The 55,839-nt window shown below is 59.9% G+C and carries 58 protein-coding genes and 1 tRNA gene (2 of these 59 cut by a window edge); 34 read left to right on the top strand and 25 right to left on the bottom strand.

Annotated elements, in window-relative coordinates; translation table 11 throughout:
* The 7 genes from ACP90_RS02225 to ACP90_RS02195 all read left to right on the top strand — a co-directional run.
* Positions 1-621: the 3' portion of an acyltransferase gene (locus ACP90_RS02225; RefSeq protein WP_062486471.1), read on the top strand. Its footprint begins 498 nt before the window's first position; 621 of the gene's 1,119 nt are visible here — the last part of the coding sequence; its start codon lies beyond the left edge, outside the window; its stop codon occupies positions 619-621.
* Positions 622-763: 142 nt separating this feature from the next.
* Positions 764-1,393 carry a hypothetical protein gene (locus ACP90_RS02220; RefSeq protein ID WP_145915707.1) on the top strand — a complete coding sequence of 210 codons (630 nt, stop codon included), beginning with the start codon at positions 764-766 and terminating at the stop codon, positions 1,391-1,393.
* 9 nt (positions 1,394-1,402) lie between these two features.
* A complete protein-coding gene (locus ACP90_RS02215) occupies positions 1,403-2,542 on the top strand; it encodes a cyclic nucleotide-binding domain-containing protein (protein ID WP_062486465.1) in 1,140 nt (379 codons plus the stop codon).
* Between the two features lie 57 nt (positions 2,543-2,599).
* Positions 2,600-3,535 (top strand): fatty acid desaturase, encoded by a 936-nt coding sequence (locus tag ACP90_RS02210; RefSeq protein WP_055659916.1) that lies wholly within the window; start codon positions 2,600-2,602, stop codon positions 3,533-3,535.
* Between the two features lie 16 nt (positions 3,536-3,551).
* Positions 3,552-4,784 carry a cyclopropane-fatty-acyl-phospholipid synthase family protein gene (locus ACP90_RS02205; protein ID WP_062486463.1) on the top strand — a complete coding sequence of 411 codons (1,233 nt, stop codon included), beginning with the start codon at positions 3,552-3,554 and terminating at the stop codon, positions 4,782-4,784.
* A complete protein-coding gene (locus tag ACP90_RS02200) occupies positions 4,781-5,998 on the top strand; it encodes a glycosyltransferase (RefSeq protein WP_062486459.1) in 1,218 nt (405 codons plus the stop codon). Before ACP90_RS02205 ends, ACP90_RS02200 begins: the two co-directional genes overlap by 4 nt.
* Before the next feature lie 3 nt (positions 5,999-6,001).
* Complete coding sequence (locus ACP90_RS02195; RefSeq protein ID WP_062486456.1) at positions 6,002-6,934, top strand: diacylglycerol kinase family protein; 933 nt, start codon at positions 6,002-6,004, stop codon at positions 6,932-6,934.
* A gap of 15 nt (positions 6,935-6,949) precedes the next feature.
* Here ACP90_RS02195 and ACP90_RS02190 read toward each other — a convergent pair whose 3' ends face one another.
* Positions 6,950-8,116, bottom strand: a complete 1,167-nt coding sequence (locus ACP90_RS02190) for a hypothetical protein (RefSeq protein ID WP_201030444.1) — start codon at positions 8,114-8,116, stop codon at positions 6,950-6,952.
* A 327-nt stretch (positions 8,117-8,443) separates the two neighbouring features.
* On the opposite strand from ACP90_RS02190, the gene ACP90_RS02185 reads away from it, so the two are divergent.
* Positions 8,444-9,217, top strand: coding sequence for a DUF1223 domain-containing protein (locus ACP90_RS02185; protein WP_062486450.1), 774 nt, complete (start codon positions 8,444-8,446; stop codon positions 9,215-9,217).
* 222 nt (positions 9,218-9,439) lie between these two features.
* Positions 9,440-10,333, top strand: a complete 894-nt coding sequence (locus ACP90_RS02180) for a cation diffusion facilitator family transporter (RefSeq protein WP_208993435.1) — start codon at positions 9,440-9,442, stop codon at positions 10,331-10,333.
* A gap of 24 nt (positions 10,334-10,357) precedes the next feature.
* Here the strand turns inward: ACP90_RS02180 and ACP90_RS02175 are convergent, their stop codons facing one another.
* A complete protein-coding gene (locus ACP90_RS02175) occupies positions 10,358-10,843 on the bottom strand; it encodes a hypothetical protein (RefSeq protein ID WP_023002729.1) in 486 nt (161 codons plus the stop codon).
* A gap of 447 nt (positions 10,844-11,290) precedes the next feature.
* Here ACP90_RS02175 and ACP90_RS02170 point away from each other — a divergent pair, with 447 nt between their 5' ends.
* Positions 11,291-12,115 (top strand): ABC transporter permease subunit, encoded by an 825-nt coding sequence (locus ACP90_RS02170; protein ID WP_062486447.1) that lies wholly within the window; start codon positions 11,291-11,293, stop codon positions 12,113-12,115.
* 70 nt (positions 12,116-12,185) lie between these two features.
* Positions 12,186-12,869 (top strand): HAD family hydrolase, encoded by a 684-nt coding sequence (locus ACP90_RS02165; protein ID WP_062486444.1) that lies wholly within the window; start codon positions 12,186-12,188, stop codon positions 12,867-12,869.
* 89 nt (positions 12,870-12,958) lie between these two features.
* Here ACP90_RS02165 and ACP90_RS02160 read toward each other — a convergent pair whose 3' ends face one another.
* The 3 genes from ACP90_RS02160 to ACP90_RS02150 form a co-directional block, all read right to left on the bottom strand.
* Entirely contained in the window at positions 12,959-14,179 is a 1,221-nt protein-coding gene (locus ACP90_RS02160; RefSeq protein WP_062491269.1) for an ammonium transporter, read from the bottom strand.
* Positions 14,180-14,487: 308 nt separating this feature from the next.
* Positions 14,488-15,852 (bottom strand): ammonium transporter, encoded by a 1,365-nt coding sequence (locus tag ACP90_RS02155; protein ID WP_062486441.1) that lies wholly within the window; start codon positions 15,850-15,852, stop codon positions 14,488-14,490.
* A 20-nt stretch (positions 15,853-15,872) separates the two neighbouring features.
* Complete coding sequence (locus tag ACP90_RS02150; protein ID WP_006938248.1) at positions 15,873-16,211, bottom strand: P-II family nitrogen regulator; 339 nt, start codon at positions 16,209-16,211, stop codon at positions 15,873-15,875.
* A gap of 677 nt (positions 16,212-16,888) precedes the next feature.
* On the opposite strand from ACP90_RS02150, the gene ACP90_RS02145 reads away from it, so the two are divergent.
* The gene (locus ACP90_RS02145) at positions 16,889-18,700 is read left to right on the top strand and encodes an amidohydrolase family protein (protein WP_062491267.1); all 1,812 of its coding nucleotides are present in this window, start codon (positions 16,889-16,891) and stop codon (positions 18,698-18,700) included.
* 100 nt (positions 18,701-18,800) lie between these two features.
* On the opposite strand, the gene ACP90_RS02140 is transcribed toward ACP90_RS02145, so the two are convergent.
* Positions 18,801-19,352 (bottom strand): DUF924 family protein, encoded by a 552-nt coding sequence (locus tag ACP90_RS02140; protein WP_062491265.1) that lies wholly within the window; start codon positions 19,350-19,352, stop codon positions 18,801-18,803.
* Between the two features lie 56 nt (positions 19,353-19,408).
* A complete protein-coding gene (locus tag ACP90_RS02135) occupies positions 19,409-20,206 on the bottom strand; it encodes an ABC transporter substrate-binding protein (RefSeq protein WP_158514154.1) in 798 nt (265 codons plus the stop codon).
* 286 nt (positions 20,207-20,492) lie between these two features.
* Between ACP90_RS02135 and ACP90_RS02130 the strand changes: the two genes are divergently transcribed.
* The gene (locus ACP90_RS02130; protein WP_055660494.1) at positions 20,493-20,726 is read left to right on the top strand and encodes a sulfurtransferase TusA family protein; all 234 of its coding nucleotides are present in this window, start codon (positions 20,493-20,495) and stop codon (positions 20,724-20,726) included.
* Positions 20,727-20,758: 32 nt separating this feature from the next.
* On the opposite strand, the gene ACP90_RS02125 is transcribed toward ACP90_RS02130, so the two are convergent.
* Positions 20,759-21,058, bottom strand: coding sequence for a 4a-hydroxytetrahydrobiopterin dehydratase (locus ACP90_RS02125; protein ID WP_023002719.1), 300 nt, complete (start codon positions 21,056-21,058; stop codon positions 20,759-20,761).
* A gap of 125 nt (positions 21,059-21,183) precedes the next feature.
* Here ACP90_RS02125 and ACP90_RS02120 point away from each other — a divergent pair, with 125 nt between their 5' ends.
* Together ACP90_RS02120 and ACP90_RS02115 are read left to right on the top strand one after the other, a co-directional pair.
* Positions 21,184-21,651 (top strand): low molecular weight protein-tyrosine-phosphatase, encoded by a 468-nt coding sequence (locus ACP90_RS02120; RefSeq protein WP_208993542.1) that lies wholly within the window; start codon positions 21,184-21,186, stop codon positions 21,649-21,651.
* 120 nt (positions 21,652-21,771) lie between these two features.
* Entirely contained in the window at positions 21,772-22,032 is a 261-nt protein-coding gene (locus tag ACP90_RS02115) for a hypothetical protein (protein WP_023002717.1), read from the top strand.
* 8 nt (positions 22,033-22,040) lie between these two features.
* Here the strand turns inward: ACP90_RS02115 and ACP90_RS02110 are convergent, their stop codons facing one another.
* Positions 22,041-22,901 (bottom strand): phosphatase PAP2 family protein, encoded by an 861-nt coding sequence (locus ACP90_RS02110; protein WP_062486433.1) that lies wholly within the window; start codon positions 22,899-22,901, stop codon positions 22,041-22,043.
* Between the two features lie 81 nt (positions 22,902-22,982).
* Between ACP90_RS02110 and ACP90_RS02105 the strand changes: the two genes are divergently transcribed.
* The 3 genes from ACP90_RS02105 (at position 22,983) to map (ending at position 24,756) form a co-directional block, all read left to right on the top strand.
* On the top strand, positions 22,983-23,660 hold the full coding sequence (locus ACP90_RS02105) for a 2-hydroxychromene-2-carboxylate isomerase (protein ID WP_353612649.1): 678 nt from the start codon (positions 22,983-22,985) through the stop codon (positions 23,658-23,660).
* Between the two features lie 117 nt (positions 23,661-23,777).
* A complete protein-coding gene (locus tag ACP90_RS02100; protein ID WP_055659940.1) occupies positions 23,778-23,984 on the top strand; it encodes a ParD-like family protein in 207 nt (68 codons plus the stop codon).
* A gap of 1 nt (position 23,985) precedes the next feature.
* Positions 23,986-24,756 (top strand): type I methionyl aminopeptidase, encoded by a 771-nt coding sequence (gene map, locus ACP90_RS02095; protein ID WP_055659942.1) that lies wholly within the window; start codon positions 23,986-23,988, stop codon positions 24,754-24,756.
* Positions 24,757-24,775: 19 nt separating this feature from the next.
* On the opposite strand, the gene ACP90_RS02090 is transcribed toward map, so the two are convergent.
* Positions 24,776-25,939: a hybrid sensor histidine kinase/response regulator gene (locus tag ACP90_RS02090; protein WP_062486430.1), complete on the bottom strand. Its 1,164-nt coding sequence runs from the start codon at positions 25,937-25,939 to the stop codon at positions 24,776-24,778.
* A gap of 176 nt (positions 25,940-26,115) precedes the next feature.
* Here ACP90_RS02090 and ACP90_RS02085 point away from each other — a divergent pair, with 176 nt between their 5' ends.
* The gene (locus ACP90_RS02085; protein ID WP_062486427.1) at positions 26,116-27,090 is read left to right on the top strand and encodes an AEC family transporter; all 975 of its coding nucleotides are present in this window, start codon (positions 26,116-26,118) and stop codon (positions 27,088-27,090) included.
* Between the two features lie 12 nt (positions 27,091-27,102).
* On the opposite strand, the gene gluQRS is transcribed toward ACP90_RS02085, so the two are convergent.
* Positions 27,103-27,987: a tRNA glutamyl-Q(34) synthetase GluQRS gene (gluQRS, locus tag ACP90_RS02080; RefSeq protein ID WP_062486424.1), complete on the bottom strand. Its 885-nt coding sequence runs from the start codon at positions 27,985-27,987 to the stop codon at positions 27,103-27,105.
* A 127-nt stretch (positions 27,988-28,114) separates the two neighbouring features.
* Here gluQRS and ACP90_RS02075 point away from each other — a divergent pair, with 127 nt between their 5' ends.
* On the top strand, positions 28,115-28,756 hold the full coding sequence (locus ACP90_RS02075; RefSeq protein ID WP_062486421.1) for a DNA-3-methyladenine glycosylase: 642 nt from the start codon (positions 28,115-28,117) through the stop codon (positions 28,754-28,756).
* Positions 28,757-28,766: 10 nt separating this feature from the next.
* On the opposite strand, the gene ACP90_RS02070 is transcribed toward ACP90_RS02075, so the two are convergent.
* A complete protein-coding gene (locus ACP90_RS02070; protein ID WP_062486417.1) occupies positions 28,767-29,552 on the bottom strand; it encodes an alpha/beta hydrolase in 786 nt (261 codons plus the stop codon).
* An 86-nt stretch (positions 29,553-29,638) separates the two neighbouring features.
* Here ACP90_RS02070 and ACP90_RS02065 point away from each other — a divergent pair, with 86 nt between their 5' ends.
* Positions 29,639-30,814, top strand: coding sequence for a glycosyltransferase family 4 protein (locus ACP90_RS02065; protein WP_353612648.1), 1,176 nt, complete (start codon positions 29,639-29,641; stop codon positions 30,812-30,814).
* Positions 30,815-30,816: 2 nt separating this feature from the next.
* On the opposite strand, the gene ACP90_RS02060 is transcribed toward ACP90_RS02065, so the two are convergent.
* The 4 genes from ACP90_RS02060 to ACP90_RS02045 all read right to left on the bottom strand — a co-directional run bounded on the left by ACP90_RS02060 (position 30,817) and on the right by ACP90_RS02045 (position 35,707).
* Complete coding sequence (locus ACP90_RS02060) at positions 30,817-32,781, bottom strand: methyl-accepting chemotaxis protein (protein ID WP_062486410.1); 1,965 nt, start codon at positions 32,779-32,781, stop codon at positions 30,817-30,819.
* Between the two features lie 431 nt (positions 32,782-33,212).
* On the bottom strand, positions 33,213-33,749 hold the full coding sequence (gene thpR, locus ACP90_RS02055; protein ID WP_023002705.1) for an RNA 2',3'-cyclic phosphodiesterase: 537 nt from the start codon (positions 33,747-33,749) through the stop codon (positions 33,213-33,215).
* A gap of 200 nt (positions 33,750-33,949) precedes the next feature.
* Positions 33,950-35,002 carry an NADP(H)-dependent aldo-keto reductase gene (locus ACP90_RS02050; RefSeq protein WP_062486407.1) on the bottom strand — a complete coding sequence of 351 codons (1,053 nt, stop codon included), beginning with the start codon at positions 35,000-35,002 and terminating at the stop codon, positions 33,950-33,952.
* Positions 35,003-35,080: 78 nt separating this feature from the next.
* Complete coding sequence (locus ACP90_RS02045) at positions 35,081-35,707, bottom strand: arylesterase (RefSeq protein ID WP_031270103.1); 627 nt, start codon at positions 35,705-35,707, stop codon at positions 35,081-35,083.
* Positions 35,708-35,829: 122 nt separating this feature from the next.
* Between ACP90_RS02045 and ACP90_RS02040 the strand changes: the two genes are divergently transcribed.
* The 4 genes from ACP90_RS02040 (at position 35,830) to ACP90_RS02025 (ending at position 41,187) form a co-directional block, all read left to right on the top strand.
* A complete protein-coding gene (locus ACP90_RS02040) occupies positions 35,830-36,540 on the top strand; it encodes an ABC transporter ATP-binding protein (RefSeq protein WP_023002702.1) in 711 nt (236 codons plus the stop codon).
* On the top strand, positions 36,537-39,119 hold the full coding sequence (locus ACP90_RS02035; protein ID WP_208993432.1) for an ABC transporter permease: 2,583 nt from the start codon (positions 36,537-36,539) through the stop codon (positions 39,117-39,119). Before ACP90_RS02040 ends, ACP90_RS02035 begins: the two co-directional genes overlap by 4 nt.
* A 329-nt stretch (positions 39,120-39,448) precedes the next feature.
* A complete protein-coding gene (locus ACP90_RS02030) occupies positions 39,449-40,222 on the top strand; it encodes a hypothetical protein (protein WP_023002699.1) in 774 nt (257 codons plus the stop codon).
* 182 nt (positions 40,223-40,404) lie between these two features.
* Positions 40,405-41,187 carry a Bax inhibitor-1/YccA family protein gene (locus ACP90_RS02025; RefSeq protein WP_023002698.1) on the top strand — a complete coding sequence of 261 codons (783 nt, stop codon included), beginning with the start codon at positions 40,405-40,407 and terminating at the stop codon, positions 41,185-41,187.
* A gap of 315 nt (positions 41,188-41,502) precedes the next feature.
* On the opposite strand, the gene ACP90_RS02020 is transcribed toward ACP90_RS02025, so the two are convergent.
* Together ACP90_RS02020 and ACP90_RS02015 are read right to left on the bottom strand one after the other, a co-directional pair.
* Entirely contained in the window at positions 41,503-41,892 is a 390-nt protein-coding gene (locus ACP90_RS02020; protein WP_062486404.1) for a DUF2794 domain-containing protein, read from the bottom strand.
* Between the two features lie 464 nt (positions 41,893-42,356).
* Complete coding sequence (locus ACP90_RS02015; RefSeq protein ID WP_082809639.1) at positions 42,357-43,754, bottom strand: PLP-dependent aminotransferase family protein; 1,398 nt, start codon at positions 43,752-43,754, stop codon at positions 42,357-42,359.
* Between the two features lie 126 nt (positions 43,755-43,880).
* Here ACP90_RS02015 and dctP point away from each other — a divergent pair, with 126 nt between their 5' ends.
* The 5 genes from dctP to ACP90_RS01990 all read left to right on the top strand — a co-directional run bounded on the left by dctP (position 43,881) and on the right by ACP90_RS01990 (position 48,798).
* Positions 43,881-44,912 carry a TRAP transporter substrate-binding protein DctP gene (dctP, locus tag ACP90_RS02010; RefSeq protein WP_023002693.1) on the top strand — a complete coding sequence of 344 codons (1,032 nt, stop codon included), beginning with the start codon at positions 43,881-43,883 and terminating at the stop codon, positions 44,910-44,912.
* 83 nt (positions 44,913-44,995) lie between these two features.
* Entirely contained in the window at positions 44,996-45,502 is a 507-nt protein-coding gene (locus ACP90_RS02005) for a TRAP transporter small permease subunit (RefSeq protein ID WP_208992231.1), read from the top strand.
* Positions 45,499-46,812 (top strand): TRAP transporter large permease subunit, encoded by a 1,314-nt coding sequence (locus ACP90_RS02000; protein WP_031270102.1) that lies wholly within the window; start codon positions 45,499-45,501, stop codon positions 46,810-46,812. Before ACP90_RS02005 ends, ACP90_RS02000 begins: the two co-directional genes overlap by 4 nt.
* Positions 46,813-46,829: 17 nt before the next feature.
* Entirely contained in the window at positions 46,830-48,113 is a 1,284-nt protein-coding gene (locus ACP90_RS01995; protein WP_023002690.1) for a hydroxymethylglutaryl-CoA reductase, degradative, read from the top strand.
* Positions 48,114-48,279: 166 nt separating this feature from the next.
* A complete protein-coding gene (locus tag ACP90_RS01990) occupies positions 48,280-48,798 on the top strand; it encodes a GNAT family N-acetyltransferase (RefSeq protein ID WP_023002689.1) in 519 nt (172 codons plus the stop codon).
* Between the two features lie 16 nt (positions 48,799-48,814).
* Here the strand turns inward: ACP90_RS01990 and ACP90_RS01985 are convergent, their stop codons facing one another.
* On the bottom strand, positions 48,815-49,381 hold the full coding sequence (locus ACP90_RS01985; RefSeq protein ID WP_062486400.1) for a hypothetical protein: 567 nt from the start codon (positions 49,379-49,381) through the stop codon (positions 48,815-48,817).
* 134 nt (positions 49,382-49,515) lie between these two features.
* Here ACP90_RS01985 and ppa point away from each other — a divergent pair, with 134 nt between their 5' ends.
* Positions 49,516-50,055: an inorganic diphosphatase gene (ppa, locus tag ACP90_RS01980; RefSeq protein WP_023002687.1), complete on the top strand. Its 540-nt coding sequence runs from the start codon at positions 49,516-49,518 to the stop codon at positions 50,053-50,055.
* 80 nt (positions 50,056-50,135) lie between these two features.
* On the opposite strand, the gene ACP90_RS01975 is transcribed toward ppa, so the two are convergent.
* Genes ACP90_RS01975 through ACP90_RS01960 form a run of 4 tightly spaced genes read right to left on the bottom strand, consistent with a single transcriptional unit; the run spans position 50,136 to position 51,979 of the window.
* Positions 50,136-50,570, bottom strand: coding sequence for a metallopeptidase family protein (locus ACP90_RS01975; protein ID WP_031270101.1), 435 nt, complete (start codon positions 50,568-50,570; stop codon positions 50,136-50,138).
* A gap of 27 nt (positions 50,571-50,597) precedes the next feature.
* Positions 50,598-50,864 (bottom strand): hypothetical protein, encoded by a 267-nt coding sequence (locus ACP90_RS01970; RefSeq protein ID WP_023002685.1) that lies wholly within the window; start codon positions 50,862-50,864, stop codon positions 50,598-50,600.
* A complete protein-coding gene (locus ACP90_RS01965) occupies positions 50,861-51,385 on the bottom strand; it encodes a disulfide bond formation protein B (protein WP_062486397.1) in 525 nt (174 codons plus the stop codon). The genes ACP90_RS01970 and ACP90_RS01965 overlap by 4 nt, the downstream gene beginning before the upstream one ends.
* Before the next feature lie 15 nt (positions 51,386-51,400).
* The gene (locus tag ACP90_RS01960; protein WP_055659975.1) at positions 51,401-51,979 is read right to left on the bottom strand and encodes a YqaA family protein; all 579 of its coding nucleotides are present in this window, start codon (positions 51,977-51,979) and stop codon (positions 51,401-51,403) included.
* A 209-nt stretch (positions 51,980-52,188) separates the two neighbouring features.
* Between ACP90_RS01960 and ACP90_RS01955 the strand changes: the two genes are divergently transcribed.
* Positions 52,189-52,866, top strand: a complete 678-nt coding sequence (locus ACP90_RS01955) for a hypothetical protein (RefSeq protein ID WP_062486394.1) — start codon at positions 52,189-52,191, stop codon at positions 52,864-52,866.
* A gap of 76 nt (positions 52,867-52,942) precedes the next feature.
* Here ACP90_RS01955 and ACP90_RS01950 read toward each other — a convergent pair.
* Positions 52,943-53,027 (bottom strand) — tRNA-Leu (locus ACP90_RS01950).
* A gap of 256 nt (positions 53,028-53,283) precedes the next feature.
* Between ACP90_RS01950 and ACP90_RS01945 the strand changes: the two genes are divergently transcribed.
* Together ACP90_RS01945 and ACP90_RS01940 are read left to right on the top strand one after the other, a co-directional pair.
* Positions 53,284-53,778, top strand: coding sequence for a cupin domain-containing protein (locus tag ACP90_RS01945; protein ID WP_062486391.1), 495 nt, complete (start codon positions 53,284-53,286; stop codon positions 53,776-53,778).
* Positions 53,779-53,922: 144 nt separating this feature from the next.
* Positions 53,923-55,488, top strand: coding sequence for a CYTH and CHAD domain-containing protein (locus ACP90_RS01940; RefSeq protein ID WP_062486388.1), 1,566 nt, complete (start codon positions 53,923-53,925; stop codon positions 55,486-55,488).
* A 6-nt stretch (positions 55,489-55,494) separates the two neighbouring features.
* Here the strand turns inward: ACP90_RS01940 and ACP90_RS01935 are convergent, their stop codons facing one another.
* Positions 55,495-55,839, bottom strand: partial view of a helix-turn-helix transcriptional regulator gene (locus ACP90_RS01935; RefSeq protein ID WP_023002679.1) — the 3' portion only. It continues 396 nt past the right edge of the window; only the last 345 of its 741 coding nucleotides appear in the window; the start codon falls outside the window, past its right edge — the gene reads right to left on this strand; it ends in the stop codon at positions 55,495-55,497.

Raw genomic sequence — 55,839 nt, 5'->3', positions numbered from 1 at the left:
AAGCTTGTGGCGGTCACACTGGGGCTCGGTGTGGTGGTGTTCGTTTCCGCCCTGCTGGTTCAGGTATTCCTGGGCGATGTGATCTTCTTCGGCAAATACCCGTTCTCGCATTGGCTGTTCTATGTCTTTCCCGGCTTCCGCATTCTGGAGTTTCTGGTCGGCATGGTTCTGCATGAGGTCTGGCGTCGCGGCGTCCGGCTGCCCGGCGCAGTGCAGCCACTCAGCTATCTTCTTCTGTTCCTGGCGATGTGGCTGGCACCGGATGTCCCGGATCCCTTCCGCTATTCCCTGTTCTACCTGCCGGTCATCACACTGTTCTTCTATGCACATCTGACGGAAGGCGCCGCACTCACAAGGGTGTTTTCAACCCGCCCGCTCGTGCTTCTCGGCAATGCCTCTTTCGCCTTCTATCTTGTGCACCAGCCGTCGCTTCACCTGATGAACATCTTCCTCAGGCCGTCCATCCCGGCGGATATCGTTTTCTTTCCGGTATCGCTGTGCATCACGGCAGTGTTTTCGATCTTCCTCTACCGCATTTATGAGATGCCGGCGGAGCGGGCGCTGAAATCATGGGTCAAGGGAAAGCGGTCCGCACAAACACCGAACGAGGCAACATCCTGACGCACCAAATTCCGCGTCTCGCTGCGGCGAGCCGCTTAACATAATCTCAATGCTGACGACGGATTATTGCGGCGAACCGGCCAATTTCAGGCCGGATACCGCCAGCCGCCACCCGTCAGATTGGCGCCAACCATGAGTATTCTTGTTGCTTTCCGAACTCGTCCTTTCAGCCCTGACTGATGTGATCCTTGCCTGCGAGCTGTTTTTTCTCGCCGGCCTGAGCCTGCGTCCGGGCATTCAGACCTTCTCACCTGCCTGGATCTGGAGCCTGACACTGGCATTGATCGGGCTTGCCTCGATGCTGGGTGCCATTGACCACGGGTTTTTCGAAACAATCGGTCACGAAGCGCACCGTCCGCTTGTGATCGCAACGCGCATCGTCATCGTTCTGGGCAGTCTCAGCATGATCGTCGCGGCCAGCTTTCAGTACCTTTCCTCGCCGCTGCGCCAGGGATTTGTGGCTGCCGGCGTGCTGGGCGCACTCTGGCCAGTCTTCATGATCCTGACCTCCGACGATTTTCTGTCCGTGATCCTCTATTATTCCGCTGGCCTGATATTCCTGCTGGTGCTGAGCGTTGTCCGGTTCCGCCAGAACAGGGGAACGCTGCCGATGATCGCCGGCATCCTTCTCACGCTGGGCGTATCAGCGATGATCCCGATGCAGAGCCCGGGGTTCTGGGGTCTTGGCCTCTATGGCAGCTACCACGTCCTGCTGATGCCGATCGTCGTGCTTCTGTTTTTCGGCGGCCGCTGGTTCAGGACCACGAGGTAGGGTAACCCCATGCGCACGGCTTCCATCCCCGTTGAAGAAAAGGTCCAGGAAACGGAAGATCTTGAAACGATCTTTCAGAGGATGACGGAGTTCATGCCGCAGCGGGTCGCCGATGCGGTACGGGCGGCCTCGCGAAGGGTGCCGGTCGCGGCACATGAGGACGTCATCGTCGAGGGCGAGACAAGCGACGGGCTCTACATCGTTCTCGAAGGCACCTTCGGCATTTACCGCAAGGGCGACGGCACGGCCTCGGACCACCGTGTTGCTGAAATTGGGCCGGGGCAACCTTTCGGCGAAATGGCGCTTCTCGACGGTGAACCACGCTCGGCAACCGTGCGTGCTGAAACAGCCGGTGCCGTGCTTGAAATCGAGCCGGAGCGTATCCTCGAACTGGCCGATGGCGAAGCCAGACTTGCAGAATTCAAGGGGGCACTGGCATCCTTCGTGACACGGCGCATGCGTGCCTCCACGCAGGAGCATGTCGCAGCCCTGCAGCGCGAACTGGACCTCCGGAACGAACAGCAGCAGTTCGGCAAGTTTTTCGTCTATTCGCTGATCATGATGTCCATCGGCACGCTGGTGAACAACGTCCTGGCGCGGACGATCGTCAACGTGGACGTCTACACCGAAGTCTTCGCCTGGCAGTATCTCGCCATCCTGATGGTGCCAAGCCTCTTTGTCATCCGGCACATGGGCATTTCGATTTCGGCGCTCGGGCTGACAACCGTCGGCCTGAAGAAATCCCTGATCGAGGGCGCGATCATTTCGGTCGGGCTCTGCATCTTTGCCTGGGGACTGGCGGCAGTGCTCAAATATTTCGACGCGCTGCCCGGCAAACCACTGCCTTTCAACCTGCTGGGAACACTGAGCTACTTTCTTCACAGTGCCCTGCAGGAAATCATCGCCAGGGGCTTTCTGCAGTCTTCCTTCCAGCGTTTCCTGGGAGACCAGGGCAAATGGCGGTCGGTCCTTCTCGCCTCGGTGCTGTTCGGAATGTTCCACCTTCATTTCGGCATTCCGGCCGTGCTGATGACAATCGGCACCGGATTTATCTTCGGCTGGATCTACATCAGGCATCAGAACATCGCCGGTGTGATCCTGATTCACTACATGATGGGTGTCGCGGCCTTCAATACAGGCTTGATCTGAGACGCAAGCCTAAGCTAGTGCTGCTTGCTCGACCCTATCGCTGAAGGTTGGAACGACATGATTGCCCGTGACTATTTCATACCGCGACCAGCCATCTACTATCGCGATTTCTGCTTTTATCTGGCGCTTTTTGTCGTTGGGTTTGCGTGGGGTCTGAACGCCTCCTGGCCGATGGTTATCCTGCCCTGGCTGCTCGCGACATTCGGCCTGCACCGCGCAGGACTTTTCTGCCACGAAATCGTACACATCAAGGACGACAAGCTGCGCGGTTTCCGGGCGCTCTACACCTGGACCGTGGCGCTCATCGTGATGGTTCCGCCGCTGCGGTTTCAACTGCCGCATCTGGCCCATCATCGGCTCGGGATTTTCGGAACGCCCGAGGATCCGCAATACCCGCTCGTGCGCGGCAATGCGTTTGCCATGGCCATGGTTCTGCTCGTGATCCCCTTTGTGGTGCCCTTTACCAACCTTCTGATGACGGTGACCGCCGCGCTCGGTGCGTTCCGGGTCGAAGCTGCGCTCGATCGCTGGGCGACGGAGAAGCTCGGCTTTTCGCTCAGCTCCGCCCTGACACCGGAACAGCAGGCCGAAGTGACCCGGCACGCCCGGGTTACGCTCGCGCTCTTCATTGCGGCAATCATCTTCTTCCCCGCGGCGCTGCCTTTCTATTATGCCGTCCTGGTTCTGGGCTGGGCGCTTTTGACCGCGCGTATCCCGCTGGAACATGAACTGGAACGCCTGGCCGAAACCTCCGGACGGGAAGACCAGATGATCGACAGCTTCACGATCGAGTCTCCTCTGGCCCTGATCGTGCAGCCGGTCGGCTTCCGCTTTCATACGGCGCATCACATGTATCCCGGGGTGCCCTATCACAATCTGCCCGCGCTCCACGAGGAGCTGAAGCGCACCATTCCCGAGTACCGGGACAGCATCATTTCGCTTTGGACCGCGATCAGCGGACCCAAACGCCGTCCTGCAAATTCTCTTCATTGATTTAGAAAGCCCGCCAATGAAAGACGTTATTCGCCAGCTCGCAGAAGCCATGTCTGCGGCCTCTCCCGATGCGCAGTTCGAGGTCCGCTACTGGGACGGAACCGGCTTCTCCATCGGGACCGAGCCAGAGTTCATTCTGCATTTCAAGAACGAGCGGGCCCTCTCCAGGGTGCTTTCGGATGCCTTCATGGGCTTTGGCGAGAGCTACATGCTGGGCGACATCGAGGTGGAAGGCGACATCAAGAAGCTCTTCTACCTGGGCTTTGCCATCGATTTCGCGGAACGGCCCATGTCGTTGATGCTGCGGATTAAACTGGCCTTTCATTTCCTGCGCGCACGCAACACCATTGCCCGCTCGCGCGAGAACATTTCCTTCAGCTACGACATCGGCAACGATTTTTACGAGATCCTGCTCGGAAAGGGCATGATCTACACCTGTGCCTATTTCACCTCACCCGACAACACGCTGGATGAAGCACAGAACAACAAGCTGGAACTGGTTTGCCGCAAGCTGTGCCTGAAGCCGAGTGAACATGTTGCCGATCTCGGTTGCGGCTGGGGCGGGTTCCTGATGTATGCCGCCGAAAACTACGGCATCACGGGCGTAGGCTTCACCATTTCGGCAGAACAGCGCGACTATGCGATTCAGAAGATCGCCGAGCGCGGCCTCTCCGACAAGATCGAGATCCGCCTGCAGGACGCACGCGAAGCGGACGGCCTTTACGACAAGGTTGCCTCGATCGGCATGGTCGAACACATGGGCAATGCCCAGATCGCACCGGTCTTCGAACGGATCGCACACATTCTCAAGCCACAGGGCCTTGCCTTCGTCCACACGATCGGCAACGAAATCCCCCGGCCGATCGACCCCTGGATCGACAAATACATCTTCCCGGGAACGCAGGCATCGCCGCTGACGACCATGGTCGAGGCTGCCGGCAACAATGATCTCTACATGATCGACCTTGAGAATATCCGGCTGCACTATCCACCGACGGTCAAATACTGGCTCGCCAATTTCGACGCCAATATCGACCGTATCCGCGAAATGTATGACGACACCTTCGTCAGAAGCTTCCGTCTGTATCTGGAAGTCGCAAGTTCCTCCTTCAGCTGGGGCGACAACCGGCTGTACCATCTGCTGATGACCAGGGGCCTGAAAAACGATGTCCCGATGACCCGGGAGCATCTGGTCCTGCCGAAGTCCGGCACTTCCCCGGCCGGTACATCTTCAGAAGGTGGTGCATGACGGAACCCGTCCATGTGGCAGTGATCTATACGGACGCAGGCGGTGGCCACAGGGCCAGCGCCTTCGCCCTGAAAGCATGCCTCGAAGGGTCCGGCAGATACCGGGTCAGCCTGATAAATCCCTATACATCGCTGATCCCGCATCTCGACCTCTTCAGCCGCTTCGGATCACGCACAGGCGAGAATATCTACAACGAGGTCATCTTGCGTCAGGGACGTACCGGCCTCACCTGCTGGCTGTTTTATGCAGCCTTGCGCCTGAACTACGTCTTCTGTGAACCGCCGGCCATCAGTATTCTTTCCCGGCATTTCGAAGACATTCGCCCGGACATCGTGCTGTCGGTCATGCCGCTCGGCAACCGGGTGATGCTGGAGGCGCTTAAACGCTACCGCGCTGGCATAACGGAAGGCCCGTTGCCGGAAGGCGCCGTCATGATCACGGACTGGGCAGAGCTGGCGAAGGGTGTCTGGTTTCCCAACCGGGCCGACTACCACGCAATTTGTGGCACGCAGGACGCCCTGCGGAATGCCGAAAAACTGCCTAAGCTTGCCGGCAAGATCCATGCGATGGGCGGCTTGCTGATCCGGCCGGAATTCACCGACCCCACCCAACGCTCCAGCCGGGAAGCACTGGATCTCGATCCTTCCAGACCTGTCGTGACCGTGCTCTATGGCGCCCAGGGCAGTATGCGCATGATCGAACTGGCAACCGCGATGCGCGACATTCCGCATAACGCCCAGGTGGTGTTTCTTTGCGGCCGGAACGAAGCGCTTGCCGATCAGCTGCGCGCCATGGACCTGCCGTTTCCGGTCCAGGTTCTCGGGTTTACCGACAAGGTCGCCCAGTATCTTTCCGCCAGCGATCTCTTCATCGGCAAGCCGGGTCCGGGCAGCACCAGCGAAGCCATGGCACTTGGCGTATCCATGCTGCTCGACAAGAGCCTGGCGCTGCCGCAGGAAGCTGCGGTCCTGCGCCACGTGACGAAGACGGGAGCCGGACAGGCCTTTTCGACGTCCTCCGATTTCAGCGAGAGCTTCAAGGCGGCCATGTCCGCCGTCGAGAGTGGCCAGGCGCGGCAACCGGTTGCCGCCAATACTTCGCCTGCCGACATTCTTGAGATCATGGACCGCATCGCCGCTTCCCGTGTTCCGGCAGCAGGCTCCTTGCAGCCGGCCGGTGAATTGCCGCACGCCCGGCACGTGTCCAGAGCCTGACCGATGCCTGAGGACGACCAGGGCCCTGTGACGGGCGGCAGCCGCCCTCAAGAGCATGGCCTGAAGATCAGGGTCGTCTACAATCCCCGCACAGGCCGCAAGCGCGAGAAGCGTTTCAAGGCGGTAATGGCGCTGCTTGAGGCACGCGGTCACACGTGCGAAATCCTGATCACGACGAAGGCGGGCGATGCCGCCGGTTTCGTTCGGGAAACGACATCAGACAACGCCGATATCCTGGCAATCGCGGGCGGCGATGGCACGATCAACGATGCAATCCAGGGTGCCGGCCCGCAGACGCCGCCCCTGGGGCTCATACCGCTCGGCACAGCGAACGTGCTGGCGCACGAGCTCGGCATCGGCACGGATCCACACCGGATCGCGAACTGCCTTGCGGAAGCGCGCATCCTTAAGATCCGGCCGGGCCAGGTCAACGGGCACCGCTTCATGATGATGGCCGGCATCGGGCTGGACGCCCAGGTTGTTTCGGATCTCAGCCGTGCCACCAAGACCCGCTTCGGCAAGGCCGCCTATCTGATCGAAGTTTTCCGGACACTGCGGCGATGGTCCTGCCCGCCGGTGGACGTCCGGCTGGACGATGAGCCAGAAAAGGCAGCGACGCTGATCGTCAGCCGTGGCAAACGATATGGCGGGACATTTGTCCTCGCACCGAAATGCGACCTCGCCAACCCGTCTTTTTGCGCAACGATATTTCCTCCAGGCAGCGCTCTGTCTGTCTTCGGACGCTTTCTGCTGATACCGGCAGGCCTGCTCCTGCGGCTTGGTCTCGTTGCCCAACAGCCGGCCAGAACAGTCGAAATCCTGGGTCCCCGGGGCGACCCGATACAGGCCGACGGCGATATCGTCGCGCATGCCCCTGCGCAGATCTCGGTTTGCGAGCAGCCGATACGCCTGTGCGTCCCGGTGTCCCGGCGATAACACGAGCCTTTAGGATCAATCTCGTCTTTCCAGCCCGGCAAGATGGACCAGCCGACGGCATGCGCTCATCCAGTCGAAGTCTTCGCGCGCGGCAATGGGCGGCACCGGCACAGTCGTCAACGCATACTCCAGCGCCTCGAGAGCCCCTTCCAGTTCGGTGTAGAAATGGGCATTGGGATAGGCCTTGTAGGGAAGATTGCCCGGACAGTCCGGCAGGATGACATGTCGGCCGGCAACCAGCGCATCGGCGGTTGCCGTGCACAGGATTTCGCTGCGTGAAGGGTTCACCATCACCCGGTATCGTCCGATATCGGACCAGAACCGCCGGTTTGGTCCGAAGAACCGCAAATCCGCGCCTTCCTCTCGTGCGAAGGCACGAAACTCTGCTTCATCGCGTCCGCCGCCAATGACATCGATGGGCCTTTTTGCACGCGCAGCGATGCGGGCGAGGTCGTCCAGGCCTTTCTCCCATAGGAAAGCCCCGAGAAAATAGATCCCTTCGGTTTCCTGCGTAACGAGAGGCACCTGCGCGTAACCGGGCATGACACCGGTCACCCGTTCCACGGGCATGGTGATGCCCGGCAGGGTGAGGGCGGGCGACAGGCTGAGGGGCAGATCGATGCGCAGCCGCAGGGCGCGGCCGTGCAGATAAGATACCAGCCGGGCGAGGCTGTTTGGAAACGGCAACCCGGACATGCGGATGTAGGTTTCATAATCCGTCATACTGAGGCCGATCGTCTTGTCCGCCCGGATGCCTCTGCGCCCGGTCGTTACCGGATACCAGCACAGATGCTCCGGCTCGCTCGCGATCAGGCACCGGGCCGGCGGCGCGGCGCGGTAGACGTCTTCCATCGGCACGATCGACCCCATGCCTGCCACAAACCTTGCCCGATAAGGCCGGCATTCCGGAAATTTGTAGGGTCCGAAGGCTTCAAGTTCCGTCTGGAGCCAGTCGACCTGCTCGTCAAAATCGACGAAACGGGTCTCGCCCCACAGCCGTTGCTGTGAAACCTCATCCAGCCAGGGAAGAACATAGACAACCCGATAGCCAAGCGTTGCCAACCCGCAGGCGTGCCACAGCGAGATGAAGGATGGTCCGGTCATCCACGGCAGGGCGGCACTCGTCAGAACCGCAAAGTCATGGATCTCTTGACCTTTGGTACGTTCGCCAGACAGGGGCACTTGTCTCCAGTTTCAACAGCCAGAACCACGGGTAACGATCAGCCAGCGCCCTCAAGCGAAGGAGGCGGCAGGCTGGCGCGAGACACCAGAACACATGATTCTCCCCCCGAGACAATCCACCATCGCAGGCCACGAAAGCCAGACAGGCCAGAACGCTAACGCCCGTTTCGGCCTGTATTTTCCACAAGACGCCTGGCACGCCAAATGGTGAGGCCTTGTCACAAACGCGCGAATGAGGCCGTCTAAGACGAAAGTCACCCGCTCGTGACTTTCGGTTGAGTGCTCCATTGCATATTTTAGGGGCAATCGAACAAGGAATTGAGCCAAATGGTGGGATCGTTTTCCCGGAAGGCCGGCAAGGCCCTCCGCACCGCGCTTATTGTAACCGGCGGAATAGTTGCCCTGGCCGCGCCAATCAACGGCGCGCAGGCGCAACCCGAAAAAGTCATCGAACTCTTTACCAGCCAAGGCTGCTCCTCGTGCCCGCCGGCCGATCGGCTGGCGGAAAAGCTGGTGCAGGAAGATAACAACATCCTGACCATGGTGATGCCCGTCGACTACTGGGATTATCTCGGCTGGAAGGACACGCTGGCAAGTCCCGTCAACTCGCAGCGTCAGCGGGCCTATGCCGCGCGGCGCGGCGACCGGTCGGTCTACACCCCGCAAATGGTGATCAACGGCGAAGAACACGTCGTCGGTAGCCGCGAAGGCGATGTAAGGGCCGCGCTGGCACGTACCGACCCCTTTACCGCGACAATCGACCTGAAGATTACCGACATGGTCGTCCAGGCAACGGTGAATGGCTCCCTGCCCAAGGGCTTCAACATGGCGACCGTCTATTTCCTGCGCATGCAGGATGAAGCCCTCGTGGATATCGGCCGTGGCGAAAACGCGGGCCGCAAGGTGCGTTACGTCAACGTGGTGCGCAATCTGCAGCCGATGGGGATGTGGTCCGGCGGCCAGGAGACATTCCGCATGCCGAAGTCCAAACTGATGCTGAAAGGCGACGCCCGCTGCGCAGTTGTCGTGCAGCTTGAGAATCCCGACGGGCCCGGCCGGATCATCGGCGCGGCAACCATGACCAAGAGCGGCGGTCTGTGAACCGCCGCTGTGGTGTGGCCAAATATCAATTCCCTCTGAAAAACGAGCCCATCGACTTCAAAGCCGGGTTGTAACCCCCGAGAAAACTGCTACCCCTTGCCCCGTTCGGCCGCCCGTTGAACCGTGAACGCCTTGTTGGCGCACCGTTTGCAAGACCCAGTGGCCGGTCAGGTTCTCTGCTTTGCCGGCGTCTGGTGAAGCAAATCGGTCCTGGGGGAACGCATGAAGTTGAAGCGCAGGCTTCAGATAGCCTTATTGAGCATCGTTTTCGGTGTGGTCGTTCTCGGTCTCAAGATCGGCGCCTACCTGCTGACCGGCTCCATAGCGCTTTATTCCGACGCGTTGGAAACAACGGTCAATATCGCGTCCGCCATCGCAACGCTTGCAGCCGTCTGGTTCGCCGCCAAACCCGCCGACAGCAACCACCCCTACGGCCACGACAAGGTTGAGTATTTCGCGGCGGTTCTCGTCGGCGTTATGATCGTGCTTGCCGCCCTGTCGATTTTCCGCGCGGCGTGGCTCGGCTTCATCAGTGGCGACAGTCCGGAATATTCGCCAGCCGGTATCGGCATGAACCTGCTTGCCGCCGTCATCAACGGCGCCTGGGCGCGCTACCTGATGAAATACGGCAAACACGCAAGATCACCTGCCCTTGTTGCGGACGGCAAGCACCTGATGACCGATGTGGTCAGCTCCGTCGGGGTTCTGGGCGGTGTTGTGCTGGTGATGCTCACCGGCTGGAAAGTCATGGATCCCGCGCTTGCGGTTCTTGTCGGCCTCACCGTTCTCTGGTCCGGCTGGGGCCTCGTCAAGGAATCCGTCGGCGGACTGATGGACGAGGCCGCCTCGCACGACACATTGGACAAGATCCGTGTTCTGATTTCCGAACATGGCGAAGGCGCCCTGGAGGCACACGACCTGCGCACTCGCATTGCCGGCAAATCCACCTTCATCGATTTTCACCTGGTGGTGCCGGGCGAAATGTCCGTCGACAAGGCACATGAGATCTGCGACCGGATCGAGATTGCCATTGTCGAAGATGTCCCCGGAGCCCGGATCACCATTCACGTCGAACCGGAACACAAGGCCAAGCATTCCGGCATTGTGGTGCTCTAGGGGGCGGCCCCGAACCCTCTGGTCTTAAAAATAGTAGGGATAACCGCGCATGAGCGAGGCGTTGTTATACTCGAAGACACCGGAGGTCTGGTCGCCCAGCCCACCGCAAACCCGCTTGCCACCACCGATAGCGCGGCAGAGATGCCGAAGCAGGTGCCCGCCGGCGCGCCCCTCCGCGATCGAACAGGCATTGAGGGAAAGGACGCCGCCAGGGCGGATATACTGGCCCAGCGTTCTCCAGAAGTTCTCCATCCCGGAACTGTGCGACACCATCCCGACCGGACTGGCCGCTGTGAATCCGCCTACGCAGTCTGCATCCAGAAGGGTCACCTGACCGGGAACGCCGCTGTGAAAGACCAGCTCGACCACGCCGAAGCCACCCGATGGCGCGTTTTGAACCAGATGACCCAGAATTTCATCGGTCGAGGAATAGCTGTAACCGGAATGCGCGGCCATATATCCCCGCGTCAAAAAATCAAGCTCACCATTATAAAGAAGTATCCGTGTCATATCGCGCCCCCCAGCACCAAATGTGCAACATGGCTTTCAAGATGAAGAAAGTCTCGTAATACCGCGAAATATTGCCTGAAGAACTGCTCCTTGTCACTCAAGGGACAGGATCGGGGTAAAAACAACTTCCAGAACGGCCATTCCTAAAATGGCAGCACTTTCGGAACGCTACGTCATCGGACGAGGTCTTTTCCGGCCCGGCCAACCAGCCCGTCTCCCGCCGGCAGCACCTGCAGGCAGACCGAATTGCGTCTTGCCCTCGCCCGTCACAATCCATAATACTCTGCACCCGGCGATCCTCGCCGCCGTCTCACCGACGGATCTGAACCGGGCATTTGCTCACTGCGGAACTGTCTTGGCGCCTGCCCCGGCAACGTCGAGATTTCCCCGCTCCGTCCCCGCAGCACGCCCCGGTTACTTCGGAACGATTTGAGGAACCAGTCTCATATGCCCAACTGGCGGCGCTGGCAGGCCCAGCTTCTTGATCATCTGATCCTGATCGGCGGCGCGCTTGTGATGACGCTGCCTGTCTATTCGATCTTCGCCGCAACCACTCATGAGGGCGGAAGGGTCCGTCCAAGGCTCGATCTGGGCAGTGGCACGCTGGAAAACTACGGACACTTTCTGCAGACCGGTGCGGGCTTTTCCGGTGACGTCACAGCATTGTCGATGATGTGGAATTCCTTCCTGCTGGGCGCTGGATTTGCGACCCTGAAGGTCGTTCTGTCCCTCATGACAGCCTATGCGCTGATCTATTTTCGGGTTCGCTTTGCCAGCGCCATCTTCGCCGTGCTTCTGCTGACCCTGTTGTTGCCTCTGGAATCCCGGTTCCTGCCGACCTATGCCGTGACCGTCGAACTTGGCCTCGTCAACACGCGTGCAGGCCTCATCCTGCCGCTGGTCGCCTCCGGCCTTGGGACGCTGTTCTTCCGCCAGTTCCTGATGACGGTTCCGGATGCGCTGCTGGAATCGGCCAGGATCGACGGCGCTGGTCCGCTGAAGTTCTTCAAGGACATTCTGGTTCCCCTGTCGGCGCCGACAGCGGCCGCGCTGTTCCTGGTCATGTTTGTCAACGGCTGGAACCAGTATCTGTGGCCGGTAATGGTCACCTCGGAGGAAAGCACCTACACCTTGGTGCGCGGCATGCAGTTTTTCGGCAATTCCAGCCTGCGCGGACTGATGCTGGCGGTACTCGCGTTCGTGCCTCCGGCCCTGCTTGTCATATTGTTTCAACGAAAAGTCGTTAAAGGCCTGTTCGACGGCTCACACTGACGACATCCGGCATTGAAACCGGCGGTCCCTGCCCCAATTTTTCCAGAACGACCCGAAAGGCACCTCATCCATGGCATTTGAAGCGATCCTGTTCGACTGTGACGGCGTTCTGGTGGATTCGGAAATCATCTATGTCGATGTCGAACGCGAACATCTGGCCCGGATCGGCCTGAAGTACGAGCTTCATGAGTATATGGACCGGTTCCAGGGCCTGGGCAGCACGGATTTCTGGGCGGCGCTCGACGCGGATTACCAGACCCTTGGCAAGGGACCGCTGCCAGCAACATTCGGACCGGATCTGGACGCTGCCACCCAGGCGCGGATCGACCGCGAACTGGCGGAAATCAAGGGCATCAAACAGCTGCTGGCAGCCCATGAAGGCCCACGTGCCGTCGCCTCCTCCTCCCGCCTGCACCGGCTGACCCACAAGCTTCAGCACACGGGGCTCTTCCCTTATTTCGAGCCGCATATCTATTCAGGCGAGCAGGTAACCAACGGCAAACCCGCGCCCGATCTGTTTTTGTTCGCGGCGGATAAGCTGGGTGTGGACCCGAAAGCCGCGCTTGTCGTGGAAGACAGTGTCAACGGCGTGAAGGCGGGCCTTGCCGCCGGCATGACGGTTTGGGGTTTTGTCGGCGGCGGTCATTGTCACGATGGCCACGCGGAACAGCTGCTTGCCGCCGGTGCACATCGGATTGTCGACAGCCATGACAACCTGGCCACTCTGCTGATCAGTGAAAGCACAGCAGCCTGAGGCTGTTTTGGGCCGATCCAAAAAATCTGACAGAACCCGAATACTTCTGAGAGATCCGCGCGCCGTTACCCGGCGCGCGACAGGCCATTCTAGCGCCCGAGATCGTGTTCCGGATTTGCGCTGATCTTGTGGATCGAAAGATCCGCTCCGCGGTGCTCGTCTTCCTGAGATAGCCTCAGACCCATCGTCGTTTTCAGGATACCGTAGACGGCAAGACCCGCCCCAAGGGCGTAGACCGCCCCCAGAACCGTGCCGATAACCTGCGAAACGGGAGACACACCGCCAAGGCCACCCAGGGCCTCGAGCCCGAAGAAACCGGCGGCGATACCACCCCACGCTCCGCAGATGCCATGCAGCGGCCAGACACCCAGAACGTCGTCGATTTTCAGCTTGTTCTGGCAGATCTCGAAACCGATTACGAAGATGCCGCCGGCAACGCCCCCGACGATCAGGCTGCCGATCGGGTGCATGACGTCTGAACCGGCACAGACGGCAACGAGACCGGCCAGCGCACCGTTGTGCACGAAGCCCGGATCATTCCGGCCGACGACCAGCGCCACAAGAATGCCGCCAACCATGGCCATCAACGAGTTGATCGCCACAAGACCGGAAATGCTCTCAAGAGAGGCAGCCGTCATCACGTTGAAACCGAACCAGCCGACACAAAGCATCCAGGATCCCATGGCGAGCCAGGGCAGCGATGAGGGCGGAATACCGATGGGACGGCCGTTGCGGTCGTAACGGCCCATGCGGGCACCCAGCAGCAGAACGGCGCTGAGCGCGATCCAGCCGCCGACCGCATGCACCACCACAGAGCCTGCAAAGTCATGGAACGGCGCGCCGAAGGTCGCTTCCAGCCAGCCCTGGAACCCGAAATTGCCGTTCCAGACCAGACCTTCGAACAGCGGATAGACGATGCCAACCAGCGCAACGGTGGCCAGGCATTGCGGCCAGAACTTCATGCGTTCCGCGATACCGCCGGAGATGATCGCCGGAATTGCGGCGGCAAATGTTGTGAGGAAGAAGAACTTCACCAGGCTCAGGCCCTGAAGTTCGAAGCCTTCACCACCACCTGACAAGGTCGCCGCGTTCACCAGGAACGTGGTGCCGTAGGCAACCGCATATCCGACGAAGAAATACGCCACTGTCGACAGGGCAAAGTCGACAAGGATTTTTACCAGCGCGTTGACCTGGTTCTTTTGCCGGACGGTGCCGACTTCCAGAAAAGCGAAGCCGCCGTGCATGGCGAAAACGAGAATAGCTCCCACAAGGACGAAAAAGACGTCCGCCCCGACCCCGGTTTCATTCATTTTGACCCCCAGATAGGCAATTTGCCGTTTGTTTTTGCGTTTCGGAGCGCACAGCATTCAAACTGCATGCCAAACGGGCAAAAGCTCAAAAAAGACCCGGAAATCAGCCGATTTTTTAATCGAAACCTTTGGAGGCCCCGCCAAAGGGAACGTGTGGATCGATTATTTTGTAATCATTCGCAATTTTTTTAGGCAAAAACAGAAACTCAGGGCAACCAACCAAAAAAAGAGCCCGGGGTTGCCCCCGGGCTTTCCAAGTTTGCGGTCTGAGCCAATAGACCGCCTGGGAGATTTTTGTCGGCGCCGCCTTAGAGGCGGCCGGAGCCGGTTCCGAATTCCGGATAGGCTTCCACACCGATTTCGACCTTGTCGAGACCAAGGGCCTCTTCTTCCTCGGACACCCGGATACCCATGGTGGCCTTGAGGACGAACCAGATCACCGAGCTTACGACCAGGGTGAACGCACCGATGGAAACGATACCGATCAGCTGGGTGACGTAGGAAGCGTCGGAGTTGGACAGCGGTACGATGAGCGTGCCCCAGATACCTGCCAGCAGGTGAACCGGGATGGCGCCAACGACGTCGTCGATTTTCAGCTTGTCGAGCATCGGAACCGCGAAGACCACGATCACGCCACCGACACCGCCGACGAAGACGGAAACCCACACGCTCGGGGCAAGCGGTTCTGCGGTGATGGCAACCAGACCTGCCAGAGCGCCGTTCAGAGCCATGGTCACGTCGACCTTCTTGTAGAGGATCTGGGTGAGAATAACCGCGACGACGACACCGGCAGCAGCAGCCATGTTGGTGTTGGCGAAGATGCGGGAGATGTCGGAGACGTCACCGATGGAACCCATAGCGAGCTGGGACGCACCGTTGAAGCCGAACCAACCCAGCCACAGGATGAACGTGCCGAGGGTTGCGAGCGGCATGGAGGAACCCGGGAACGGGTGCACGGAGCCATCCGCACCATACTTGCCTTTACGAGCACCGAGGATAACCGCACCGGCCAGAGCAGCCCAGCCACCGACGGAGTGAACGAGAGTGGAACCGGCAAAGTCGGAGAACTCAGCGCCGCCGATAGCCTTCACGGCTTCGCCGTTGAGCCAGCCGCCGCCCCATTCCCAGGAACCGGTGATCGGGTAGATGATGCCCGTCAGGACAACGGTGAATGCCAGGAAAGGCCACAGCTTGATGCGCTCGGCGAGCGTACCGGACACGATCGAAGCGGTGGTCGCACAGAAGACCATCTGGAAGAACCAGTCGGACGCCGTGGAGTAACCGGTGTCGAGTGCGTCGCCGCCGACGGCGTCAAACGCGTAAGGGCCGAAGGAACCCATGAAACCGCCGTCAACGCCGGTGTACATCAGGTTGTAACCGGTGATCCAGAACATCAGGCCAGCGATGGCGTAGAGCGTAATGTTCTTCAGGCACTGCATCGAAACGTTCTTGGAGCGGACGAGACCGGCTTCAAGCATTGCGAAGCCGGCGGCCATCCACATGACCAGGAAACCACCGATGAGGAACAGCAGCGTATTGAAGATATAGGCAACCTCGGGAGAGACTGCGGCTGGAGCTGCAGCGGCAGCCTCGGTATCCTGCGCAAGCACCGGCAGAGCCGTAAGGCTCAGCAGAGCCAGCGCCGTCGCGCCCTTAGCGACTAGTTTTTTCATGATACGTTTCCTTACCTAAATCACAGAGCTTCGGCGTCGGTTTCGCCGGTACGGATGCGCACGACCTGATCGATCGAATGAACGAAGATCTTCCCATCCCCGATCTGGCCGGTCTTGGCAGCGCCGGAAATCACTTCGACGACCTTGTCGACGGAGGCGGCATCCACAGCGACTTCAATCTTCAGCTTCGGCAGGAAGCTGACGGCATACTCGGTGCCGCGATAGATTTCGGTGTGCCCCTTCTGGCGGCCATAGCCCTTCACTTCAGTCACCGTCAGCCCCTGGATGCCGATGCTGGTCAAGGCATCGCGCACTTCGTCGAGCTTGAACGGCTTGATGATGGCCATCACTATTTTCATTGCTCGTTCCATTCCCCTTCTTAGCGCCCCTTCCCGTCGAAGAAGCTCGGCCTACCACCCCGGAAACTGCGCCTGGTTCTGTCCCCCTCTGGAAGGATCTTCTCAGGTCTTCGGCTTCACCACGTGTCGTGGCCCCGGGCCGGTGTCGACTCTTACTAATCAAGGACCGTGCCAACTTGGCTTTTTCGGAGAGTCTTTCGCGGAATCCCGCGGTTTTGCAGTGCAAAAAACGCCGGAGCCAACTTTGTGGCATAAATGGGATGGCGGCTTTTCAGGCAGTTTTTCTGCCTATTTTTTACACACGACACACTTTCGAGGTTAAAAATTGTGCACAAAAGACCGGCAATCGCTCCTCGCATAAAAATGCGGCACCTGAACCGGTCAACAAAGTTACGGCAGTGCAAACGGCCGTGCCTCGCCACTGCGGCGGCTGCCCGCCGCGAAAGCAGCTACCGCCTCAGTGCGGAGGCACAATCCGTATCTCAGGTTCCAGGTGGAGGATTGGCGCTGCACGCCTGTGTTCCACCCCTCCAGTGAAAGAGCCGCCACATCGAATAAGTTCGAGCTTGTTCGGGATCCTGGAGTATACTTTTCAGACGCAACCCTGGCAGATGCAGCCATTAGTTGCTCTGTCTTTCAATGACCCCATCCCAACGGACCAACCGGCAGAGGCTGAAATGAGACACAGTGCCAAGCTAGCGGCCATCGCCCTTTCGTTCTTGCCGGGTCTTGCGAGCGCGCAGGACGTGGCCGACACCATCTATTCCGGCGGCCCCATCCTGACCATCAATGACAGTCAGCCGAAGGTTGAAGCCGTCGCGGTGAAAGACGGGCGAATACTGGCGGCAGGAACGTTGGCCGATATTTCGGCCTTTAAAGGCGAAACGACGGAGGCGTTCGATTTGAACGGCCGGACGATGCTACCGGGGTTCGTAGATAGCCACGGACACGTGGTCATGGGCGGAATTCAGGCCCTTTCGGCGAACTTGCTTGCGCCGCCGGACGGCAAAGTCACGGATATCGCCAGCTTGCAGGCAACGCTGAAAGCCTGGGCGGAGAAGAACGCTGCGACAGTCGACAAGGTAAAGATGATCATCGGCTTCGGCTACGACAACGCACAACTGGCCGAACTCCGCCATCCAACGCGTGAGGATCTCGACGCGGTCTCGACGGAAGTCCCGATCGTGATCGTGCATCAGTCAGGCCACCTCGGTGTTGCCAATTCCAAGGCGCTTGAACTCGCGGGGATCACCGCCTCGACCGAAAATCCGGAAGGCGGTGTCATTCAGCGCACTTCGGATGGAACTCCCAATGGCGTTCTTGAAGAATATGCCTTTTTCAATGTGCTCATCCCGCTGCTCGGAACTCTGGGGCCGGAAGGACTGTCTGCTTTCGCGGAAGCCGGAGCAGACCTCTGGATGCGCTACGGATATACGACCGCGCAGGATGGCCGCTCTTCCGGGGCGGTGGTCGAAGCCTTGAAGGCGGTGGACGCGGACAAGGGTCTTCCGGTGGACGTTATCGCCTATCCCGACGTGCTCGAAGCGAAGGATTACATCGCCCAGCATGTTTCGCGCGACTACGAAGGCAAAGTGCGCGTGGGCGGATGCAAGCTGACAATCGACGGCTCACCACAAGGCTTTACGGCCTTGCGAGACCGGCCTTACTACGATCCCGTCGGCGATTATCCTCCCGGTTATGCCGGTTATGCGTCGGTGACGATGGAAAAGGTTCAGGACGCAGTGAACTGGTGCTACGAAAACGGCATCCAGATCATCACGCACGCCAATGGCGAAGGCGCCTCCGACATGCTGATTGCCGCCATTGACGCGGCCCAGAAAAAATATGGAGACCCCGGCAACCGGCCGGTGCTCATCCACGGCCAGTTCCTGCGTGAAGACCAGGTGGACAGCTACAAGCGGCTTGGCGTTTTCATGTCCCTGTTCCCCATGCACACCTTCTACTGGGGCGATTGGCACCGAGACCACACGGTCGGCCCGGTGAACGCGGACAATATTTCGCCAACGGGCTGGGTGCGCGAACGCGGCATGAAGTTCGGCTCCCATCACGATGCGCCCGTCGCCTTCCCGGACAGCATGCGTATTCTCTCAGCAACGGTCACACGGCGCACCCGGTCAGGCGACATCCTTGGCCCGAGCCAGCGGGTAGACGTCATGACTGCCTTGAAAGCCATGACCATCTGGCCCGCGTGGCAACAATTCGAGGAAAACGACAAGGGGTCGATCGAAGTCGGCAAGCTGGCCGATTTCGTTCTGCTGTCCGAAGACCCGACGGCGATCGATCCGGAGAAGCTGGCCGGGATAAAGATCGAAGGGACCGTGAAAGGCGGAAATCTGGTCTATGACGCACAGAAAGACGGCCGTCGGGGCGACCTCTCCCCGCAATTTCCGGTCTTTGGTAATCCGGAGGCCGCGCATCATCTGATGCATGCAATGTATGACGGCTTGAGCGGCGTTTCCAATCAGTAAGCAGACCGCATGCTGCGTTGGGACGGCCTCAGAAGGCCGTCCTGAAGACAGGGCAACTCGGTCAATGCCTCAACCGCAGAAGCAGCTCCCGGGCAGATCCTCAGGCTGAGAAGCCGCCGCTTTCCAGATAGGCGATCTCTTCCGGTGTCGATTGCCGGTCGAGAACGGCATTGCGATGCGGAAAGCGGCCGAAGCGGCGGATGACGTCGAGGTGGATCAGCGCGTAGTGATAGAGTTCCGTGTCGCCAAGGACGCGGCACAGGTCAACAGACCTTTCCTGATGCGCCATGTCCTCTGCGTGCTCGAAGGGCAGGTAGAAAAAGCCGCGCGCCTCCTTGGGAAACGCCCTGTCAAAACCACGATCAAGCGCCTTTTCGGCAACCTCTACGGCCTTCGGGTCGGCCCGGAAAGCCTTGGGGCTGCCGCGGAAGACATTGCGCGGGAACTGGTCAAGCAGGATCAGGAGCGCGAGCGCACCATCGGCCGTATCCGCCCAGCCATCGAGCTTGCCCTCAGCCGCATCCTCGATAGCGGCCAGGAACCTGTCCCGGCACAACTTGTCGAACTTGTCGTCCTTTGCGAACCATTTCGCCGGCCCGGCGTTCCGCCAGAAATCGAGAACGTCGAGGGAGGTGATCGGCTGGTCTGTCATGGCGGCAATTTCCGGAGATGAAGGAGTGGAAGGGGTGGGATCCGTTCCTGCCAGCTTCACTTGCCCGCTGTCAACGCGCCACAGGCCAATGTCTGCCAGTTGACTTGGTGTGCTCGTGTCTGGGCGTCCAGAAAGCCGCTGTCCTTCAGGGCGGACATTTCCTGCCTGAACGCCTCGACCAGCGCGGGATCCGTCCCTTGGCTGAACACGGCCCACAGCGGGTTGGCAAGTGCCTCGACAAAGACCACCGGCTGCAGGAGGCTGCCGTCATATCCCTGCTTGCAGGCGCTGGCCTCTGCCAGGAACCCGGTCAGCGGCAGGACATCGATCCGCTCCAGGTAAAGCATCTCGATACCTTGGTGAAAATCGGTGATCGGCACCAGGTTCCCGGTTTTCTCGAACCCGAGCTGTTTGAGGTGGGACAGAAGATTGGAGCCGTCCTGAACACCGATCCGCACCTTCTGATCACGCAGGTCCTCGACCGTGTCGGCTTCGATCTTCGGTCTGGTCGAGAGCTGGTAGAAATTCTGCCCATAGGGCGAGACTTCGCCCAGCCAGATGAATTTATCTTCTCGCTCCGGCGTTCGCGACAGCGAGAAAAAAAGCACATTCGGCATGGTTTCGGCCAGGAGCATTGCCCGCTTCCAAGGCAGGAATTCGTAAGCGCCGATCTTCAGCGGGATTGTTTCCCCGACCCGCCTGGCAACTTCGAGCATATAGGCCGTGACATAACCGTCCGGCTTGCCCGCGTTGTCCCATTGCAGCGGTGCGAAACTCTGGGTGACGATCTGGATTTCGGCGGGGTCTGCCTTTGCCGGGCCGGCAACAAGCGAAAGGGCCGCGGCCGCAAGCATGATTGCGCTCCGGAGTCCTGCTTTCATTCCTGCACCATGCAATCGTCCCGCGCCTTTGAAGAAGCTGTTTCTCGCAGTTAAACCCTGCCGGCGGATTGCGGGTGCGCTATTGCGACAGCCGTCAATCCGGAACCGGACCTACCTGGCCTCAAGTCTGGGACGGTTTTCATCCCTGTACCCCGATGACACCGGCAAATCAGGCTAGTTTTGACTTCCTAATCTTGTATGAATGGCCAACAAAGGGAAGAAATTTCGACCCGCCACCGGCGCCCCTGAAACGGAGACTTTGTTGACGACCGGAACGACACTCGATCTGAAGGGCCTGAAATGCCCGCTGCCCGTGCTCAAGACCCGCAAGGCCCTCACCCGGTTATCCAGCGGCGAGCAACTGACCGTTTTGACCACGGACCCGATGGCGGAAATCGACATTCCCCATTTCTGCAACGAGCAGGGCCATACCCTGCTGGAAGCGGAGCGCATAGAGGGCGGCCACCGGTTCGTGCTGACCAAGGGCGGCTAGATCAACAAACGATCAGCACCCGGCTTTAAGCGTCACTGCATCTTGCCGGCAATCTTGTCGATATCCGCCGCGAGCTGGAGGTCCAGTTTGCTGAGCCCGCCAACGTCATGGGTCGACAGGGTAATATCGACACTGCGATAGACATTGAACCATTCGGGATGGTGGTTCATCTTTTCTGCCACCAGCGCGATCTGGGTCATGAAGGCAAAGGCTTCGCGGAAATTGTGAAACTTGAAGGATTTCGATATCGCCTCCCGGTCTTCGCACATGTGCCAGCCCGGCAGATCGTTCAATCCGGCGGCGCGGTCTTCCGGCTTCAGTCGTTCAACCATCTGGTCCTCCTGTTTTGCGTAACGGCCCGGCCCGAAAACGCGCCGTCTGCCTGCCGTGCACCTAATCCAGTTCTGTGTCAGCCCAATGGCGGGCTGCCAGCATCCGCTTGGCGCCTGTTTCAAGGATAACCCGCTTGCCCCACGCCGTCCTCTTCGTTTGCCTTGGCAACATCTGCCGGTCGCCACTTGCGGAAGGCGTCTTCCGTGACATCGTGCAGGAGGCAGGACTGGCAGACAGTTTCGTGGTCGATAGCGCGGGAACCGGTGCCTGGCACATCGGCAATCCACCGGACCCACGTTCCATCGAGATAGCCGCGCGGCATGAGGTCGATATCTCCGCCCAACGGGCACGGCAGGTGCGGGCAGATGATTTCCGCCGCTTCGACACCATCGTCGCCATGGACAGGGACAATCTCGCGGCCCTCAAGCGCATGGGCGGAGCGAGCAGCCCCCGGCTACGATTGCTTTTGAACAGACCGCCGCAGGATGTTCCCGATCCCTATTACGGCGGCCCGGACGGCTTTGAACAGGTGTACCAGCTCGTGCGCACTGGTGGTCAACGTCTCTTTCAGGACCTGATGACGAGCGCCTGACAAAGCCAGGCACGCTGCTTGACCACACGACAAGCCGGGGATTGCCGGGCACGGGTTCATAAATCCGTCTCAGACACCGGTGTATGGGTGTCTGATCTGCACGACTTCCTTGGCACCAAAATGAAAATTCTGTGGTGGTCTCTTGCGGCTGCGCTGATCCTGGCCGGGCTGGTAACGGTCTGGCTGCCGATCCCGACCGGCGTCCCCCTGCTTGCGCTCGGCATGATTGTCATTGTCGGCACGAACCGGAGCGCGGCACGCATGCTGCGCAGCCGAAGACGCAAGACGCCGCCGCTCAATGATGCCATTACCTGGGTGGAAGACCGCTCGCCCTTGCGCTTTGCCCGCATCCTGAAACGCACAAGACCACGCAAGAAGTAGAGTGTTCGTCAGCGTTCGGCAAAAACGCGACCGATGCCGCGAAGTGCCCGTCGGCCCCGAACCGCCAGCCGCTGCAACACCCGCTGCAAGCGCCTCCCTTTCACGGTGAACCACTCGTCAAGCTGGCGATCGCTCACCAGCGGTGGGGTCTTGTGATAAAGCAGGTGGTGGATCGCCAGGATCAGGAGCAGCGTCACGCCCCAGGACAACAGCGTATCGGACAGGAAATGCCCGCCGAAAGCCACCCGGTTGGCTGACAGGATAAGGCCGAGCGGGATCAGAAAGACGAGAGCGCCCTTGCGCCAGGTTGCGGGCACCAGCAAGGTAACTGCCGCCACCAGCCACATGGCAGCCGAGCCTTCCCCGGACACGAACGAACAGTTGCTGTCGCAGTAGTTCGAGATTTTCCAGACCGGCTGGTACGGCAGATCCCCACCGAAGATCTCGACGTTGCGGGGCCGCGGGCGGCCCCAGTTGTCTTTCAGGATCAGGTTGACCAGAACCCCCGGCCCAAGGATCAGCGTCGACAGCAGGAACACCGGCTGACGTAGTGGCATCAGCGGCTGACGGCCCGGCACCAGCAGCTTGATGAGCAGAACCGCCACGCAGACGATGGCGATCACCCGGACAAGAAACGGTCCAAGGTGCCGGACATCGCGCAAGAACGCGACGTTCTCGGCCTTGAAGCCCTCATCGCCAAAATGGAAAAGCCCGCTCGCCCAGAGATCGACGCCGGGAAAGGCCAGAAAGAACAGGGACACAAGGCAGATATAGAGCCCAACGCATACCATCGAATGGTTAATGCACCAGATGGATAGTTTGCTCAGTCCGGTCTTGGGATTATGCTGCTGGGGCTGGGTTTGCGTCATGGCTGCTCTTTAACGCATCCAATTGCCCGATCCAATCCCTTCCTGAAACCGGCCGGTTCAGATTTTGCGGAGATGCGGAATGTGAAAAACAGTCAGCCGCCTGCGGCCCCTACCGGCACGAATATAGTGTCATTGCGGCAGGACCGGAAACCGGTGGTGGAATTCTGGTACGAGTTTGCATCCACCTACAGCTATCTCTCGGCCATGCGGATCGAAACGCTTGCAAGTGACTATGGCGTTGAGATCGCCTGGAGGCCATTTTTGCTCGGTCCGATCTTCAAGAAGCAGGGCTGGCCAACCTCTCCCTTCAACCTGTATCCCGCCAAGGGCCACTACATGTGGCGCGACATGGAGCGGCTTTGCAGACAATACGGCCTGCCGTTCACCTTGCCGTCTCCCTTTCCCCAGGACGCGCTGCTGGCCGCCAGGATCGCACACGCAGCACAGAACCAGCCCTGGATAGGGGCCTTTACCCGTGCGGTCTTCATCGCTGAATTCGGACAGGGGCTGAACATCGCCGACGAAAGCCTGATGGCCGAACTGCTGCTGGAAATCGGCGCTCCGGCCCGGACGGCCCTGGCAACCGCCCACAGCCGGGAAAACAAGATAAGTCTGCGCGCAGCCGTTACCGAAGCCGAGAAACTCGGCATCTTCGGCGCACCGAGTTTCGTCATTCCAGGCGGAGACCTCTACTGGGGCGACGATCGGCTGGAACAGGCCCTCGAGGCAGCCGGAAACCTGGTTGAAACAGACGCCTGAAGACTGCCTCGCGTTCATCCGATATCCCAACACAAAACCCGGCTTGCGGGACCCGAGATCGAAGGCTATATACGAAACATATACGTTTCATATAACCAGCCATTTCGGGAGACAGTCATGGGCATCGTCAAGATCGACGAGGGTCTGCACGAGGAAATCCGCCGGGCCAGCACCGTCATGTGCCGTTCCATCAATGCGCAGGCCGAATTCTGGATGAAGATCGGCATGCTGGCCGAGGCCAACCCGACCCTGTCCTTCAGCGACATCATCAAGATGCAGCTCGACGCAGCGCAGGCTCCCTCGGCAGATGCGGCGGTTGCCTGACATGGTCAAGACCCCCGAAGAACTGGAACTCATGCGCAACTCGGGCAGGTTGCTCGCCTCCGTCTTCGAGATGCTCGATGGTGTTGACCTTGCCGGAATGTCGACACTCGCCGTCAACGACATGGTGGAGCGTTTCATAACCGAGGACCTTGCCGCCCGTCCGGCCAGCAAAGGGCAATACGGCTTTGAATTTGTGCTGAATTGCTCAATCAACCAGGTCGTCTGCCACGGCATTCCGGACCGGAACGAGATCATCCGCGACGGCGACATCATCAATCTGGATATCACGCTCGAAAAGGACGGCTTCATTGCCGATTCCAGCAAGACCTATGTGGTCGGAAACGCCAGTGCGGCCGCAAGACGGCTGGTGCGTGTTGCCCAGAAAGCGATGTGGAAAGGGATCGAGCAGGTAAAGCCGGGCGCCTATCTGGGCGATATCGGCCATGCAATCGAAAAACACGCCAAGAAGAACGGCTACTCGGTGGTGCGCGACTATTGCGGGCACGGCATCGGCCGTGAAATGCACGAGGAGCCCAACGTACTGAATTTCGGACGGCGCGGAACGGGCATGAGATTGCGCGAAGGCATGGTCTTCACCGTCGAGCCGATGATCAACCAGGGCACCAGCCGGGTTTCAACCGAAGAGGACGGCTGGAAGGTTGTGACCAAAGACGGCAAGCTGTCGGCGCAGTTCGAACACACGGTCGCCGTTACCGCCGATGGTGTCGAGGTTCTGACCCTGCGCCGAGATGAAACAGCCCTGACAGGATAGAGGCCGTAAGGTGTGGCCCTCAGCCCGCTCTGCGTCCGCTCGCCAGTTTCATCGCCTCGAAAAGGGCGGCAGGTGACAGGGGTTTTGTCAGGATTTCCCGGAACCCCGCATCCCGCAAACGCGTGTCGCCAACAGACTCCAGAGCCGCCGTCACGGCGATCAGCGGCAGGTCCGGGCGCAGAGATCCGAGCGCCTCGGCCGTTTCGACACCGCTCATGCCGGGCATGTGCAGATCGAGCAACGCGGCATCGAAGTCGCTCTTTTGAACGAGACCGACAGCCTGCTCGCCCGATCTGGCGGCCTCCGACGAAATGCCGAAGGATTCCAGCAGCGCTGCCAGCAGACGGCAATTGGTCTCGTTGTCATCAACAATAAGCACATGCGCCGACAAGGGCCCGGTGACAGACGCATCTTCGGATGTTGCCGATGTTCCATGCTGGTCTGCCTCGGCCTGCAACAGGCCGTCATCGCCCTCGCCGAGCGGAATTTCCACATTGAACCGGCTGCCGCCGGTCTCGGAACGCGCCAGTGTCAACCGGCCATTCATGTCCCGGACGAACTGCGCCGTCCCCCAAAGACCGAGACCCGTTCCAGGCGCGGTTTCCCGGCCGTGCCGGCCCCGGACGAAGGGCCGGAACAGCCGTGCACCTTCTTCAGGCTCGATCCCGGGGCCGCTGTCTGCAACGGAAATCAGGATGGAGGACGGATCGCCCTGACCGGAGGCATCCTCCGATTTGTGGCCGGCTGCGCGAACTTCGACCGTGACCCCGCCCTCAGCAGTGTATTTGACAGCATTGTCCAGCAATGTCGTGATCACCCGGCGCAGTGTCCCACCACTTGATGTAACCGCCTCGCGGGCCTCGTCGTCTATTTTCAGCGTCAAGGTCAGGTTTTTTGCTTCGGCCGCGACCTGGAAGAGGTCGGCGATTTCCGAAACGACATCGGCGATCCGACTGGGTCTTGTTTCCGCTTGCGATCCCGGTTCGGCAGCCGTGACAAGCTCGCCCGTCATCTGCGTAAGTGCATCGATGGAGCGAATGAGGATCGACAGTTGATCTTTTTGTGTCCCGTTCAGCGGACCGGTGCCGATCAGCTCCGCCGTCAGGCGCATGGCGGCAAGCGGCGTTCTGAGATCGTGGGCCAGAAGCGCAAGTTTGACGCTGTCCTCGTCATGATTTGCCATGCGGCCGGAGGTCCTTCGCCTGAATGGGTCTCAACCGGGCTTGCCAGACACGCGCCAAAAAGCCAAGTTGGTCGAAATTCTGCTTACCTTGCCGTGTGGCCGCTGTCCATCCAGACCGGCATCCACCTGCACCCAGTCCCAAATCAACCGGAAACAGCCTTTGGGTTGCCGCATAGATGCTTGCTCAAACACTTACGATCGTCGCCCCGGTTTTCCTGCTGATCGGCATTGGCTACTGCCTCGCCAAAACCCGCATTCTGAACCAGAGCATCAGCGAAGCACTCGGGCAGTTCGTCTATATCGTGGCGATCCCGGTGCTGATCTTCCGATCGCTGATCGGCGCTGACCTCAGCGCGGGTGTTCCGCTGGCGCTCTGGGCAACCTACTTCATCGGCGTCGGCTTTGCCTGGTTGCTCGGATCGCTGATCATTCGCAAGGGTTTCGGCCGCGATGCCCGGGCAAGCGCGATCGGCGGGATATCCGCCGCCTTCGCCAACACGATTCTGGTCGGTCTGCCACTGGTTGCCTCGGTATACGGCGACGAAGGTCTGGCCCCACTGCTGCTGATCATCTCGATCCACCTGGCCACGATGACAGTACTGATGGCGGTGATGATGGAGCGGGCAGCTGCAATCGACAACGGCACGGCCTCCCCTCCCATTTCCCAACTGTTGATGGGAGCCGGAAAAAGCCTGGTGAAGAACCCCCTCGTCGTCACCATCGTCGCCGCCTTTATCTGGCGGCAGACAGGCCTGGAGCTGCCGGAGATCGGTCTCGACGTAATCAGCCGCATCGCCGCCACGGCGCTGCCTCTGTCACTGCTGTCACTGGGCATGAGCCTCGTGCAATACGGCATGCGCGGCAATATTGTGCCAGGACTGATCCTCAGCATCATCAAGATGCTGCTCATGCCGATCGTCGTTTTTTGTTTCGGGGCTTTCGTGTTCCATCTGCCGCCTCTGTGGACAGCCGTTGCGACCTTGACGGCCAGCTGCCCGACGGGTGTCAACGCCTATATTTTCGCCAACCGATACGGCACCGGCCATTCCATGTCCGCAAATGCGATTACCATGACCACGCTCTGCGCCATCGTTACAGCCAGCTTGTGGATCTGGTTCCTGGATCATTGGTTCGGCATGAGCCTGCGCTAATCCCTGAACGCGCTAGAGCCCGATCCTCTTGCGCAATTCGGCATGGGTCATGCCGGCCTCACGCAACGACCGGAGACTGGTGTCCTTGCTGGACTTCGAGAGCTTGCGTCCGTCCGCCCCCAGGACGAGCCTATGATGCCGGTAGACCGGTGACGGCAGGCCGAGCAGTTCCTGCAGGACCCTGTGCACGCTGGTTGCGTGATAAAGGTCCTGTCCGCGCAGCACATCGGTGATGCCTTGCCTGGCATCATCGACCACCACCGACAGATGATAGCTCGTCGGCGTATCCTTGCGGGCAAGGATCACATCACCCCACGCCGCCGCCTCGACAGGCACCGCGACAGGTTCGGCAAACAGGTTTTCGCCTTCCGCCCCCGTTTCCTGCCACGACAGCGCCCTTCCGATCTGCGCGAGGGCGCGCTGCATGTCGAGACGCAGTGAGAACGGCGCATCGCTGGCCGCCCGGCTCCTGAGCTCTTCCGCCGAAAGAACCGCAGCATCGCCAGGATAAAGCGGCGCACCGTCGGGATCCCGCGGCCAGCTTATTCCATTAGCTTCCTTGGCAGAAACGAACGCTTTGATTTCAGCACGGGTCAGATAGGCGGGATAAACCAGGCCTATGTCCTGCAACTTTTCCAGGGCTGCCCGGTATTGCGGAAAATTTTCCGATTGGCGCAACACGGGCTCATCGAGCGGCACACCCAACCAGGCGAGATCCTCGAACATCTCCCGTTCCAGGTCCGGCGTGCACCGGGTCTGGTCGATGTCTTCCACCCGCACGAGAAACCGGCCACTGAGCGCAACAGCTGCACGCGCATTCAGGAGAGCCGAAAGCGCATGCCCCAGGTGCAAGTGCCCATTGGGCGAAGGAGCAAAGCGGAATACGGGCTGGGTCATGAGATCGGCAAAGGCTGTTGACGCGGAGCGGGCTGATGAGTGAAGTCCTACCTATCATTCCCCAGCCGCCGCGCAAGAGACAGTATCGCCCGACAGCTCAAGACATCTCCGGACAAGCCCCGCCGACATGACCCCGATTACCACCGAAGAAGACATCGAAGCCGGACTCAAGGCGCTGATCCGTCTCGACCCGCGCCTGCAGGAAATTGCAGGAACAGCAGGACCGATCCCCTTGCGCCGCCGCGCGGCCGATTTTGAAGGTCTTGCACAGATTGTCACCGGACAGCAGGTGTCGGTTGCCAGCGCGGCTGCCATCTTCGCACGCCTTCAGGTGCTGATTGCGCCGCTGACGGCAGAAAACCTGGCAACCTTCACCGACGAGGAACTGGCAGGCGTCGGCCTGTCCCGACCGAAAATCCAGACCTTGCGCGCGCTGACGGAAGCATGTGGCAACGGTCTCGACCTTGCTCATCTGGCACAGGCGCCGGCGGATGAAGCCCACCGCGCATTATGCGAGATAAAGGGTATTGGCCGCTGGACCGCGGATATCTTCCTGCTGTTCTGCGCGGGACATCCTGATGTCTTCCCAAGCGGCGACCTGGCCTTGCAAGTCGCGGTTCAGGTGTCCCTCGGCTTGGCAGAACGTCCGGCACCAAAAGAGCTCGACGTCATCGCCGAGGCCTGGACACCGCACCGCGCCGTTGCCGCCCGTCTCTTCTGGGCTTGGTACAAGGTGAAAAAACAGGGCCGGGAAACCCTGCCGGTCTAGGGTGTGGTCCCTATCGGGCCGACATGTCCGCAACGGCCCGCAACAGAAGATCGATGTCCTCTGGCCGGGACAGACGATGATCGCCATCCGGCACCAGCGAAAAAGTGACATCGTCCAGCGGCAAGGCCTCAACCAGGCGGCGTGCATGACTTTCCGGCACATCCGGGTCCTGCGCGCCCTGCAGGATCGTAACGGGAGCACCGAGATGAAGCGGCGTCCCGAAAAGTAGGTGATTGCGGCCATCTTCGATCAGCTTGCGCGTGATCACATAGGGCGCATCGCTATAGGCTGAAGGCTGTTCCCAGCGGCCATCGGCAAGAATAGCGGCACGGATCTCATCGCTGAAGCGCTGCTTCCACATCAGCTCTTCGGTAAAATCAACCGCGGGAGCAATCAGAACCAGCCCCTTGATACGGCCAGTGTCCTTGCGGGCGAGCGCCAGCAACAAGGCGAGCCACCCGCCCATGGAGGAGCCGACCAATACGGTTTCGCCCGGGCAACAAGCATCGAAAACGGCAAGCGCTTCCTCCAGCCAGTCGGAAACACAGGCATCTTCGAAATCACCGCCCGACAGGCCATGGCCGGAATAGTCGAACCGCACCACACCCTGCCCGTTTCGTGCCCCCTCCTCGGCCAATGCCTCGGCTTTTGTCCCGGACATGTCCGACTTGAACCCGGACAACCACAAGATGCCGGGTAACGAACTTGCCCCGGAACCCGGCGCGTTCCGCACGGCAATCCGGCGTTTCACGTCGTTTTTTCCGATCTGGATGAATTGCGGTTCGGAATCACCCATATTAAGGCTCTCGTTCTGATAGATGTTTTCTGTTCATGCCATTTGGCACAGACGCCCCGCCTTGACCAGTTCACCGGAGATCCGATTTGGTTCATCTGCCTTCTGAGACCACGATTTTGCAAGTGATCCCGGATCTCAACTCCGGTGGCGCCGAGCGCACGACGCTGGACGTTGCCAAAGCGGTGGTGGAAGCCGGCGGAAAGGCTCTCGTCGCAAGCCAGGGCGGCCAGATGGTGCCGGAACTGGAAGCCCTTGGCGCGGAACACATTGTGCTGCCCGTCAAGTCGAAGAACCCGGCGACCCTCTGGAAGAATGCAGCCAGGCTGGCGGAGATCGTGACCACACGCAAGGTCAGCCTGCTTCACGCTCGCAGCCGGGCCCCGGCATGGTCGTGCCTTTGGGCCGCACGGCGCACCCGAACCCCTTTCGTGACCACCTACCACGGCACCTATAACCAGTCGAATGCGCTGAAGGGCTGGTACAATTCGGTCATGGCACGCGGGGATGCGGTGATTGCCAATTCGCATTTCATATCCGGGCTGATCGAAGACCGGCACCCGTTCGCAAAAGGCAAGATCACCGTCATCCAGCGCGGATCCGATCTGAAAGGCCTGCTACCCGACAATGTCAGCGCTCTGCGGCTGCAGGCATTGAAGGACCAGTGGGGCATCCCGATGGGACGCCCGATTCTTCTCAACATGGCCCGGCTGACCGCCTGGAAGGGACAGCGTGTCGTGATCGAGGCGATGGCGCTTCTGCAAGACAGGCTGCCGTCCGACCCGATCGCCATTCTGGCGGGCGATGCCCAGGGTCGCGATGGTTATCTGGCGGAGTTGAAAAAGTTGATTGCCGACAACGGACTGCAGGACAAGGTCCGGATCGTCGGTCACTGTGCCGACGTCCCCGCCGCCATGGCATTGGCCGATATTGCGATTGTTGCTTCTGTCGAACCGGAAGCCTTCGGCAGGGCGGCAGTCGAAGCACAGGCCGCAAGGGTGCCTGTAATCGTCTCCAACCTCGGAGCGGTACCTGAAACCGTCCTCTCCCCGCCCGATGCGGCCGAAAGCGAACGCACCGGCTGGCGGGTGGCACCGGGCGACCCTCAGGCTCTGGCGGATGCCATTGTCCGTGTGTTGGGCCAGGACGTGGACGAGAAAAACAAAATGGCGGACCGGGCTCTCGCCCATGTCCGCCAGAATTTCTCGGTCGAAACCATGTGCGCCCGCACGCTCGGTGTTTATGCCGGCCTGCTGGGCGCCTGATCTCAGCCGGCGCGTACGCGTGCCAGGAAGCCGTCGACCTCGGCCTGAAGCGCCCGGGCATTGCTTGCAAGTGTGCCGGAGGCCGCCTGCAGCTCTTCCGCCGCATGCCCCGACTGGGTGGCTGCTTCGCTGACGCTGCTGATGTTGCGGGTCACATCGCGTGTACCGGTGGAAGCTTCGTGCACATTGCGCGCGATCTCGGTGGTTGCCGCGCCCTGCTCTTCGACAGCCGCCGCGATCCCGCCGGCAATCTCGTTGATCTCGAAGATCGTCTTGGTGATGCCGTCGATAGCAGAGACCGCGTCACGGGTCGCCGACTGGACACCGGAAATCTGCAGGGAGATTTCCTCGGTCGCCTTGGTCGTCTGGCTGGCCAGTTCCTTCACTTCCGACGCAACGACGGCAAATCCCTTGCCGGCCTCGCCCGCACGGGCCGCTTCGATTGTGGCATTGAGCGCCAGAAGATTGGTCTGCTCCGCGATATCGGAAATAAGCTTCACCACTTCACCGATCCGCGAGGCGGCTTCGGCAAGTCCCTGCACCTGGTCGTTGGTCTTCTTGGCTTCCGCCGTTGCCGTGGAAGCAACATTTGAAGACTGGGCGACCTGTCGGGAAATTTCAGAAACCGTCGACGACAGCTCTTCGGCTGCGGAGGCAACGGTCTGAACGTTGGCAGATGCCTGCTCGGCTGCCGCGGCAACGTTCGAGGATTGTTGCTGGGTCTGCTCGGCGGTGGCGCTCATGGAACTTGCGCTCGATTCCAGCTGGGACGACGAGGACGATACCGCCTGGACGATTTCACCAACGGAGCTTTCGAAACTGTCGGCAAGCTCCATCATCATCCGCTTCTGCTCGGCGGCGGTTCTTGCTGCCTGTTCCTTCTGCTCCGCTTCCAGTTCGCGGGTCCGGACGGCATTGGCGCGGAAAACCTCCACGGCGCGGGCCATGCTCCCGATCTCGCTCTTGCGGTCGGTGTACTGGACGTCGATGTCGATGGATCCGCCAGCGAGCGTTCCCATGGTTCCGGTAAGCGTTTTCACCGGCCTGGTAATGCTGCGGCCGATCAGCCAGCCAAGCCCGATAGACAGCACCAATGCGATGGCGGAAACGGTCAGGAATGTTGTTTTGGAGAAGGCCTGGGCAGTGTCCAGCGCTTCCCCGGCAGCCAGCTTGCCCGCATAGGCAGCTTCAGACATCACCGCCCATTCCGGAGCGACCTGGGCGTAGATTGCTTCGATCTCGACCAGGTCGGCAGCGATCTTCAGGGACAAGTCGGCATAAGCCTTGAAGGAGGCCTGGTAAGTGTCCAGCAGCTTGCCGATTTCAGCCTGCTCTGCGTCGGACAACCCGCTTTTCGGCAGCAGATCGGCGAATTCGGCCCGCCGTTCGCTGATCCTGCCGACGTATTTCTCGTCACCGCGCAGCATGAAATCTTTTTCATGACGGCGCATCATCAGCATCTTGACGGTCAATGAGTCCAGATTGGCGGCATCCAGCTTGCTTTCCACGTCATGGACGGCAGTGCGCAGAGACCCCTGCAGCCCGGTGCTTTCGTCGAGCCCCATACGGGTAAGCTCTTCGGTCAGAACATCGAACTTGGCCTTGTGCTGATCCAGCACGCTGCGAAGCGTCGCGATGTTGCCCGTGATGGAAGCCGATTGCGGCTTCGTATCGACATCATTCAGGTTGCTCTGGGCTTTCTCGAACTCGGCCTTGTATTCCTCGACGAAGGCAAGGTCCTTGTTCAGAAGAAAGTCCTTCTGGCTACGTTGCATGTTCTGGGCATGAGCCTGAACCTGCGACACCTTGAAGTCCATTTGCGAGTATTCAGCCAGATTGTCGATTTCGTGCGACACGATTTGCTGGCTGTAAAGCGCCGTGCCAAGCAATACGCCAATGGCAACCACGGCGATCGCGGACAGCGCTCCGACACGCACCGCGATGGGCAAATCTGCAAAGAACTTCATAATGGTCTCGTTTTTTTGGGGCAGCTCATGTCGAGCCTTGCACAGTGTGCCCACAAAACGCTCAAGCCATTAATTTTCCTTTACGCAACTTGAATACTGAGCCAACTAAACTTCCAAACCATAGGTTTATACTTTAAGTCACTCAACCATTCAGAGAATTCATTCAACTTATTATTTAGGCAAAACAGCCTTTTTCACTGCTCCTGAATACCGGCCTGCCCAAAAACCGCACAGTTTCGCGGGGCCTTCCTGTCACTTTTGACCATCACAAAAGGAACGCAGACGCCAGCGTGCGTCATTTTTTCGCGTCGGGTCGGTGTAATCTTTTTCAGGGTTTCAGCCAAAAGCGACCCGAAACCGGCAAAGGTTTGGGTTCGTTCTGCCGGCGCGCAAACCCTCTGGTCTCGCTGCACGCCACCAGAACACGGGCGTCACGCTGCCAGCGGATACGCCTCTTCCACCAGATAGGGGCCGCCACCGACACTTGATTTCGCCGAGAACAGCACAAAACGTCCGGCAATGAAGGGCTGTGCCTGGAAGTTGCCGCGCTCGCTCAGCCACTTGGCCACGTCCTCGTTTGTCGAGGTCCTGCAACGGGCAAGGGTCACATGCGGAACATACTTGCGCCGCTCGGCCGGCAGATGCAGACGCTGGATGATGCGTTCCTGCTCGGCCTGCAATTCGGCAAGTTGAGCGGTCGGCTCAACCCGGGCCCAGACTGCATGCGGCTTGCCGTTGCCGAAAGAACCAAGACCGTTGAGGCGGATTTCCACCGGATCCCTGCGTACACGATCGAGCGCGGCGGCGATCTCGTCGGCCGTACGGTCATCGATGTCGCCAATGAAGCGCAAGGTGATGTGGTAGTTCTCCGGATCAATCCAGCGGGCGCCCCGAAGGCCTCCCCGGAGCATCGAAAGCATGAGTGCCGTCTGGGACGGAATCTCAAGGCCTGTAAAAAGGCGCGGCATGGGTGTTCCCTCCGCTGTCGCTGATGAATCCCATGAGGAATCAACTTCATGAAAATCGCAAGACAAAAAGCTAAGTTTTTGAGCGCGTTCAAAAATTCAGCGCCGCACTCAAATGAATACCGGGCTGGTTCATAACCAGCCCGGCCTCCGATCTGCAGATGATTCTCTAAAAAGATTTATCGATCAGGAAGTTACGCCAGTTACGGCGCCGGATTGCCGAATTCCTGATGCAGCGCATCGATTTTCTCCAGAACATCGGCACTCAGCGTAACGTCCGCAGCTCCGATGTCGGTATCCAGCTGCTCAATGGTCGTCGCACCCAGGATGACCGAGGTCATGAAAGACCGCGACATGGCAAAGGCAAGTGCCATCTGCGACGGATCAAGCCCCGCCTCCTGCGCCAGGTCCAGATAGGCATCGACCGCCTCGATGGTGCGCGGATGCTCATAGCGCTGCAGGCGGTTGAACAGCGTCTTGCGGGCACCTGCCGGAAGGGCGCCATTGCGGTATTTGCCCGTCAGATATCCCTGGGCCAGTGCCGAATATCCCAGAAGACCGACATCTTCCCGGCGGGCAACTTCCGCAAGGCCGGTTTCGAAGGTCCGGTTGACCAGGGAATAGGCGTTCTGGATCGAGACCACCCGCGGCACGTCATACATCTCGGACGCCGCAACGTAGCGCATCGTGCCCCAGGCACTTTCGTTGGAGACACCGACGTGACGGATTTTGCCGGCCTTGACCAGATCCCCAAGGATTTCCAGCGTCGACTGGATGCTGTTTTCGTCCGGAGCCGGTTCGACATCCGCCCAGCGCGTCGGGTTTGAACCGAAACCGCCGACGTTCCGGTCCGGCCAGTGGATCTGGTAGAGGTCGATATAGTCTGTTTCCAGGTTCTTCAGGCTGCGGTCGACCGCAAATTCGATCTCTTCGCGAACCAGTTTCGCCTTCGCACCATTTTCACGGAACCAGTCCATGTCGGTCCGCCCGACCACCTTGGTGGCCATGACGATCTTGTCCCGCATGCCGGTTTTCTTGAACCACGTGCCGACGATGCGCTCGGTCCGGCCCTGGGTCTCTTTCTTCGGCGGGATCGGATAGAGTTCTGCCGCGTCGAAGAAATTGATGCCCTTTTCCACGGCGTGGTCCATCTGGGCGTGACCTTCCGCCTCGGAGTTCTGCTCCCCGAAGGTCATGGTACCGAGGCAAAGGGCGCTGACCTGTATATCCGTGCGGCCAAGACGGCGCTTTTCCATAAGACTATCCTTCAAATTTTGAAAACGGGGCGTCCCGGAAGCCGGATCGGCTTCCACCCCAGGTCCAGAGCAAAGCCCCTAGGATCGGGCTTTGGCCAAAAGCTCTTCCACTTTCGGCAGAATGTTTTCGACGATGACTTCCACCCCTTTGGCGTTGGGATGCATACCGTCGGAAAGGTTGAGATCGGGATTGAGGGCGGCACCCTCGAGGAAGAAGGGATAAAACAACGCATCGTGCGCCTTGGCAACATCGGAGTAGATCGGATCGAATGCCTCGGCATATTCCGGCCCAAGATTGCGCGGGGCCAGCATGCCCGCGACAAGCACGGCAACACCGCGTTCCGTCAGGCGTCGGACGATTTCGTCGATATTCTTGCGCGTCAGCTCCGGAGAGATCCCCCGCAACGCGTCGTTTGCTCCGAGCTCCACGATGACTGCACTGGTGTCCGGCCCCACCGACCAGTCCAGCCGCGACAGCCCGCCGCTTGACGTGTCGCCAGACACGCCGGCATTGACGACCTCGACCGATTGCCCCTTCGCATCAAGCGCTTTCTGGAGCTGATCCGTGAAGCCCTCTCCTGCCGACAGTTGATAGCCGGCGGACAGACTGTCCCCCAGCACCACCAGTTTCAGATCGGCCGACTGGGCGGCCATTGGCAGGAAAGACAGGATGATTATCGTCAGGCAGGCAATAAACCGGTTCACGTGAACACTCTTTTGGGACTGGAAGACGCTCTTCAACAGGCCCATATGGTCGCAGAGCGTCCAATTGTCGAGGGCTTGTGACTGTCAGGAAGACGATCAACGCCCATTGTAAAGGCCAGAGAATGACAAATTCGCCCGCGATCGCCCTGAAAGACGTCCACCTGACCCTCGGCGAAGGCGCCGGGCGGGTGCATATCCTGAAGGGGATCGACCTTCAGATCGAGAAGGGGGCCTCCGTCGGCCTTGTCGGCCCGTCAGGGTCCGGAAAATCGACATTGCTGATGGTCATGGCGGGGCTGGAACGCGCTGATGAAGGCTCGGTCAACGTGGCCGGATCCGAACTCGGCCCCCTGTCCGAAGACCAGCTGGCCCGGTTTCGCGGCCGCAATGTCGGGATCATTTTCCAGTCATTTCACCTTGTTCCCAACATGACCGCTTTGGAAAACGTGGCCGTGCCGCTGGAACTTGCTGGGGATACCGCCGCCTTCGACAAGGCCAAGGCGGAGCTGGATGCCGTCGGGCTCGGACACCGCATGCACCACTACCCGGCGCAACTGTCCGGCGGCGAACAGCAGCGCGTCGCCGTGGCAAGGGCACTGGTCGTCGAACCCGCGATCCTGATCGCAGACGAACCGACTGGCAACCTCGATGAAAGCACCGGCGCACAGATTGTCGACCTGATGTTCACCGCCCAGAAGAACCGGGGCACGACGCTGGTTCTGGTCACCCACGACCCGAGCCTTGCCGCCCGCTGCGACCGCATGATCCGCGTTCGCTCCGGAGAAATCGAAGAAGAAACGTCTGACCGCGCCCGCCGCGAGGTGTCTGCATGAGCGCGTTTGTCCCGGGCAACGCACCGGCAAACCACCAGACGATGCGCCTTGCAGCCCGGTTCGCCTTTCGTGAACTGCGCGGCGGCCTCAAGGGTTTCTACATTTTCATTGCCTGTATCGCGCTCGGCGTAGCGGCAATCGCAGGCGTCACGTCTGTCTCACGGGCTCTGACAGAAGGGATTTCGCGCGAAGGTCAGTCCATCCTGGGCGGTGATCTCGATTTTTCCCTGATCCACCGGCAGGCCGACGCCGATCAACTTGCCTATCTGAACGGCCTTGGTGACCTGTCCCGCGTTGCGACCACGCGGGCCATGGCAAGAAGACCGGAGACCGGCGATCAGGCATTGGTAGAGCTGAAAGCCGTCGACGGTCCCTATCCCCTTTATGGCACATTTGAACTTGCCTCCGGAAAGGCCTTGGAAACGGCCCTGGCCCGGAAAGACGGGACCTGGGGCGCCGTTGTGGACCCTTCTCTTCTGGCGCGGCTTGGCGCGAATGTTGGCGATACGCTGTCCCTCGGACGAGCCACCATCCGAATTGCCGACACAATTGCAAACGAACCGGACAAACTGGCCGGGGGCATGGAATTCGGTCCGCGCCTTCTGATTTCCGATGCCGCCCTGCCTGAAACCGGCCTGATCCAGCCCGGCAGCTTGGTCCGCTGGCATTACCGCGTTCGAATGGCCCCGGCTCCCAACCTGGAAGCAATGGAAGGGATCGTCGAAGAGGCCAAATCCGCCCAACCCGACGCGGGATGGCGTATCCGCTCCCGCGCCAATGCGTCCCCGGGCCTTCAACGCAGCATTGATCGCTTCGCACAATTCCTGACACTGGTCGGCCTGACCGCGCTGGTGGTTGGCGGTGTTGGCGTGGCCAATGCCATCCGCGCCTATCTGGAAACCAAGCGTGAGGTTATCGCTAGCTTCAAGTGCCTGGGCTCGACGGGCGGCTTCGTCTTCAAGATCTATCTGGTTCAAATGCTGGTGCTTGCGCTGCTCGGCATCGTCGTCGGCCTTGTGCTGGGTGCCCTGATCCCCTTTGCCGCGGCTGCCGCACTGGCGCCGGTTCTACCGGTCAAGCTCGCGGCCAGCATCTATCCGACCGAGCTTGCCCTTGGCCTCGTCTACGGCCTCCTGACCGCTCTCGCCTTTGCAATCTGGCCGTTGGGGCGGGCTCATGACGTACCGCCGACAGCCCTTTTCCGGGATATCGTGACCGGCGGCGCCAAGCTGCCGCGCAAACGCTACCTGTTTGCCACCGCGGCAACAGTGCTTGCCCTTGCCGCCATCGCCATTCTGCTTGCCCACGACCAGCGCATGGCCGGCACCTACATCGCCGCATCCGCCGGTGCGTTCGTTTTGCTGGTGCTGGTCGCACGCGCGATCATGGCCATAGCCAGGCGCCTGCCCAGTGTCCGCTCGACCGAGCTCAGGCTGGCGATTGCAAACATTCACCGTCCCGGAGCGCTGACCCCGTCAGTCGTGTTGTCGCTCGGACTTGGCCTGTCGCTGCTGGTAGCCCTTGCCCTCATCGACGGAAACCTGCGGCGCGAGCTGACCGCAACCATTGCCGACAAGGCTCCGAGCTTCTTCTTCATCGATATCCAGAGCCATGAACGCGATGCCTTCGAGGCCTTGCTGAATGCTGAAGCATCCGACGCCAACCTGCAAAGCGTCCCGATGCTGCGCGGACGCATTGTCTCGCTGAACGGTATTGCAGCCGACAAGTTCGTCCCCGCCCAGGAAGGCTCCGGCTGGGTGCTGCGCGGTGACCGCGGCATTACCTATGACGCAAGCTTGCCCAAGAACTCGAAGCTGGAAGAAGGCTCCTGGTGGCCGGAGGACTACACCGGCATTCCGCTGGTGTCCTTCGATGAAGAGGCCGCCACCGATCTCGGTCTCAAGATCGGAGACCGGATCACGGTCAATGTGCTCGGCAGGGAAATCACGGCGGAAATTGCCAACACACGTACAGTAGAATGGCAGTCCCTTGCGATCAATTTCGTGATGGTGTTTTCGCCGAATACTTTTGCCGGTGCCCCGCATGCCCATCTGATGACCCTTGGCTGGGACGATGATGTGTCGGAAGAGACGGAACTTGCCTTGTTGAAGACTGTCTCGAACGCCTTTCCGACAGTGACGGCAATCCGGGTGAAGGACGCGATCTCTCAGGTCAACGATCTGGTGGCACAGCTTGCCTGGGCCATCCGCGGCGCAAGCTCGATCACGCTGATCGCCAGCGTTCTGGTTCTGGCAGGTGCACTTGCCGCCGGTCATCGCAGCCGGATCTACGATGCGGTCATTCTGAAAACCATTGGTGCGACACGGGCTCGCCTGATCTTCGCCTATGCACTCGAATACGCCATTCTGGGCCTTGCAACGGCGGTGTTCGCCCTGCTGGCCGGAGGGGTCGCCGCCTGGTACGTGATAACGCAGATCATGGATGGGTCATTTGTGATGATGCCGGTGACCGCAGCAGGTGCCGCGCTGATCGCGCTGGTGCTGACGGTGGGTTTCGGCCTCATCGGCACATGGCGGGTGCTGGGTGAAAAGCCCGCACCTGTCCTGCGAAATCTCTAGCGCAAAATGCGGTCAGCTGCTGTAGCGGCCAACGTGCGCACAGGAAATAGCTGGTCAAAGGACGTTTGCCGGCTTCCGTCGCACCTCCTTTGATCAGCAAGGCTATTTCCGGCGAACCGGTAGACTTCCGAAAACAAGATCCAACGAATTCTTGACGAGCGCTGATCTATTTCGATCCGGCGCCCACAGCTCTTGGCAAACTTCGTTCAGGAAAAAATCCTGAAATACAACCAAATCGCGACAAACTTCAGCTCCACACAACTTGCATACTGAATTGATCTTGGCTATCCGGTTCAGCTCCGGGCAGTTTGTTAAGAAGGGGCCATTCCATGTTCAAGTTTCTCCCGAAAATTCGTTTGAAGACCATTGCCGGGGCTGCAGCCCTGTCCGCAGTTGCCGCTATGGCTTTCGCCCCTGCCGCGTCGGCGGAAAGCCCGTTTCATACCGGGGTCTGGCAGTTGAACACGCCGGAAGGCCCGCGCGGCCTCGTCGTCAGTGACTGGCTGGTCTTCGAAAACGGCTTGCCGAAGCGCTGGCTCTATCGCCGGGCCGGCACCAACGACGCCAACCAGTTCGATTTCTTCACCCGTTCGATGAACGATTCCGGCTATACGCCGGTCGGCATCCGGGTGTACCGGACCGGCGACAATGCGATGAAATACACGCTGGCGCCCAAGGGCGAGGATCCGATCGAGGTTTCCGCCGTCCGTCTTTCCATCCCGAATTTCGAGAACTCCTGCCTTTCCGTCGAGAAAAAAGGCAAGCGCTTCTACGGTAACTGGGTCGGCACTGAAGGCTCCAAGCTGAAGAAACTGAACGTGTCGAAAAACCGGCTGACCATCGACGGCGAAGCGCGCAAGGTATCGATTGCGGAAGTCCGCGTCGGCCGCATGGGCATCACCGAAAATGGCAAGCCGATCGCTTTCCTCACCGATGCCGGCGGCGACTATGCGGTTCTGCAGTGGTTCAAACCCGGTGTGACTGTCGAGCAGATGCAGGATCCGGAAAAGGAAATCCTCGATTTCGCGTCGGAAGAAATCGTTCGCAACCCCGGCGGCACCTGCGACCGGCAGATCGAATCCCGACTGAAAGCCATGAAATAATACGACTGAATCTGAGCCTGTTTTTAAGGATAGGTTCAAATAATACGTCCTGAGCGCAAAGATTACGAATTTTTCATCGAATTCGACTTGTGCTCGGGATAGGCTTTTCCCATATGTTGAGGGAGTTGTGTTGCATGCGCGATTGCATGCGCACGTCTATCTAGAAGGGGATTTTTACGACCATGTCGACCTATGACCGTCAATCTCAAGGCGCGTATACCGTCGCCGGCGCACGCGCCGAGGCCGGCATCGATCAGGGCCTGCGCTCCTACATGCTGGGCGTCTATAACTACATGACCATCGGCCTTGCGCTGACCGGCTTTCTTGCGCTGGCAACGGTCATGCTTGCAACGACCACCGATCCGAACTCTGCTGTCGCCAGCCTTGGCAACGGCCGCATGCTCACCCAGCTGGGTGTTGCCATCTACGGCAGCCCGCTGAAATGGGTTGTCATGCTCGCACCGCTCGGAATGGTGTTCTGGCTGTCCTTCCGCATTCAGTCCATGAGTGCCGGCGCAGCGCGGACCCTTTTCCTGGTCTACGCATCCGTAATGGGTATCTCCCTGTCCTCGATCTTCCTGGTCTACACCCCGGGCTCGATCGCTCAGGTCTTCTTCATCACCGCCGGTACCTTCGGCGCGCTGAGCCTGTTCGGCTACACCACGAAGAAGGACCTGTCCGGCTGGGGCTCGTTCCTGTTCATCGGCCTGATCGGTATCGTGATCGCGTCGCTGGTCAACATCTTCATGGCATCTTCCGCCCTGCAGTTCGCCATCTCCGTGATCGGTGTTCTGGTGTTCGCCGGCCTGACCGCCTACGACACCCAGCAGATCAAGGAAATGTACTACGAAGGCGACAGCGGTGAAGTCGCTACGAAGAAGTCCGTCATGGGCGCGCTGCGTCTGTACCTCGACTTCATCAACCTGTTCATCATGCTGCTGCAGCTGTTCGGCAACCGCGACTAAGCGCAGCCAAACTGAACAAACGGAAAAGCCCGGCCTTGTGCCGGGCTTTTTTGTGGCCGCACGAATGTCCGACACATCGCTTGCCTACACTTGCGTCAATGGGCGTCAACGCCAGCCTTGCGCAAATCAATGGAATGAAGCGGCAGAACACTGCGCTGCCAGGCTTGGCCGAACCAATCGTCTGGTCCGCGGCCGGCGGGTAACCGACCAGCATCAGCCGGTCATTGACGCGACCATCAAGGAAATGCCTGTGACCGGATCAACGCAGGGCAAATGAACCACATCCGGTCATCAGCTGACTGACCGTATGCCTGGTCAGGCGTCGACCACCCGAAGATGTTTTTTCTTCTCCAGAACCCTCAGCACCTGCGCCAGATCGTGGCCACGCTTCAGGATCATGCCCCCGGTCGCCACGACCGAATATGTGCCCTGGCGGCGGGCCAGTTTCGGGTCCTTCTCGATCCTGTAAAGCGGCATTTCGGAAGATCTGCGAAACACGGAGAAGATTGCCCGGTCCTTCAGGAGGTCGATGGCATAGTCCCGCCACTCGCCGTCGGCGACCATGCGCCCGTAGAGCCTCAGGATGACATCGAGTTCGCGCCTGTTGAATGCAACAATGGGTTTGGGAGGGGGAGCCGGTTGATGTTGTGGCGACGGGCTTGCACCCGCACCACGCTGAAACGCACTGTCGTCGGCTTCGCTCATTCCGCCTCCATTCCGTTCGCGGTTTCGCTGCTGACAGGTAACCGACAAGAGAATCGTCGGGAGACGCCTGTCACCTGGCTGTCATGATGCGTCTTCTTTAGCCATTCTGGCAAGCCCGCAACGTCATATTGACAGACAGAGGTCTGAAACCAGAGTAATTTTGCCAATAAGTTTTACGGGAAGAAGTGCAAAAACGAACGCAACGGCACTTTGCCAAGAAAGAATGCATAAATTTCCTTGATTTTGCCGCATTCCAGCCCTTGGCCAGCCATTTTAGACACCCATATTAGGATCATACCCTGATGGGTATGGCCCGTAGAAGCCGCGGAATGCATTAGCCCCCCAGCCCCCCGGGGTTTTTACTGGCCAACCAGATTTAGTGAGTCAAACATCAGGGCAACTGAAGGGCCGGCATTATGCCGGCCCTTTTCATTTGTGGACTTGCCTGTTTATCTGCTTTCAAACTACTTCAGAAAATCCCTGAGGAACGACAGGAACCGCGCATCGGTTCCATAGGCCACATTGACCCGCATTGCCGGCTTCTGCCGGGTCTCCCGGTTCGGATAGAAGACGGCGCCCGGTGCAATGAAGATGCTTTGCTTGCTGGCTGCGGCGCATAGTTCCCTTTCATCCACATCATCGGGAAACTCCACCCAGAGATAGAACCCGGGTATGGAGCACTCACGCACAGACAACCCGATCGCCTCCAGTGTCCCGAAGGATGCCTTGTAGGCGTCTTCCACCCGGCTCCTGAGACGCCGCAGATGTCTCAGATAATGGCCGGCCTGCATCAGATTGAACACGAAGCGTTCGACGTGGTCGGATGAATTGACCACCGTCAGCATCTTGATATCGGCAAGCTGGCGGATGATGTCCGGATTTCCAGCCACGTAACCGCATCTGAGACTGGCCGACAGTGTCTTGGAAAAAGTACCGAGATAAAGCACCCGCTCCAGCTGGTCCAGCGCTGCCAGCCTTGGCAGCGTGGCCGGAAGAATATCGGCAAGCGCATCGTTTTCAACCAGGAGAAACCCCCAGCGCTCGGCAAGCTGCATCAACCCGAATGACCGCGAAGGTGACAGGGAACCGCCGGTCGGATTGTGGCCGTGCGACTGGGTGACAAACATCTTCGGCCGGTAAAGAGCGAGTTTGGCGGTCAGGTCTTCCAGGTCCGGACCGTCCCTGTCACGCCGGATACCGACAATCTGCACCTTGGCGAAGGTCAGCTTGGAAAAGAGCGGATAATAGCCCGGCTCATCGACAAAAACCGTATCGCCAGGCTCCGTCAGATGCCGGATGATCAAATCCAGGCCATGGTTGACGCCATGGGTCAAAAGAAGCCCTTGCGGATCGGCCGGGATCGACCGCTCCAGCAACTGCATCCGCAGCCGGTCCCTCAGCGGGCCATATCCCCACGAACTGCCGTAGCCGAATTCGATCGCTTCGGGAAAAGGCGTCTTGGCGTTGGCGAAATGGCGGCGCAGCTCCGCTCCCTCCATCCACGACGGCGGCGGGCGTCCGTCTCCCGGACGCACTTCATAATGCTGTTCCAGCTGCTCCCGCAGCAACGACATGCCGTCAACCGCAGCCGTGACATGTGGCGCTGGCGGGGTCTTGGAAGCCGATCCGACCTGTGACATGTAGTATCCGGAGCCGGCCCGCGCTTCCAGTAGCCCTCGGGCGACCAGCCGGTCGTAAGCTTCCGCCATCGTGTTTTTCGAAACGCCGTTCTCCCGCGCGGCCTGACGAATGGAAGGCAACCGCTCAAACGTCTTGTACGCCCCTGCCTCCAGCATCAGCGCGACTTTCTCGACGATCTGATCGACGCGAGACAGTTTCCGACCGCTACCCGTAACCCTCATTGTCCCTCAAAATTTACTGGGACAGTGCTGCCCATAAATCCAACAACTGTCCCTTGATTGTCCCAATCAATTTTATGACAGTTTGCCCATTACGCCAGCAAATGGCAATTTCCTTGGGAGGGAAAAATGACCAAAGTAAGTAGACGCAGCCTTCTTGCAGGTGCAGCCGTTGGCGGCACCGCCCTCGCAGCACCGATTGCGGCCAAGGCACAAGATGCGGTTGAGTGGCGCATGCAGGCTCTCTGGGACGCCGGAACCACACCTTTCGAATTCGAGAAGAAGTTTGTCGAGCGCGTCAGCGAACTGACCGACGGCAACTTCAAGATCACGCTGTTCTCCGCCGGCCAGCTCGTGCCTGCCAACCAGGCATTCGATGCCGTTCGCGCCGGCGCCTTCCAGCTGATGAAGACCTTCGACGGCTACGAAGCCGGCAAGATCCCGGCATTTGCCTTCACGTCCACCATCCCGTTCGGCTTCCCCGAGTCCGACCAGTATGAAGCCTGGTTTTACGAAAAGGGTGGTCTGGATCTCGCCCGCGAAGCCTATGCAAGGGCCGGTCTCTTCTACATTGCCCCCACCGTCTATGGCGAAGAGCCGATCCACTCGACCGTCAAGATGGAAACCATCGCCGACATGGCCGGCAAGAAGGGCCGCTTTGTCGGGCTCGCTTCCGCGGTCATGGCCGACCAGGGCGTTTCCGTGACCCCGCTGCCGACGGCGGAAGTCTATACGGCGCTTGAAAAAGGCCTGATCGATTTTGCCGACCGCGGCGATCTCACCGCCAACTACGAAGCAGGCCTTGGCGAAGTCGCCAAGTTCATCATCCTGCCGGGCGTGCACCAGCCGACCACCGCCACCAGCTATGTCGCCAACCAGGGCGCCTATGACGCGCTGCCGGACGACTACAAGGCAGCGCTTGCTGTTGCCGCTCGGGAGATCTCCGGATCGCTGCGCCAGCACATCATGGTGCAGAATGTCGATGTCCTGAAGAAATACGGCGAACAAGGCGTCGAGATCATCCAGCTCGACCCGGCCGATGTCGCGGCCAACCGGTCCAAGGCTGTCGAGTCCTGGAAAAAGGCTACCAAGGAAGACGATCTGGCGAATCGCGTGCTCGCGAGCCAGATTGAGTTCATGACAGCTCTCGGGCTGATCTGACCCTTCCTCCCACCGGACGGTAGACGGCACCTCCCTGCCGTCTGCCGTCCGGTCGTCCTTTCGATCGGCAAATGCTCAGCTTCATGAAATCCGTCAGTTCCATCGTCACCGGCGTCAACCGGTTGTTCTTCCTCCTTGCGGCGGCGCTCATCTTCGCGGTGGTGCCGATACTGCTTTTCGAAGTGGTCGCAAGATACCTGTTCGATGCGCCGACGGTGTGGGCCATGGAAGCCAGCACGTTGATCTTCGGTCCGCATTTCATGCTGGCCGGACCTTACCTTCTGCACCTGAAGGGCCACGTCGCCGTCGACATCTTCAGCGAAAAACTGACGGGATTGCCAAAAGTGGTTCTCGACGTGTTCTCCTATGCCGTCATTGCTGTCTTTGCAGGCGTTTTTGCCTGGGTCAGTTGGCCGCTTGCAATCAACGCCTACTCCCTCGGCGAAACCAGCTTTTCCGCTTGGAACCCACCCGTCTGGTGGCTGAAATTCGTCGTGCCGCTTTCCTTTGCGCTCCTGTTTTTGCAGGCCCTTGTTGAAGCCTACAACGCAACGCGCCCGGCGCAGGAACAGACGGGAGCAAGCGCATGAGCTCCGAATTCGTTCTTGCCATCATGTTCGCCAGCCTTGTGGGCCTGCTGCTCACCGGCCTGCCGCTTGCCTTCACGCTTGGCGCACTTGCGCTCGTTTTCACGCTAACGCTGTGGGGGCCTGCCGCCCTCTCCGTGACCGTCCTCAACCTCTACTCCACCATGACGTCGGAATCGCTCCTCGCGATCCCGCTTTATGTGATGATGGCCAGCATCCTTCAGCGTTCCGGTGTTATCGAAAGCCTTTACCGGGCCATGGAACTCTGGTCGCGGCGGTTGCCGGGTGGCCTGGCGGTGGGCACCATCGCCATCTGCACGATCATCGCCGCCATGACGGGCATCGTCGGTGCCGCGGTTGCTGCCATGGGCATGCTGGCCCTGCCCTCCATGCTGAAGCGCAAATATAGTCCGGAGCTCGCGATCGGGACGATCTGCGCCGGCGGAACGCTCGGCATCCTGATCCCGCCCTCGGTGATCACCATCGTCTATGCCGTGACCGCACAGGCCTCTATCGGCCAGATGTTCATCGCCGGCGTGGTGCCGGGCCTGCTGCTCGCCTCGCTCTATATCGGCTATATCGTTCTGCGGTCCGCACTCAACCCGTCCATCGCCCCGCGTCCGGACAACGACGCCCCGGCCACCTGGGAAGAGCGCATTGCCTCGCTGAAATCCCTCATCCTGCCGCTGCTGATCATCGTCGGCGTCCTGGGCACGATCTACATGGGTATCGCAACACCCACGGAAGCAGCCGCCGTCGGCGTCTTCCTGGCGTTCCTGTCGTCGCTCATCGAGCGCCGGTTCGGCTGGGAGCTCATATCCGGTGTTGCCCTCGACGTGGTCAAGGTGACGGCCATGATCCTCTGGATCACCATCGGTGCGCGGGCCTTCGTGGCAATCTTCACCGGCACCGGCGGCGCGGACTTCCTCCTGTCGTTCATTCAGGATCTCGATGCCAACCGCTGGATCGTTCTCGCCATCATGCTGGGCATTCTGTTCTTCCTCGGCATGTTCCTGGACGAAATGGGCATCATCCTCTTGTGCGTGCCCGTCTTCCTGCCGGTGATCGACTTCCTCGAGTTCGACCGGCTCTGGTTCGGCATCCTGTTCCTCGTTTCGGCGCAGATGGCCTACATCTCCCCGCCCTTCGGCTACACGCTCTTCTACATGAAGGGCGTCCTGCCCGCCGGCATCGGCATGGGCACGGTCTACCGTGCCATCGTTCCCTTCATCCTGCTGCAAGCCATCGGTATCTTCATCTGCGCCCTGTTTCCGGAGCTGGTGTTGTGGCTGCCGCAATCCATGATCAATTGACAGACAGGTTTCCCCCGATGAGTGACGTCACTTCGTCCCGTATTGAAGGTTTTCACAAGCTGGACCCGGCCGGCCGGCTCCAGGCGGTCCAGCGCCAGGCGAATCTCGACAACAAGTCCGTTTCCGACCTAGTGGAAGCGGCATCCGGAAACATCGAACTGGCCGACCGCCTTGTTGAAAACGCCATTTCTTCCATGTCCATTCCTGTCGGTATCGCGACCAACATGACCGTGGACGGACGGGACGTTCTGGTGCCGATGGCCAGCGAGGAATCCTCCGTCATCGCCGCCGTGTGCAACTCGGCCAAGCGCTGCCGGCCGACCGGTGGCTTCAAGACCTCCACAAGCGGCCCGCTGATGGCAGCCCAGATCCAGCTTCTGGGCGCCAGCGACCCTGAAAACGTCCGCCTGCAGGTTTTTGAACGCATCGATGACATCCGCACCATCTGCGAAGAGATCGATCCGCTTCTGGTGAAGCTCGGCGGCGGCTTCCGTGACCTCGACATAAGGGTCATCGACACTGCCGAAGGACCGATGACCATCGTTCACATCATCGTCGACACGCGCGATGCGATGGGCGCCAACGCCGTCAACAGCATGGCCGAGGCCCTTGCACCCAAGCTGGAGGAATGGACCGGCGCCCGCAGTCTCCTGCGGATCCTGACCAACCTCGCCGACCGCCGCGTGGCACGCGTGCGGGCTGTCTGGCCACTGGAGGAAATCGGAGGCGAAAAGGTTCGGGACGACATGCTGTCGGCCTATCACTTTGCCGATGCCGACCCCTATCGGGCAGCCACCCATAACAAGGGCATCATGAACGGCATCAGCGCGGTGGTTCTGGCAACCGGCAACGATACCAGAGCCGTGGAGGCAGGTGCCCATGCCTTCGCGTCGAAAGACGGCCGCTACCGCTCGATGTCCCGCTGGGAAAAGGACGGCGACGGCAATCTTGTGGGCATCCTGGAACTGCCGATGGCTGTCGGACTGGTCGGTGGCGCAACCAAGATCCACCCCACCGCGCAGGCCAACCTGAAAATTCTCGGCGTGACCACGGCAGACGAACTGGCCCGGATCATCGTTGCCGTCGGCCTGGCGCAGAATTTCGGTGCATTGCGCGCGCTTGCCACCACCGGCATCCAGAAAGGCCACATGGCCCTGCACGCCCAGAACGTTGCCCTGATGGTGGGCGCGACCGGCGAGGAAATCGACCTAGTGGCAAATGAGCTGAAATCGCTTGGCAAGGTGCGGCAGGATCTGGCCGAGGAAATTCTCGCCCGGCTGCGGCAGGGCGCCAACGCCTGAGGCCTTTTGACAAGGTTCGACCGGAGGGGTCTCGGCACTATTACCGTGTTGCCCCTCCGGCCGATCAACTCCCGGATGCCGAACGCAATGAAATCGGCATAATTGGCGTTTCTACGACGCGATTGCCTCTTTTCCGTCGGATTGCTTGTTGTATCTTTCTAAAAGCATGACAACCGACCTGATAGATCTGCGCGCGGCACGGACCGCCGATTGTGAGGCACTCGCCGGCATCCATAGCGAAGCCTGGCTGGGCGCCTATCGCGGCGTCTTGCACGGTGTCGACCTTCAGAAGATGATTTCGCGCCGAGGCAGCAGCTGGTGGCGCGGTGCCCTTGCCAGGGGCGTCGACATCAAGATCCTCAGCATCGCCGAAATTCCCGCCGGTTACGCGACCTATGGGCCGTGCCGACTGAGGGACACCGGCATGGATGGCGAAATCTACGAGCTTTACCTGAAGCCGGAATATCAGGGCCTCGGGTTCGGCCGGGCCCTTTTCCAGAATGTGCGGGAAACGCTGTCGGCGAAGAGCATGCCCGGTGTCGCGGTGCAGGTCCTGAGCGCCAACGAGCCCGCGCGCTCATTCTACAAGGCAGTCGGTGGCAAGCTTGCGGCAAAGTCCTGGTACAGGATCGGCGGCCGCAGGCTGGAGCTCAGCATCTACGCCTGGCCGCAAATCAGCACCTGAGCCACAGGGCACTTGCCTAGTAGAGAATTCCGGGATTGCCGATGATCTGCGGCGGCTGCGTGCAGTCGAAAGAACCTGCCAGGGTATCGGCGGCCTGGCGCGCCAAATCGTTGGCGTTCTTGTTGGCCTGGGCATCGATCCGGGCAATCTGGCAGGTGCCGCCGCCGGGCTGCAATTGGGTCACGATCAGCACGCTGCCGGTCTTGGACCCCTCGTCGAGGCTCGGAAACCAGCGCAGGATGGTCGCGAACGGAACACCGCCCCTGAGGCGCCATTCCAGCGTTTCGTTGACCGTGTTGAAATTGGGCAGGGTCTGGCCTGCCGCGGGCTCATTGGCGGCGTCGGGACCGAAGGAGACGAACATGCGCAGGTCGCCCTCGGCAACATAGACACCCTCTCCCTTGTAGCCGGGGCACTGCCAGGCACCGCCGAAGGTGCCTTCTTCCTCGTCCCCGGCTTCTATCAGCGGGCAGCTGTCCAGCAGGATCTTGGTATAGGCACTGTCGATCGACGCTGCCCCTGCGGCCTGCAGAGACACAAGCAATCCGCCGAGCATCAAAAGGGAAACAGTAAGCCGTTTCATAAATCTATCTCCTCCAGAGCCTGCCGCGCGAATAGACGCATGTTAATCAATTAGGTGCAATGCAAAAATAAAGGACTTGAACTTCTTCGGCGGGATTGCGATAGACGCAGCAACGAATAACAGGAGTTTCCTAAATGCGTATCGACGCTGTGCCGATTGGCAAGAATCCGCCGGAAGACATCAACGTCATTATCGAGGTCTCCGTTGGCGGCGAGCCGATCAAATACGAGATGGATAAAGAAGCCGGTGCGATGTACGTCGACCGCTTCCTGTACACTCCGATGCGGTACCCGGGCAACTACGGCTTCGTTCCCCACACCCTGTGTGGCGATGGCGACCCGATCGACGTGATCGTGGTCAACCAGCGCCCGATCGTTCCGGGCGCCATCATGAGCTGCCGTCCGATCGGCGTTCTGCTGATGGAAGACGAATCCGGCCAGGATGAAAAGATCCTCGCGGTTCCGTCCCACAAGCTCAGCAAGCGCTACGACAACATCAACGACGTGACCGACCTTCCGGAAATCACCGTTGCCCAGGTGAAGCATTTCTTTGAACACTACAAGGATCTGGAGCCGGGCAAGTGGGTGAAGATCACCGGTGTTGAAGGTGTCGAATCCGCAAAGCGGCTGATCGTCGAATCGATCGCACGCGCCCAGAAGGAAGCCGCTGAATAAGCGCTTCCAAACGGACGAAAACAAAAAGGCCTCCCGAGTGTCGAAGACGCGGGAGGCCTTTTTCATTGCAAGGGTCAGAATTAGCGTTCTGCTGCCGCCTCGATGCGCTCCATATCCTGGTCGGACAGGCCGAAATGATGCCCGATCTCGTGGATCAGCACATGGGCAACCACATCGCCCAGCGTCTCGTCCATCGCGGCCCAGTAGTCAAGGATCGGCCGGCGGAAGAGCCAGATGCGATTGGGCATCTGCCCGGTCATCACGGTTTCTTCGCCTTCGCTCAGCCCCTGGCCTTCGAACAGGCCCAGAAGGTCGTGCGGATCCTCGATGCGAAGTTCATCCAGAACGTCGTCGGGCGCATAGTCCGCAAGGCTGATCTGCAGATGACCACAGCGCAGCAGAAGATCATCCGGAAGCCCGGAGAGGATCTCGCTCGCCATCGCCTCGAAGTCTTCCAGGTCAGGTGCTTTGCGTTCGGTCCAGCTGCTGTGGCTGACCGGCCGGACGGATGCCATATCGGTTCCTTTGACGGATCGGTTCATTCAGGTGTTGGGCAGTACGTAGGTGACCAGTAGATAAATCGCCAGTCCGATTGCGAACACAAGCCCGAGACCTCGGCCGATCCGGCTGCCCCAAACCTCGATCCGGTCGTCTTCGTCCTTGTCGGCGGCGCTCAGGTGATCCTTTGCCCGGTCAGCCATGCGGACGAAGGTAGAACCGGCAACGGTCTCACTCTCCGCATTCACCCGGTCGAGTGTGCGGAGCGCTTCATCGCGCAGTTTTTCCTTCGGGTGCTTGTTCTCGCTCATGCACCTACACTGGCCGTGTTGCCACGGCGTTTCAACCCGAAAGCGGCCAAAAGCGCCAGAAGAGCAAGCCCGCCGGATGCAACCGCGTTCCAGCCGGCAAAGGACAGGCCGAACATGCGCCAGCTAGCCTCGGTGCAGCTGACGACGCGCGTCGATTTCAACGCCTGCAGCATGTTGGCGGCAGACGTTGGCGTCGAGGTGCCGCCTCCGCAATCGCTCGGGCCGTCCCAGAACTGCCACTCGGCGCCGGACTGGTAGATACCGAGGCCGGAACCATAGGCAAACACGGTCGCAACGACCAGAAGCAGAGCCAACGCCAACCCGGTCCGCCTGGCCTGCATCAGGAAAAGCGCTAGCAAGGCCAGGGGAAGGCCGACGTAATAGGGAATGCGCTGCTCGAGGCACAACTTGCAGGGCACATAGCCGCCAATCAGCTGAAAGCCCCAGGCGGTCGCGATCGCCGCCAGGCCGCCCACCAGCAAGAGCCCCGTCAGATTGCGCGAAATCCGGTCGGCTGTCATCTCACCCTCTTATTGTCAGATATACCTAAGCACAACAAATCCGCCGACCAGCAGCACCACAAATATGGTGAACATGAGACCAAGCCGCTTTTCGATGAAATCGCGGATCGGCGGGCCGAACAGATAGAGCAATCCGGCGACGACAAAGAACCGGATCCCCCGAGAAACGATGCTCGCGGCAATGAACACCGGCAGACTGAGCCCCAATGCACCGGAGGCAATGGTGATCACCTTGTAGGGAAACGGCGTCAACCCGGCGATAAAGACGAACCACCAGCCATACTGATGATAGATGTCCTTGAACTCTTCGACGAACCCCATCTTGCCGTAGAAGGTCAGGATCGGCACCGCCACCTGCTCGAACAGGAACAGACCGATCAGATATCCCAGGATACCGCCGGCGACCGACGTCAGCGTGCACAGCAGCGCGTACCACCAGGCTTTCTCGCGCCGGGCAATTACCATCGGGATCAGCAGGATGTCCGGCGGGATCGGAAACACCGAGCTTTCGACAAAGGATACGGTGCCGAGTGCGGCAGGCGCACGCGGTCCGGCGGCAAGGGACAAGGTCCAGTCGTAGAGGCGTCTGATCATGGCGCTTCCCTTAGCCGCTGCGCTGCAAAAAGTCACCTAGGGAAATGCGCGCTGCCAGCAACACGTTGTCGCGTAGCCATCGGCACATACGATCCCAGCCTGATGTGAAACCACCTCAAAAACTCGCATCAAGACACAAGGCAGACTTTTCGCCCGTATCTGGTAGCATTGAAACCTCGCCAGGTTTCGCACGACGTTGGGAGGGGGACATGAACGGAACGGCCTCAAGCATCGCCAGACTGGCATTGGTTCTCGCGATGAGCGCGCCAGCTGCGGCACTTGCCCAGCAGGTCGAGCTGGAAGGATCGGTCAAGCTGACGCCTTTTGAAGCACAGGGCGTAACCCTGTCGACGATCTACACGGTGGATGCGGCGTTCGGCGCAAAACACGATGTCGAGGTTCCCGTACCGTTCAGCCTTGCCGCACCCCGGCGCGAGGCACAGCAAATTCTGGCCCAGGCGAAACCGGCCGGCGGCGGTCCGATCAAGATCTACTTCACCACCGATGACGAAACCAAGCGCATCTATTCGTCCCTGCAGATCGTCACCTACACCATGAAGACCGATGACCCGCAAAAGCGCCTCGAGGTGGGCGACTATGTTGCCATCGAGCTCTTGAAACAGCTCGGCACCACAGACGATACACGCCTGAATATCCGCCGCCAGATCACACTGGGTGATCTGCCTGCATCCGAAATCGTCGGCAACTTCATCAACAAGGAAGGCGACCAGCTCCTCGTGCGGCTGGTCGCGCTGGCAAAGCCCGACAGCCAGAGAGGCATCGTCGGCATTGCAATCGGCCACCCGCGTCAGGGCCGCATCAAGAAAGTGGAAGACATCTACCAGACCAGCGCTTCCCTGGCCTTCGACACGGTGACGCTGAAGTAGCTGGTTACCTGTGCGGGTGGGAGGCAAGCCTCGAACCACTCCGGCGCATTCCTGCAGCAATTCAAACCGCTGGAGATGGTGCCCCCCGCCGGAATCGAACCGGCACTCCCGAAGGAACCGGATTTTGAATCCGGCGCGTCTACCAGTTCCGCCAGGGGGGCAATCCGGTATCGGATTGGGTGCCTATCATGGGGCCTTGTCCGATGCAAGCGGTTCCAGCGCGCCGCGGCTTTCCGCCAGCAAGTACGCCGGGCGCCGTATTTGATCGAATTTGAGCTTCTCCCTTTACGCCCCCTTAACCCTGAGCTGCGATTTCGCCTGCCACACAGCCTCAGAGGGTGAAATCCGGCGCATATTTAAGCTGTTTGCAACTGCTGCTCGCGCAAGTGGACAGTCAGACAAGTTTGGGAGAAACGGATGACACTGGCTGGCGGCCTTCAAGAGGCGAAACGCACGAAAACTTCTGCTGTGAACGAAGCCGCTCGGCACGGGCAAGCCTTCACACAGTCCTTCGTTGACAAATCACAGTTGATGCCAGCGCCGATCCGAGCCGAATGGGTGCTTGAAGGCGACCCGAAAGCCATGTGCGCCGTGCTGGCCAGACACAAGTTCGGCTGGGGCGATGCCTGCCACTGGTCGTGCACTGCCGGCAAGTTCCGCTGGCACTACGGCTGGGATGAGTCGGTCATGTTTCTGGAAGGCGGAGTCCGGATCACCGACGAGGCCGGCCATGTCTATGAAGGCAAGCCCGGCGTGACCCTGTTCTTCCCGGCAGGCACCTCCGCCGTTTGGGAAGTGCCGACCTACATCCGCAAGCTCGCGTTCAATCAGAAGCCGGTTCCCTGGTATCTGCATTATCAGTCCCGCATCCTTGAGAGATTGAAAGGCGTCGGGAAGAAACTTTTCGGCTAAAATATCGGGCTCGCTTTCCCGAATGAGGTCTTGAAAGAAAGGCGCCCTGCGCCTTTCGGCGGGCGAATTTGTTAGCCTGCAAACAAAGGCGCAAATTGTGCGCTTTTTCTGGACAAGCAGAAATGGCTTGGCTAGAAATTCAGCATGAGCAAATCAGGACGTGAAATCGAGCTTAAGCTCGAGCTGGAAACGACGGCACAGGACGCTTTGAAACGTGCCGGTTCCATAGACGGATTCACTGCCAGCCGCGCCGTGAACAAGACGTTGCAGTCGATCTATTTCGACACGCCGGACCAGGCGCTTCGCAAGGCCAGGATTTCCCTTCGCGTACGCAAGTCCGGCAACAGCTGGGTTCAGACCGTCAAGCTCGGCACGGGCGTCATGGGCGGCCTGTCCTCGCCGGTGGAAGCCGAACATCCGGTCAAGGGCCGTGCGCTCGATTTCTCCGTCATCGAAGACCCCGCCGTCCACGACCGTCTTCTGGAAATCATCGGTGACGCCCCCCTGTCGGAGTGCTTTGAAACGGTGATGAAACGCACCGTGCGCAATCTGACCCGGGACAGTGACGGCACCTTCATCGAACTCGCCTTCGACAACGGCAATATTCTGGCCGGCAGCGGCAGCCAGCCGCTGACCGAACTCGAAATGGAACTGAAGTCCGGCCCGAGCCTTGCCCTTTTCGAGGCGGGCAAGGCTCTTTTGAAAGATATCCCCTTCCGCTTTTCGCCCTATAGCAAGGCCGAGCGCGGGTACCGTTTTGCCGAGGGCACCGCACCTGCGGAACGGGCACCCTATTTTGCCGAGATTGTTTCCTTCGACAGCGGCATCACCACCGAGCACGCCTTTCGCGACGTGCTGCGTTCTTGCCTGACCCAGATTTCCGAAAACCGGCTTGCAGTCCTGTCGTCGGACGATCCGGAAGGCCCGCATCAGCTACGGGTGGGCCTGCGCCGCCTGCGCAGTGCGTTTCGCCTGTTCCGGCCAATCCTGAACCCGGCGACCATGGCACCGCTCGACAGGACGGCGAAGGTCATTGCCACCGAAGCCGGTTCCCTGCGGGATCTCGACGTCCTGGTCGACGAGATCGTTATGCCCCTGGTCGACAGGGCGCCCGGAACCCTGTCCTTTGACGCTCTTCTGGAAAATCTCAATGCCCTCCGGGACGAAAGCACCCGCACCACGCTGACGGATCACCTGAAATCGGAAGAGGTCAACGGTTTCCTGCTCGACCTTGCAGCCTACACCGAGGGGCGCGGCTGGCTGGACCCGGAAAACTTCGGCCAGACGCAGCTTCTGGCCCAACCCGTGGAGACTCACGCCGGCGAAGCTCTTGCCAAGCAGTGGAAGAAGGTTCTGAAATACGGCAAGCGGCTGGAAGAACTTACCGTTCCCGAACGCCACGAAATGCGCAAGGCGATGAAGAAGATGCGCTACGGCATCGAATTCTTCGGCTGCCTCTATCCGAAAGACACCGTGAAGCCCTTCCTGAAGAGGATGAAGAAGCTGCAGGATATCTTCGGCTATCTCAACGATGTCGCCATGGCCGAACAACTGCCGGTGAAATGCAAGGTCAGCGGGGCAAATGCCCTGGCAACCAACCAGGCCATCGGTTTTGTCATCGGCTGGCACGAGGCCCAATGCCAGGCCATGTGGCAGCACGCCAAAGGGTATTGGGAAGCAACCCGGGAAACGCCCAAATTCTGGACCTGACGCTTCTCACCGGCCCGGTTCGATCGTCAGAATGTCCGGAAAGGAAACGGGGGCGAAGGCTCCGGTCAGCTTGAAGGTGGTCAGGTCTTCCTCGCGCGAGACCAGCTGGTCCTGACGGGCCAGCTCGGCGATGGTCTCCTTCAGGGTTTCGATCTCGCGCAGGATGAACGCCCCCGTGTCCGGCAGCATGCGGCGGGAGAGCGTGAAGAACAGGGACTGATTGCCACCCGGATTGGCTATCACCTGCCCCAGAAAGCGCATGTTGATTTCCTTCAGCAGCGGGATCAGCGGCCCGTCCGGACGGAACCTGAAGGGCTCCTTGCGCGTGATCTTGATGCGGTTGCCTGGATG

It is taken from the genome of Labrenzia sp. CP4 (assembly GCF_001579905.1).
Taxonomy (GTDB): domain Bacteria; phylum Pseudomonadota; class Alphaproteobacteria; order Rhizobiales; family Stappiaceae; genus Roseibium; species Roseibium algicola.
The sequence above is the reverse complement of the archived record's forward strand: the minus strand, read 5'-3'. Positions and strand labels throughout refer to the sequence as shown.

Bases quoted from the DNA above. Each gene is read 5' to 3' on its own strand.
- ACP90_RS02155 (WP_062486441.1), bottom strand. From the start codon at position 15,852: ATGAAAAAACTAGTCGCTAAGGGCGCGACGGCGCTGGCTCTGCTGAGC.
- ACP90_RS02140 (WP_062491265.1), bottom strand. From the start codon at position 19,352: ATGACAGACCAGCCGATCACCTCCCTCGACGTTCTCGATTTCTGGCGG.
- ACP90_RS02145 (WP_062491267.1), top strand. From the start codon at position 16,889: ATGAGACACAGTGCCAAGCTAGCGGCCATCGCCCTTTCGTTCTTGCCG.
- ACP90_RS01965 (WP_062486397.1), bottom strand. From the start codon at position 51,385: ATGACAGCCGACCGGATTTCGCGCAATCTGACGGGGCTCTTGCTGGTG.
- ACP90_RS02195 (WP_062486456.1), top strand. From the start codon at position 6,002: ATGCCTGAGGACGACCAGGGCCCTGTGACGGGCGGCAGCCGCCCTCAA.
- ppa (WP_023002687.1), top strand. From the start codon at position 49,516: ATGCGTATCGACGCTGTGCCGATTGGCAAGAATCCGCCGGAAGACATC.
- ACP90_RS02175 (WP_023002729.1), bottom strand. From the start codon at position 10,843: ATGACACGGATACTTCTTTATAATGGTGAGCTTGATTTTTTGACGCGG.
- ACP90_RS02180 (WP_208993435.1), top strand. From the start codon at position 9,440: ATGAAGTTGAAGCGCAGGCTTCAGATAGCCTTATTGAGCATCGTTTTC.
- thpR (WP_023002705.1), bottom strand. From the start codon at position 33,749: ATGCCGCGCCTTTTTACAGGCCTTGAGATTCCGTCCCAGACGGCACTC.
- ACP90_RS01995 (WP_023002690.1), top strand. From the start codon at position 46,830: ATGAGTGACGTCACTTCGTCCCGTATTGAAGGTTTTCACAAGCTGGAC.
- ACP90_RS02000 (WP_031270102.1), top strand. From the start codon at position 45,499: ATGAGCTCCGAATTCGTTCTTGCCATCATGTTCGCCAGCCTTGTGGGC.
- ACP90_RS01955 (WP_062486394.1), top strand. From the start codon at position 52,189: ATGAACGGAACGGCCTCAAGCATCGCCAGACTGGCATTGGTTCTCGCG.
- ACP90_RS01960 (WP_055659975.1), bottom strand. From the start codon at position 51,979: ATGATCAGACGCCTCTACGACTGGACCTTGTCCCTTGCCGCCGGACCG.
- ACP90_RS02015 (WP_082809639.1), bottom strand. From the start codon at position 43,754: ATGAGGGTTACGGGTAGCGGTCGGAAACTGTCTCGCGTCGATCAGATC.
- ACP90_RS01970 (WP_023002685.1), bottom strand. From the start codon at position 50,864: ATGAGCGAGAACAAGCACCCGAAGGAAAAACTGCGCGATGAAGCGCTC.
- ACP90_RS02025 (WP_023002698.1), top strand. From the start codon at position 40,405: ATGTCGACCTATGACCGTCAATCTCAAGGCGCGTATACCGTCGCCGGC.
- ACP90_RS02125 (WP_023002719.1), bottom strand. From the start codon at position 21,058: ATGGTTGAACGACTGAAGCCGGAAGACCGCGCCGCCGGATTGAACGAT.
- ACP90_RS02090 (WP_062486430.1), bottom strand. From the start codon at position 25,939: ATGGCAAATCATGACGAGGACAGCGTCAAACTTGCGCTTCTGGCCCAC.
- ACP90_RS02075 (WP_062486421.1), top strand. From the start codon at position 28,115: ATGACCCCGATTACCACCGAAGAAGACATCGAAGCCGGACTCAAGGCG.
- ACP90_RS02005 (WP_208992231.1), top strand. From the start codon at position 44,996: ATGAAATCCGTCAGTTCCATCGTCACCGGCGTCAACCGGTTGTTCTTC.
- ACP90_RS02165 (WP_062486444.1), top strand. From the start codon at position 12,186: ATGGCATTTGAAGCGATCCTGTTCGACTGTGACGGCGTTCTGGTGGAT.
- ACP90_RS02115 (WP_023002717.1), top strand. From the start codon at position 21,772: ATGAAAATTCTGTGGTGGTCTCTTGCGGCTGCGCTGATCCTGGCCGGG.
- ACP90_RS02110 (WP_062486433.1), bottom strand. From the start codon at position 22,901: ATGACGCAAACCCAGCCCCAGCAGCATAATCCCAAGACCGGACTGAGC.
- gluQRS (WP_062486424.1), bottom strand. From the start codon at position 27,987: ATGACCCAGCCCGTATTCCGCTTTGCTCCTTCGCCCAATGGGCACTTG.
- ACP90_RS01975 (WP_031270101.1), bottom strand. From the start codon at position 50,570: ATGGCATCCGTCCGGCCGGTCAGCCACAGCAGCTGGACCGAACGCAAA.
- ACP90_RS02060 (WP_062486410.1), bottom strand. From the start codon at position 32,781: ATGAAGTTCTTTGCAGATTTGCCCATCGCGGTGCGTGTCGGAGCGCTG.
- ACP90_RS02040 (WP_023002702.1), top strand. From the start codon at position 35,830: ATGACAAATTCGCCCGCGATCGCCCTGAAAGACGTCCACCTGACCCTC.
- ACP90_RS01945 (WP_062486391.1), top strand. From the start codon at position 53,284: ATGACACTGGCTGGCGGCCTTCAAGAGGCGAAACGCACGAAAACTTCT.
- ACP90_RS02135 (WP_158514154.1), bottom strand. From the start codon at position 20,206: ATGCTTGCGGCCGCGGCCCTTTCGCTTGTTGCCGGCCCGGCAAAGGCA.
- ACP90_RS02035 (WP_208993432.1), top strand. From the start codon at position 36,537: ATGAGCGCGTTTGTCCCGGGCAACGCACCGGCAAACCACCAGACGATG.
- ACP90_RS02210 (WP_055659916.1), top strand. From the start codon at position 2,600: ATGATTGCCCGTGACTATTTCATACCGCGACCAGCCATCTACTATCGC.
- ACP90_RS02200 (WP_062486459.1), top strand. From the start codon at position 4,781: ATGACGGAACCCGTCCATGTGGCAGTGATCTATACGGACGCAGGCGGT.
- ACP90_RS02030 (WP_023002699.1), top strand. From the start codon at position 39,449: ATGTTCAAGTTTCTCCCGAAAATTCGTTTGAAGACCATTGCCGGGGCT.
- ACP90_RS02085 (WP_062486427.1), top strand. From the start codon at position 26,116: ATGCTTGCTCAAACACTTACGATCGTCGCCCCGGTTTTCCTGCTGATC.
- ACP90_RS01990 (WP_023002689.1), top strand. From the start codon at position 48,280: ATGACAACCGACCTGATAGATCTGCGCGCGGCACGGACCGCCGATTGT.
- map (WP_055659942.1), top strand. From the start codon at position 23,986: ATGGTCAAGACCCCCGAAGAACTGGAACTCATGCGCAACTCGGGCAGG.
- ACP90_RS02160 (WP_062491269.1), bottom strand. From the start codon at position 14,179: ATGAATGAAACCGGGGTCGGGGCGGACGTCTTTTTCGTCCTTGTGGGA.
- ACP90_RS02020 (WP_062486404.1), bottom strand. From the start codon at position 41,892: ATGAGCGAAGCCGACGACAGTGCGTTTCAGCGTGGTGCGGGTGCAAGC.
- dctP (WP_023002693.1), top strand. From the start codon at position 43,881: ATGACCAAAGTAAGTAGACGCAGCCTTCTTGCAGGTGCAGCCGTTGGC.
- ACP90_RS02170 (WP_062486447.1), top strand. From the start codon at position 11,291: ATGCCCAACTGGCGGCGCTGGCAGGCCCAGCTTCTTGATCATCTGATC.
- ACP90_RS01985 (WP_062486400.1), bottom strand. From the start codon at position 49,381: ATGAAACGGCTTACTGTTTCCCTTTTGATGCTCGGCGGATTGCTTGTG.
- ACP90_RS02185 (WP_062486450.1), top strand. From the start codon at position 8,444: ATGGTGGGATCGTTTTCCCGGAAGGCCGGCAAGGCCCTCCGCACCGCG.
- ACP90_RS02100 (WP_055659940.1), top strand. From the start codon at position 23,778: ATGGGCATCGTCAAGATCGACGAGGGTCTGCACGAGGAAATCCGCCGG.
- ACP90_RS01940 (WP_062486388.1), top strand. From the start codon at position 53,923: ATGAGCAAATCAGGACGTGAAATCGAGCTTAAGCTCGAGCTGGAAACG.
- ACP90_RS02205 (WP_062486463.1), top strand. From the start codon at position 3,552: ATGAAAGACGTTATTCGCCAGCTCGCAGAAGCCATGTCTGCGGCCTCT.
- ACP90_RS02070 (WP_062486417.1), bottom strand. From the start codon at position 29,552: ATGGGTGATTCCGAACCGCAATTCATCCAGATCGGAAAAAACGACGTG.
- ACP90_RS02150 (WP_006938248.1), bottom strand. From the start codon at position 16,211: ATGAAAATAGTGATGGCCATCATCAAGCCGTTCAAGCTCGACGAAGTG.
- ACP90_RS02050 (WP_062486407.1), bottom strand. From the start codon at position 35,002: ATGGAAAAGCGCCGTCTTGGCCGCACGGATATACAGGTCAGCGCCCTT.
- ACP90_RS02215 (WP_062486465.1), top strand. From the start codon at position 1,403: ATGCGCACGGCTTCCATCCCCGTTGAAGAAAAGGTCCAGGAAACGGAA.